This is a genomic window from Clostridium brassicae (genome assembly GCF_026738875.1).
In the GTDB taxonomy this organism is placed as follows: domain Bacteria; phylum Bacillota; class Clostridia; order Clostridiales; family Clostridiaceae; genus Clostridium_H; species Clostridium_H brassicae.
On record NZ_JAPQFJ010000022.1, the window covers coordinates 1 to 51,916 of the forward strand.

The following is a 51,916-nucleotide window of genomic DNA, read 5'->3' on the forward strand; positions in this document are numbered from 1 at the left end:
CGCCTATAGAATATAGACAATATCTGTTGAATTTAACAGCATAAAAATAACGTCAACCTTCATTTAGTGATTGGCGTTATAGAATTTTTTTATTTTTTCCACTGTCTACTTGACAGGGGGCACTTCAATCTTTAACTTTTAAAATATCTGTTTAGGCTTTTAATTTTTGGCAAATTGCATAGTTGAAAAACTACATACCTACATGCAAATTTACGTGTGTTTTAAAGAATTTGGTAAAATAAACGATAAATAATCAATATTATAAAAAATGTAGGTATTGAAGTTTATGAATGATGTTTTTAACGAATTAGATAAAATAAAAATTTTAGATAAAGATAATATTTTAACCTTTAAGAATTACATAAATAAAAAGTATCCTAAAAATCCTCCAACTGAAAACGCCAAGATACTTTCAGAAACTATTAATAAAATTATATATACAAATTTAGAAGGATTACCAGATGACTTAAAACTACCTATTAAAAACGATATAATAAAAAATACTTTAAGTAAGGGAAAAGTTTCAATTACTCTATGTGATATTTTTCAAACTTGCATAGGCTCTGAAAACATAGGAAAGGATTTTACACAAGAGCTAATAAATTGGATTGATTTAAAAATAACAATACAAACTTCAAAAGAACATCTATATGATTATTTAGAATCAAATGGATTTAAAATTGTAAATTCAACTAATCAACCGGAAGACCTCTTGTATCATGAGGATAACTTTATTATTGAGGATAATACTGCAGATTTAAGTACCAATGAGAATGCAAAATCAAAAGGTTTTGTGTTTAATTACTTATCTGATTTCAAAAATTTTAAAAAAATTGGGTACCTAATCCTTGTGGCTATTATTATTATCCCTTTGTGTAACATTAATAAAGTTTCTTGTTTTAATAAAAAAACAAACCAAGAAAAACGTATTGTAAAGTCAGGTAAAAAAGAGTTCATTTCAACTAAATATCCAAACTTACATATTCCTAAATATATGAGATATACAGAAATAAATAAAGAAAAGCTGAGGACTTTTTTAGAAAAGAAAAATTCTCTTTTATCTAAAGAACCCTATTTCTCTACAATACTTTCTGTATCAAAAGAATTTAATTTAAACCCAATTGTTCTTTTCTCTATAACAGGACAAGAACAAAGTTTTGTACCTAGAAGTAATAGTAATGCTTATAAAATAGCCAATAATCCATTCAATGTATTTCATAGTTGGAAAGAATACAATACAGATATAAATGATACAGCTAGAATAGCCTCTAGAACTGTAATTAATTTATCTAAAAACAGACCAGAAAATAAAGATCCCTTTGAGTGGATAGGTAGGAAATATGCTGAAGATAAGAACTGGGGTAAAGGTGTAAAATCAATTTTTGAAAATTTAACCAAACAAGTTAATGAGGCTGTTTCTAAAAGTTAATCCTTAGAACTTATACTAGGAAATATTTTAAGACAGCCCCACTACATTATCTATGCTTTTTTATTTTTTGAACTTCTCCATCAAAATCATTTTTTAATACTTGTGCTATATCCGCTAAATGTTGACTAGCTTTAGCTATGTCTTCCATGGAAGCTTTTTGTTTTTTGGTAATATCTAAATCTTGATAAGTAATGTCTCCTATCTTTTTAACTAATTGAAGCATTTCATTAGAAGATATATCTATCTCTTTTATCAATCCAAGTAATTGTTCTATACTAATCTTACTTGAGTCTAAGTTATCTTGCGTATCCTTAATAAACAAGACAGTTTCTTTAACTACATCAATAATTGTTTTAATAGTTTTGTTTATTTCTTCTGCAGAATCATTTGACTGCTCCGCTAGCTTTCTTATCTCTTCTGCAACTACAGCAAACCCTTTACCATGTTCACCTGCTCTAGCTGCTTCAATGGATGCATTTAATGCAAGAAGATTTGTTTGTTCTGAAATTTCTTGTATAGTTGTTACTATATTTCCTATAAGTTCAGATTTACGAGTAAGATCATTTATTTTTTCAACAGATGACTTCATAGACTTATCAACAATATCCATATCCCCTATAACCTTACTAGCAAACTCACTGCAATTATCAGCTTTTTTATGAACAGTAGATGCTGTAGTTAATCCATTTTTAGTTTCATCATTTATTTGTAAAGAGCGCTGATTTACCTCATTTGATAAAGCCACTACTTCTTGAGAAGAAGCTGCAAGTTGCTCTGAAACAGAGCTTATTTGTTCTGTATTGCTTTCTATTGAATCTATTAAGCTCTTATATGTATTATTGTCTTTTAATACCTCTACAACTCCAATACACTCTCCATTCTCATCATAAATACCTATACTTGATACTAGAGCACTAATACACCTATTGTTTTTGTCATATACATTTACCTCAGTATATTTTAAAGTTTCCTTATTTAAAGCACATTTTTGTATGGGACAATCATCACATACATCTGATTTTAAAATATCGTAGCATTTTATCGTCTTTGCTTCTTCCTGGCTATAGCCCGTAAGCTTTTCTGCTGCCTTTGACCATGATAGTACATTATACTCCATGTCTCTTACATAATATGCATCGGATATAACCGTTTCAATTGATTTTAAGATATTATTTTCTTTCTTCAAATCTTCTATCTCTCTATTTTTTTGCTCTAACTCCTTATTTAGTTCATTAATTTTACTACTTCCAAACATGTTGTTAATCCCCCCATAATCTTTTATCCTTAATTTAAATATCGATAATCCTCTTAACTTTCTTAAATTTAAAACACAATATTAACTACTTAATTGAAATCATAATATAAATTATTGATACAAATATATCATTATATCTTATTATTTTTAATTTAATTTCTATAACAAATAAATCTGTATTATTTTTAATTCCTTTAGATATTACTGATTTATAATATTACTATGTATGAAAATATATAGTAATATCTTTTTTTCTCTGTTTATTATATAAAAACCATTTAATCTTTAATTTTACAACCACAAAATTTATATTCTTAAAAAATATTTTAAATTTAAGGTATAATTAAATCAATCAGTATAGCACACCCCACAAAAAGGAGATAAGTAACATGGACAGAAAAACACTAGCAATCTTAGGTATACTATTTATTATTATAAATTTTACATTTCATTGGACAATGATACCTAAGAATATAAAACATGCAAAACAATCTGGTAAAACAATATTAAATGAAAATAATTTTGTTAAATCCCTAAAAAAAGAAACTATTATACACAACATTATATTAGGTTTAATCGTAATTTTAGCTATTTTGAACATATTAGTAAGTTATAAATTAAATTTGACTATAGCCGTATATTTTCTAATTGAAGCTATTGTTTATTATAAAATTCATAAAAAATATATAATTGAAAATCCTAACAAAAAAGCAAATTAATCACTCATACACAAAAAGAAAGCTTCAACATTTAAAATTTTATATTCTCTTATAGCATTGCAAACAATATTATAGACAATAAAAATTCTACTAATAATGAAATAACTATCCAATAGACAATTGGTATCAAAATCATACATTACAATCTAATATTAAAAACTCTGGAGGTTGATTTGTATAAAAACAAACCAACCTCCATTCTCAGCTTTTACTTAAAAATTTAATTATTTTTAAATCATTGATTCTTGAATAATTTATTGACAATAGTTATATTTTAAAATCAAACAATATGGTTACAATGTATTTTTTATACAATTATTTAATGAAATATTATAGGAAATATAATATATTTTTTACTATAGTTAAATAACAATAGTATCTTATTTTACTAAAGTATTACTTTTATTCTACTTATCAATAAACAACAACAATATATTATCTAAATAATTTTTTTAGTTATAAAAATATTTTTTTATAACATAGGTTTATATAAATTGAAAAACTTATTTATAGTCTTTTTTACATATATACTTCTTATCAATTTTATAATGTATAATCATTTTAATTATTTCATATCCTGTTATAATTAAAATTGTTTCAATTTTTATTTTTTATTTTATAATTCAATTAGGCAGTAAACCTCATCAATATCATCTTGATTGATCTCTACCGAAACCAAAAATTTTATTTATCACTCCTAGTATCATTAATAAAAAATAATACTTTAAATTCGTTTAAGAAAATTAATAATACTGATTTTAAAAAAGAAAATATCCAAATAGTATCTAGTTCAGATAATTATTTGGAATATACTTATTCTTCAATATGATAATATTCTCCTGTGCTATTGGGATTTTGTAAAAATTATGTATAATATTCAAAGTATTGGAACAACTCCGAACCAATTAAAAAATCATATACAAAAGTACTTAAAAGCTCAGTGTGTAACAGATAAATGGTAAAAAGCCTCCAAATTGTATGGAGGCTTTTTCAACAATCTGAGCACATAGTATTGCATTTTATGCAATACTATGTGCTTTTTTATTATAATGATTACGATTTTTTTCTATAACTACAGGGAATTCGCTATCCCCTTTTAATTCTTTATTCTTTTCTATTACTACGTTCTTATCTATAATAACATTTGTGAGTTTAGCATTTTCTTTTATCTCACAATTTTGCATTATTATGCAGTTTTCTATTTTAGCGCCCTTATGAACCACAACTCTTCTTGAAATTATACAATTCTTTACTTCCCCTTCGATAATACATCCATTAGCAATAAGACAGTTTGATGCCTTAGAACCATTATAATATTTTGTTGGAGGTGCATCTTTTACTTTTGTATATATAGGCCCATTTTTAGAAAATAGCTCTTTACCTATTTTAGGATTTAACATATCCATATTAGCTTTATAGTAAGCTTTAGTTGAGTTTATGCATGTCAAATATCCGTCAAATTCATGAGCTTTTATATTAAACTTATCGCAATTTGCATATACATACTCTTTAACTGATTTGTAATATCCTTTAGAAACACATTCATCTAAAATCTGTAAAAGCGTATCCTTACTCATTATAAACATATCCATAGATAGATTTATTTCATTATTAGTTCCTATGTTTTTTCCTACACTTATGACAGAATTGTTTTCTCCTATATTAAGCACATGGCAATCTAAAAAATTGCAAGATGAGTTTTTAACTTTTTTATAAATTATAGTTATATCATTATTGTCATTTTCATAGAAATCTATAGCGCTTTTATAATCTATGTTACAAATCATATTTGAAGATGAAAAAACAACCTTACTTTGTTTACTTCTATATAAATATTCCATATTATTTGTTATAAGTTCTATATCATTAGTAATTGCACTTGAATAATTAAAATTAAAAATAAACAGTCCATTAATTTTTCTATCTAAATCCCAATACCTTCCTGAATCAAGATGATCCATTAAAGACCTAGATCTACTCTGAGTGTATATCCCTACATTAGTTAATCCTCCATTAACCATATTTGAAAGAACAAAATCTATTATTCTATACTTTCCACCTATAGGTATAGATGCAAGAGGTCTTTTACCTGTTAAATTTTTTATATTTTCATCATTTTCATTTAAACTTATAATCCCCATGTAATCATTGTTCACATATATCACCCCGAATTTATTTAATTATTGAATTACTTTTTATATCCTCATTATCACCTATAACTGTTACCTTCCCAGAATTACCTATAATACTATTTTTGCCAATTGTTACCCCCATACTAACTATAGACTTTCTTATTATCGCATTATCACCTATCTTTGTATTACTCATAATAACCGAATCCTCAATTATAGCATTTTTCCCTATGTGAACCCCAGGAAATAAAATAGAGTTGGTTACTGTACCAAATACAGTACAGCCCTCAACTATTAAAGAATTTTTTACTTTTGCAGTATTTCCTATATATTGAGCAGGTTTAGTTGGATTAACAGAATATATATTCCAATACTCATCATAAATATTTAATTCATTATCAGGATCTAAAAAATCCATATTTGCTTCCCATAAACTTTCTATTGTTCCTACGTCTCTCCAGTATCCTCCAAAAGGGTAGGCATATAAATTTAATTCACTTTTTAGCATTTTTGGTATTATATTTTTACCAAAATCATGGCTAGACTGCTTGTCTTTACAATCTTCTATAAGGATTTTCTTCAAAACATTCCAATTAAATATGTATACCCCCATAGAAGCTTTGTTATTTTTAGGTTCTGAAGGTTTTTCCTCAAATTCGTATATTTTATTATCCTGAAATGTATTCATAATACCAAATCTACTAGCTTCTTCTATTGGGACCTCAATAACAGCAATAGTTGCATCGGCATTTTTCTTCTTATGAAATTTAAGCATTTTAGAATAATCCATTTTATAAATATGATCTCCAGATAGTACCAATATATGTTCTGGCTCATATCTATCAATAAAAGATATATTCTGATAAATAGCATCTGCCGTACCCATATACCAATTTCCACCATCATTCCTCATATGAGGTGGAAGAATACTTATTCCTCCATTTATCCTGTTTAAATCCCATGGTGTTCCTATTCCTATATGTGAATTAAGTTTATGTGGCTGATATTGAGTTAATACTCCTATAGTGTCTATTCCTGAATTAGAACAATTACTTAAAGTAAAGTCAATTATCCTATATTTTCCACCAAAAGGTATTGCAGGCTTTGCATTTTTTTTAGTTAATACTTTTAACCTTGTTCCTTGTCCACCAGCTAAAATCATAGCTAGTATTTCTTTTTTTAACATTTCATTCACCACCAAGTATATTAATTTTCTGTTATAAAATGGTATTTATGAATTCTATATTACATTATTTGGTATTTAATTTCAATATGTTTAATGTAAATTTATTCCTTTTGTTGTAATTACTTTATCTTTTCCCTGTTTTATATAAATTATTTAATAATTCTCTTGGTTGAAATACACTTTTTTATTTAAGAAAAATTCACACCATCTTTTATATACTTTGATATAATATAAATGGTATGATTTTTTGATATTAAAAACTTTAGTTTAGCATTTAATATTACTCAATTTTTCAATTTTCCCTATAATATTGGACATAATCCTATTAAGAGGCGGTGTTTTGAAATTGTTTTTTAAAATTGTATTAATCATTTTTTCTTTATATTTTATTTTAGATAATTTCAAAGCTTATAGACACATAAAAAATCAAAATAAGAAATTAGATTTAAATGAGAACCTTTTAGAATGTATTCTTAATTCAACTGGAGATGGTATACTTGTAGTATCTTTAGATTATGAAATACTTCATTTTAATAACAATTTTTTAAATCTTTGGAACCTATCGAAAAACTTATCATTAGATAAGTATAAAGGCCACGAACTTATAGACTTAGTTTCTGATCAATTAAAATACCCAATTAAATTTAAAAAAGATATAGAATTAACTTTTAAAGAAAATAAGGAAATGAAACAAATAGTATTATTCAAAGACAATAGGATTATAGAACAATATAGCCGACCACTGATTATAAATTTTGAAACCATAGGACGTGTCTGGAGTTTTAAAGATATAACCAAAGAAACTAATGCAAATAATCTTATAGAAAAAAATGCTCAACAGTATAAAAAATTGATAGAATTTCTACCTGCCGGAATATTAATTCATATAAAAGGTAACATTCTATTTTGTAACACAGAATTTTGTAACCTTCTTTCAGTTAATAATCAAAACTTTCTAGTAGGTAAAAATATTTTAGATTTTGTACATAAAGACTATATAGATATTGTAAGAAATAGGATAAATGAGGTTCAAGTAGAAAGTAAGACACCTAAACCTTTAGAAGAAAAGCTTGTCACAATTGATGGTAAAATAATAGAAGTGAATGTGTCTACTTGCCCTTATATGTATGAAGGTAAAATGGCCTCATTAGTAGTATTTCAAGATATTACGGAACACAAGCAAGCAGAAGCACTAAGAAAAAAAGTAGAAGAAAAACAAAGATTACTAGACCAAGCAAAAAAATATTCAGAACTTGAATCTCAGTTTTTCTCTAATCTATCTCATGAATTCAGAACCCCTTTAAATGTACTTTATAGCTGTTTACAATTAACAAGTTCATTAATTGAAAATTCTAATGAATATGAATTAGGACAGGTTATTGTTAAACTTAATGGCTATACCTCTTCTATGAAAAATAACTGCTTTAGACTTATGAAAATGGTAAATAACCTAATAGATATAACCAAAATTAAATCTGGTTATCTAAAAGTTTACTTCAAGAATGAGAATATAGTGAGTCTTGTGGAAAACATTGTACTTTCTTCATCACAATATATTGAACAAAGTGGATTATCATTAATATTTGATACCGATACAGAAGAAAAAATAATGGCTTGTGATTCTTATTTTATAGAACGGATTATTTTAAATCTTCTTTCAAATTCAACAAAATTTACGCCCAAAGGAGGAAAAATATTAGTAACTTTATATGATAAATCTAAGCATATAGTTATCTCTGTAAAAGATACAGGTATTGGAATCTCAAAAGAAAATCAATCTATGATATTTGACCCCTTTACCCAAATAGATAAATCTCTTACTAGAAAAAGAGAAGGAAGTGGAATAGGTTTATATATTGTTAAATCTTTAGTACATCTTCTTGGAGGAGAAATTAATATTAGAAGCCGTCTTGGAAATGGTAGCGAGTTTATTATACAATTACCCTCATTTCTTGTTTCAAATCCTGCTATGAATCTAGAAACAAGATTTGATTATGGAAATATAGATACTGCTAACAATGTAAAAATTGAATTTTCAGATATATATTAAAAAATAATTTCCTGTGAAGTATTTTAATTTCATAGGAAATTATTTTTGTAAATGGCTATGTTTTAATAAATTGTTGATTTCGTATAATTTCAAAAACAATTGAAAACAGAACCTTTTAAATTAACATTTTCACAAATTCATCACAATTAAAACATACTTTAATCACAATAATTTTTTACTATTATAATACAAAATATTTAGGAGGTATTATAATATGAAAAATAAATTTAAATGGATTATATCAATATTTTTTTTAGTTCTTACTCCTTTTATAGCTATAAGACATCAATTAATGGGCGGCGGTCCTAGCGGTTCTCCTTCAGTGGATGCCCTTTGTCCCTTTGGTGGTCTAGAAACGTTACCTACTTTATTGAAAAATGGTACTTATATTCAAAAAATCACTCCATCTTCCTTCATACTATTAATTGCAGTAATCATTTTAACTTTTGTTTTAGGAAGAGCTTTTTGTGGATATATATGTCCTCTTGGAAGTATTCAAAGTTTAATTACTAAATTAGGGAAAAAACTTAATATAAAGCAGATTACATTAAATAGGTTTTTTGATAGAATCTTAAGATATGCTAAATATTTAGTTTTATTTGTAGTATTATTTACAACATATAAAGCTGGTGAATTAATACTAAGACCTTATGATCCTTGGGCTACATTTATGCACTTAACCTCTGGACCTGAAGTCTTTGAAGAATTTTTGATTGGTCTAATTATATTAATAGCCATCTTTATATCGTCATTATTTATTGAAAGAGCATGGTGTAGATATTTCTGTCCACTAGGTGCAGCATTATCTTTAACTTCGCCTCTTAGAATATTTAAAATCAAAAAAAATAATTCTACTTGTATAAACTGTAAATCTTGTACTCATAATTGTCCAATGGGACTTGAAATACATTCAAAAGTTTCTCCGTCTAGTATTGAATGTATCTCTTGTGGAGAATGTATGACTAGTTGTCCTATAAATAAAACTTTAGAAATGAAAAAAGGAGACATTTCTCTATCCATAAATAAAGTTGGTATTACTATAATCTTAACTCTAGTTTTAATTATTGGTGGGAATATGGTAATAGGGAATTTTAAAACATCTTTATCAAATCAAACTGTTCTTAATGAAAATGGGACGTCAAACCCCGATAATATAAAAGCATATATGACATTAAGTGATATATCTAAAGAATTTAATATAGACTCAAAAGATTTATTAAAAGCGTGCAACTTACCTAATGATACTGATTTAAATAAATCAATAAAAGAACTAAAAGATGATTTTGCAAAGAAAGGCATAGATTTTGAACCCTCTACTTTACGAGAAATAGTAAAAAAAATTATGAAATAACCTTAGACTCTTATCAGAATCTATAAAAAATTCAGTGTATAAATAACTTTGTGTAAACTTCTATAAAAAGATAATGTAAATATAAAGAACGTAGATAGATTTGTGTAAATACAAATCTATTTACACTTCTTTTGTATGCATAATTATGGTATTTATGATAAAAATAACTTGTATATCCTCTATTATTATATGAATCTTACGGAGTCTGCACAGATTATTCTACACTCTTCAATTTGTTACTCATATTTTTTATATCATCTTTAATCATATCATCTACAATGCTTATAATATCTACTACTCTCCTGTCTTTGATACTATACATTATTTTAAGTCCATCTTTCTCTGATTTTAAAATTCCAGCATCCTTTAGTATTTTTAAATGTTGTGATAAGTTTGATTGAGTAAACTCCACATTTTCATTTAATTCACATACACATAATTCTCTATTTACAAGTTCCTTTACAATCTTTATTCTTATTGGATGAGCTAATGCTTTAAATACTTTCGTATACATATCTTCAATCAACACTTTATACACCTCACTAATTTCTATACCCTTATAATATTTTAACCTATAATCCTTATTAAATCTATAAATTCTGAGCAAATGAAAAGGAGGCTAGTGCCTCCTTTTCATTATATTTACATTAATATTTTTCTAAAATATTATTTAGTTATACTATAGTTTTATCTGCAAATTGTAAAATCATATATTTGTTCTGTTTTTCACTATTTTATTATCTATTTTTTTCCACTCTTTCCTTTATTTCTTCTTTACCCTTATTTACTTTATCTTCTCTTGCTTTTAGCTGTTCTTCTCTTACTTTTAACTGTTCTTCTTTTGCTTTATTTGCTTTTTCTACTTTAACCTTTACTTCTTCTTTAGCTTTATTAACTTTTTGTACTTTTTCCTTTGCTTTAATTGTTTTCTCTTGTGATTTCTTTACTTCAGTGTTTAGTTTTTCTTCTATATTTTCCTTCTTAGCTTCTATTTTACCTTTTTTAACCTCTTCTTTTAATTCCTTTTTAGCTTCATTCATTGTTTTTACAACATTTCTCTTTTCCTCAAAAGCCTTTTTTAACTCTTCTTTTGAAGTTTCATAAGCTACTTTTTGCGTATTTAAAGTTTCCTCTGCAACCTTAATTGCATTTTCATCTCCTGACTTTTTCGCTTCTTTTAAACCAAGTACTGCCTTTCTATAAGTTTTTTTAGCATCATTTAAAGCTTGTCTTTTTTCAGCCATATTTATTATAGCTTCCTTTTTAGCTGTTTGCATTTCTATAACTTTAGCTATAGTTTCTTTAGCATTGTCTCCAACCTTTGCTTGTATAGATTTTAAAACTTGTATAGATTTCATTTGCTTAGCTATAATTTTTTGCTCTAATTCTTCTAATTTTTTATCCTCATCTTTAGTTTCCACTTGTAAATCCTCTTCTTTATTAACTTCTTCAGTATTTATTACTTCTTCAGGTTTATTAGAAATTTCTTCTAATACTTCATTTGTTTTATCCATATTTTCTTGATACTCTTCTAATGCTTTTTGAGCAAGTTCTTCATTGTTAGCTTCAGCCATAACTTCACTTTCACCAAGTCTTTCTTGTGCCACATCTGATATTAAATCAACCTTTTTCTCATCATCAAAGGTAAGACTTATTTGTAAATCATCTAAAGCTTTATCCATCTTATAAAATATACTGTCCGGTGTTACTCCTGCTGAATCCTTTAAAGATACCTCTCCTTCTGCAAAAGCACTTCCACTAACCCCGCCTATTATAATTATTGCTGCTAAAAAAATCCTTATTTTTTTCATATTTGTTCCTCCTTAAACTGCAATTTTAAAAATAAATACAATGAGCATTAAGATTTAGTATTGTATACGACAAACATCAATATTTTAGAGGGGTGATTTGTAAAATTTTATTTATTTTATTTTAATTTTTTTTAAAAATTTATTTAAAAATTCGTGTATAATTATAAATGCAAAGAGGTGGTGTAATGAACCTAGAACAAATGAAAAAAGTAAATAGAGATGATTTTATAAAAAACAACAAAAATTTTATATATACTACAACTTATAAAGTTTGTAAAAAAAATCTACATTGGGAAAATGACGATGAATTAAGCATAGCTTTAATAGCTTTTAATAAAGCTTGTGATACTTATGATGATAATAAAGGGAATTTTTTTAGTTATGCTTCTGTACTTATAAAGAACTCATTAATCGATTTTTTTAAAAAATCAAAGGATACGCCTTATTTAATTTTTGATTCAAATAATGATGAAGAAAAAAATAATCATTATATAGACTATAAAGTCTCTTTAAATCAGTATGAAATTGATTGTGAAAATAAAAATCGTGGTGAAGAAATAATGCTTTTTACACAACAATTAAAAAAATATAAATTAGATTTTCACTCTTTAGTTAAATCTTCTCCTTCTCACATAGATACAAGAAATAATTTATTAAACCTAGCACTTATTTGTTCCAAAAATGAGGATATATTAACATATATTAAAACAAAAAAGCTACTTCCTATTACTCAAATTGCACTAATAACTAATAATAGAAAAAAATATATAGAGAAATGGCGAAGATACATATTAACACTAGTAATACTTCTTTCTAGTAATGATTTTCCTTATATAAAATCTTATTTAAACATAAAGGTTGGTGATAACTATGAGTAAAAAGTGTGGAATAGTAATGGAGGTAAAAAATAGAACTGCGTGTCTATTAACTAGTAATGGTGAATTTGTACAAGTTAAAATTAATAAAAATCTTCCTTCTATTGGTAGCTCCTACACAGGCGAGGAAACAACGAAATTTTCTTTAAATAAATTTGTTGCAGCAGCTGCTTGTTTAATCTTATCTTTGTCTATATGTGGTGGTGCCTATGCTTACTATACTCCTGTAGCATCGGTGTTAGTTAAAATAAACCCTTCTTTAGAATTAAAAATAAATAGATGGAACAAAATACTATCTGCAACTTCTTTAAATTCTGAGGGTAAGCATATACTTGATTCAATTAAAATTAAAAATAAATCAATAAATGATGGCCTTAATATTATACTTGATCAGGCAGAAAAACAAAATTTTATTAATAAAGAAAAAAATAGTACCATTAGCTTGTGTATAAATAGTAATAAAGACATTGATTTAAAAATAGCTGAATTAAAATCCACAGTAAAAAATAAAAACTTTAATTTACAAATCAGTGCTTATACTGATGATAAAAATTATTATAAAGATAAAGGAAAAACTAATAACAGCAATAAAATTGATAATAAAAATAATATTAAAAATATACCTAATAATGATTTTAATCCAAATAAGTCTAATAGTTCAAAAATTAATAAAACTAATAATATTGATTTAAAAAATAACTCTAGTAATGGCAATTTAAAAGCTAATGATAAAAAGACTAATAGTCCTTCAAATACTAATAATATAAATAAGTCTAACAATGACAAAGCTCATCAGAATATAAACAAAAAAAACATAGATAAAGGTTATGAATATAAAAACCAAAAACATAATCCTAAGAAACAAAAATCCTATGAAAAAGAAGGTAATAATAAAAAGTCATCGAATTAAATTAAAAGAAGGTATCTAAATAATTATTTTTAAATAAGAAGTAGGTGAACTATGTGAAAAAAGCTACGGGAGTGGTAATTAAGGTTTATTCTAAATACGTTTGTGTAAGAACAATAAATGGAGAATTCATAAATTTAACTTTAAAAGACTACACTCCAAATGTAGGAGATATATATACAGGAACTATATATAGTGGAACTGCTTTAAAAAGAATTAGAGCAATAATCTTGCTCTCTGTAGTCCTGTTAATATTATTTGGACAAAGCTTGTATTTTTACTTAATACCATCTGCCACTATAGTACTTAATATTCCTCCATCCATACAACTTAAGGTAAATAAATGGAATAGAATAATTTCTGTAAAAGGACTTCAATCATCAGGTCAAAAACTTACTGATTCTATAAAATTAAAAAATAAATCCTTAGATGAAGGCCTAAAGCTAATTATAGAAACGGCTAAATCGGAAGATATTATTAATAAAAAATATATTGATAATAACAATGCTGTAACTATTTATGTTTGTTGTGATGAAAACAAAGATATTGATTTAATTAAATTTGATGAATTCATGAAGCATGAATCACTTAAATACCAAATAAATAATAACGGGAAAGGAACTTTTATAGACTAAAAAAAATTTTATTGTTTCATAGTTATATAACTGAACTCCTAGTAAAAATATTTTTACTAGGAGTTCTTATCAAGCATATTCTTATTTAAATTTTGGTATTTCATAAACTGGTTTTGCAGACTTACAGCTTTCTATTAATGTCTTAATATTAGCTATTTGTTTCCTTGCCCAACCTATATCTGTAGCATATTGATGCCATGTAACAGATATATTCCATTTCATTTTATAAAGATTATTTTGCATATATTTTGTGCTATTTATATATCCTGAACTTATAAACTTAGCTCCTCCCTTAATTGCTGCATCTACACTAAACCATCCTTGACTATAAGCATATTCTGAGCCATATTTATTAGGATTACTATCAAATGCATGTACACCAAACATATTATATACGACTTTAGGAGTTACTGGCTTCCCATCTACAGAAGATACTAGAATACCCTTAGCTAATGCTGATGTTCCATTTCCAGTCTCAAGTAAGGCATGAGATACTAAATATATAGGGTTTATATTGCTGTCCTTAGCTGCTTGTAAAAATGCCGCTCCCGTTCCAACTAATATACCTTTACCTTTTAACATATTATTAAGATCTTCAACACTTACTTCCATATAATTCAAGCTCAAAAACATATATTTATCATAGTTGTCTAAGAAATTGTTTCCATTCATATAATATTTAATTAAATTAGTACTTGGAGTATTCCAACCATTATCGCTATATATAGGCGCTCCATCTACTTGTTCTTTTGTCGCATCATCTAAACTTTTGCTATATTCTTTGTATATGACAGTTTCATTACTCTTTTTATCCTTAATTATGTTGCTATCTAAAACTTTGAAATATGTAGAATAGTAATTATCGTAGTCTGTATTACCATCCTTATACTTTCCTTGTTTATTGGCTCTTTTTACATAAACTACAATCTTATGCTTTCCTGATTCTAATCCACTAGTTAATGATACTGGATAAACAGTATTACCATCTTTAGCACTTGTATAACCTGTAGTCAATTCATTATATGTATTATTGGGATACTTATTTGCATTGTCATATGTATCGTTGGGATATCTAAAATCAAATATTCTATACTGAACTTGTCCAGAATAGCTGCCATACACATTAAAATCAATCTTTTGATTCATCATAATAGGACTATTATTAAATTTAATATCCTTTAATACTGGCAAAGAGGAGTAACTTGTACAATCTTCATACTTTATAGATGTTGTAAAACTCATTCTCACAGCCTTTGTAAGCTTTTTTCCCAAAGATGATTTAACATTAGTACTTAATGTTAATGTATAGTTTTTATTTGGTGTATATCCTCCAGTAGGTGGACATACAATTATAGACTTACTATTATCGCCTGGTAAAACATTGGCTTTTACAACATTTCCACTACTATCTTTTACTATTATATTCGTAGAATTTACTGAACTACTATCTAAATCAAGGCTGCAATTTACAGTCCAAGGCTTAATTATGCTTACTTCTGTTTTAGATGGCATGTCCACAAATTCCTCTGCAAAAACAGTAAGAGACATAGTAGATAAAATAATTGTTAAAATCATTGCCTTTATTAATCGTTTTATCCCCTTCATTTTTTCACCTCCTAATATTATATATGGTATTATATTATCGTTTAGTTTGATTAATTTTTTAGTTATAATTATTACCATATATTACTTTTATGGTATCATAATATAAAAAAGTATTCTACACTGAAAGGGGTCATAATATGCAAAACTTGCAACAAATTTTAATGCTGTTATCAGGTATAGGAATTTTATTATTTTCATACCTTATAGGTAAAAAACAAAAATTGTATTTAGTAACAAATAATATTGCATCAATTAAAGATAAAGACAAAGTATCTAAGTCTCTTGGAATAGCCTTAGGAATTATAGGTATAGCCAATATTAGCACCCCTATTATTATTGATTATTTAGGTAAATTAGCCCTGATCATATATTCTATATTAGTTGTTATTTCAGTAATTTATATTATAAGAATCTACATAAAATATATGTGAAATTATACAAGCTCTCTTTCTAATAAATTGCCGTTTATTATTTTATAAAATTTAAATATTAAAGGACCTGCTAATCATAATAATTAAAATTTCTTTGATAAAAGGTACGTTTTAATTTTAGCAGGTCTTTCATTATTTATTTATTTTTAAAAAATTTTAGTTCTTCACTTTTTTCCCAATCCTCAACTTTATTTGCTGCTTCTCCTAATAAATCTTTTAGACTTACTAATAAAGAGGATACTTTAAAATCTTTGGCTGCTCTTTCTAATCCCGATATGTCTATCTCATCAAACATTTGACTAACTACTGGAACTATATAGCTTATAATATTATCTTTTTCATCCTCCTCTTTATTTTCCTCATCATTACTACCTCTAGTCATTTTCATATCTTTGTTTAATGTATATAAATAATTATATTTAGATGCATGCTTTAATTCATCTGTTATAATTTCAAAAAGCATATCTCTATAATACCTAGTAGGTAACCCCTGCCTTATTACTCTATACTTCTCAACAGCCTTAAGCTCACCAAATAAAGCTCTTTTTATACCATCTATATAAGATGATGGTTTTTCAAAATCAACATTTTCATCTGCCTTAATATCCATTCCAGTTAAATCTTTATATATCATTCTAAACATTTTATTATGCTTTTTTTCATCATCTCTTATTGATGCAATTATCTCCTTTTCATCTCTTGTAGGTGCTACACTTATTAAGTAATCATAAAATAATTCGTCTTCTCTTTCCCCCGAAACAGCCTCTTCTATTAGCTTGAGGGAAGTCTGTAATGCATCTGTATTATACATCATACCATATGGCATTGGCTGATACATAATTCTCCTCCTAAAATATTTCTTCAATATTTATAATATAAAAAAGCTTATTAAATGGTTACTAAAAAACTTAATTAAACTCTAATTTTACTAAGAATATATATAGAAATTAAATATATAACAGGAATTTTTAAGGAATTTTTAAGATACTCTTAATCTTGAGTTAAAGAAAAAAGTGTAAAATTATATTTATAGGAAATACTATTCGTATATTAACGAAAATATTTGTTGGAGGATTTGACATGAAAATTCTACTAACTACAGACACTTATTGTCCTTATATAAGTGGAGTTGTTATATCTACACAAAATCTTTATAAAGAATTAAAGTCCATGGGACATGATGTTAGAATTTTGACTTTATCTAACGATGGCAAAGAAAAAATTGATGGCGATATATATTATTTGAAATCTTTTGATTTAAAGATCTATCCAGGTGTAAAATTCAAAAAACCTTTCAATAGTGCAGTTGGGGAAGCTTTAATGAATTGGAAGCCTGATATAATACATTCTCAAACAGAGTTTTCAACTATGATAAATGCCAAATATCTATCTTCAAAACTAAAAATACCTCAAATACACACTTATCATACAATGTACGAGGATTATTTAGATTATGTATTAAATGGGAAAATAATAACACCTAAAACTATGGCGCTATTTATGAGACTTCTTTTAAATACTTTTGATAGAGTAATTGCTCCTACTGTTAAGGTAAAAAAAGCCCTTACTGGTTATGGAGTTAAAACTCATATGGAAATAATACCAACAGGAATTGATCTAAGTAGATTCCAAAAAAGTATATCTGATGAAGAAAAAATCTTGCTAAGAAAAAAACATGGTCTATCTTCTGATGATAAAGTTTTAGTTTACTTAGGAAGAGTAGCATATGAAAAAAATATAGATGAGATTATAGAATTTTTCTCAACAATTAAAGATGAAATCCAAGGCTTGAAACTCTTAATTGTTGGTAAGGGTCCTTACCTTGAAGATCTTCAATCCACAGTCAAGGATAAAAATTTACAAGATAAGATAATTTTCACAGGAATGGTGGATCCAAATGAGGTTTATAAATATTATAAAATATCCGATGCATTTGTAACTTCCTCAACAAGTGAAACTCAAGGCCTTACTTATATAGAAGCTTTATCTAGTGGACTTCCTGTAATATGCCGTTATGATTCTTGTATAGAAGGTGTTATTGAAGAAGGCTTAAATGGATTTGTTTATGAAAATAAAAAAGGTTTCACAGATGCAGTAAGAAGATTCTATTCAGATGATAATCTTCGTTATAAACTTTGCCAAAATGCTGGTCTTGCAGCAGATAAGTTTTCATCTAGAACCTTTGCTACAAATATAGAAGATGTTTATAAATCTGTATTAGCTGAAAAAAAGGCTGTTTCAGCCCAATGTTCAGCATGAAAAGCTTGAATCTAAAATAGCTTCAAGCTTTTTATATTACTACAATAAATATGCTTCTTAATTTCAGGTGGAGTTTTTGCTCCAGCTGAAAGTTACTAACAAAATTCTTAGTGGTTTCATTTCTTAGAAGTAATTATCCCTTAGTGAAAGCCTTTGTCCAAGAGCATCAGAGATGTACTCCAACTTTAAATAAGGTACTTTAATTCCTTTAAACTCTCAAAAGCTTTTTCTCTAGGCCTTACTTCAATAATATATACTATATCTCTTCCACCCATTTTTTGAAAATGCCATTTAAAATCTACATCTCCTGTTCCTATCACCTGATGATCACTTATCCCATTATTGTCATGAATATGACAAGTTCTAATTCTATCTAAATGCTTTAGAAAAAATTCTACCTCTTCATATTTATTTTCATACGAGTGACCTATATCCCATGTTAAAAATAGCTCCTCTTCTCTTTCTAACATTTCTTCTAAAACTTCTTGAACTACTTTTTTAGGAAATCTCCCTGAATTTTCAACACACAATTTTAATTTTCCTTTTGAATAGTCTATTAACTCCTTTAACGTGGAAATAAGCACATCTTTATATTCATCATAAAATAATTCGTCCATATATGTCTTTCTATCTGTTAGAGTAAAACATACTGCACTTCCTATATGCATTGTCATTCTGCTTGCCCCAATATGAAACCCAAAATCTATAACTTCCTTTAATCTATTAATTGCAGCATCTCTAATCCCTTTTTGGAGCTGCAAAAGAGAAATATCTTCGGGTGCATGAAGGGTGAGTTCTATATCCTTATCTTTTCTATAACTATTTATTATACCTCTTTCTTCTTTTGAAAATTTTTCAGGGAAATAAATAGGCATATTTATATTAATTTCAACAGCATTAAATCCATTATTCTTTGCATAATCTATAGTATCATATATATTTTTCTCTCCTGCCGATGCTGCATATCCAATATATTTCATAATTGCCCCCTTCTTAATAGTAATTAATCCCTCACTACTAGTTTATGTGCTTTCCTGTGTTAAAAATCTCTACTGCTAATTGCTAATCTCTAACTTTGTAAAGATATTTTTATATTTTCTTAGAGACTAGCAATTATTTTAATTAGATGGTTACTATCATATAGTCACTAATTGCTAAAGTGTTGTTGTTTTTGCCTCTATTATATCTTTAACTTGTTTGAACTTTTCAAGAGATTCTTTTGAAATCTCATCATCAACATTCAATACCATTAAAGCCATATGCCCCTTAATTTTTCTACCTACCTGCATTGTAGCTACATTTATATTTTCAGTACCAATTATCGTTCCTACCCGGCCTATAACTCCTGGTACATCTCTATTCTGTACAAACAACATGTGTCTACTTGGTTTTACATCTACCTCATAACCCTGTATTTCTACAATTTTACCTTCATTTTTGCTTGACACTGTTCCCGATATTGTAAATTGTTCCATCTTATTATTAATTATTTTTATAGTAACTAAGTTAGAGTAATTGTTATGATTTTTATCCATTACCTCTTGACTTATGCCTATTCCATTATTCTCTGCAATAATTTCTGAGTTAATATAATTTACTCTATCTGTACTTATAGGCTCTAATAACCCCTTTAAAAATGCCCTTTTAAGAATATCTATATCCACATTTATTGACTCTCCCCAATAAACAATATCCACATATTTTACAGGATGTGTATTTAGTTGATAATAAAACTTCCCTAAAGTTTCCGCAAGCTCAATATATGGTTTCATATCTCTTAGTTCTTCTGTTGTTATTCCAGGTAAATTAACTGCATTAGGAACCATTTCCCCTTTTATTCCATTAATGACTTGCTGAGCAATAGTAACACCCACATTTTCTTGCGCTTCCACTGTTGTAGCTCCTAAATGGGGAGTCACTGTCACACTTTTAAATTCATATAAATTACAAGAATACCTAGGCTCCTCATCATGTACATCTAACCCTACACTCTTAATCTTACCACTCTTTAATCCATTATATAAAGCAGTTTCATCCATGAGTTTTCCTCTTGCTGCATTTACTATTCTTACTCCATCTTTCATTATTTCTATTTCACTCTCACCTATCATACCAATAGTTTCTTTTGTCTTAGGAGTATGAATAGTTATTATATCCGCTTCTCTTAGGAGTTCCTCTAAAGCCTCTTTTTTCTCAGCACCAAACCTTTTATACCTCTCATCAGATATATATGGATCATAAGCAATTATCTTCATTCCAAAAGATTTCATTCTTGTAGCAACAAGAGCTCCTATTTTTCCAAGACCTATTATTCCAAGAGTCTTATTATAAAGCTCATTCCCCATAAAAATCTCTCTTCCCCATTTCCCGCTTTTCAGATATTCATCAGCAAAAGTTAAATTTCTAGACCCTGCAAGTATATGAGCTATTGCAATTTCACAAGCTGATATAATATTACTTTCAGGTGTATTTGCAATAATAACCCCTTTTTTTGTAGCCTCTGGAATATCTATGTTATCTACTCCATTACCTGCTCTACCTACGATTTTTAAATTCATAGCCTTATTCAAAAGCTCTTTATCTATTTTATTATCACTTCTTATTATGAGCCCCTCATATTCATGTATTTTGTTAAGTAAATCTTCTCTAGATATATCTATACATACATCTACATCCATTTCTTTTCTTAAAAGCTCTACCCCTGCATCATCTATTCTTTCTGCTATTAAAACTTTACCCCTTTTCATTTTTACCCCCCGCTAATTTAAAAATTTATAATTGTCTTTAATTTTATAACAATTCTTGTTTTTATATTTATTGAATATCATTTTAAATAAATCATATACATCTTCTAAGTGCATTTAAGGTTTTCTCTATCATTTCTTCGTTTACACAACCCATATGCCCTATTCTTATCATTTTTCCTTTTAAATTTTGTTGTCCTCCTGCAATTACTATTCCGAATTCATCTTCCATTCTCTTTTTTATGTCAGAAGCTATATTATCTTTATTAAAACTTATAGCTGTAACATTATTAGAAAGATAGTTTTTATCTGTATAAATATTAAGCCCCATTTTTTCTACTTCTACCCTAAGATTTTTAGCAAGTCTTTCATGTCTTGCATATACATTGTCAAGCCCCTCCTCTTCTATCATTTTAAGTGCTTCATTAGTAGCTACAATCAATGAAACCGCTGGTGTATATGGATTTTGAGGCATTGATTTTTCAAGACTTTCCCTTGCTGACTTAAAATTAAAATAAAATTTAGGAAGATTAGATCTTTCTATAGCTTCCCAAGCTTTGTCACTAATACCTACAAAACTTAATCCTGGCGGTGTCATTAAAGCTTTCTGAGATGCTGTTACTAATACATCTATATTCCATTCATCCATTTTTGCTTCTATTCCACCAATGGAGCTTACTCCATCTACTATAAAAAGCTGATTTTTATCCTTCATAAATTCTCCTATTTCTTTTATGGGATTAACAGCTGCTGTAGATGTTTCATTGTGAGTTACTATAAGAGCTTTATGTTTTTCTAATAAATTATCTTTTATTTCTTGAAGAGTAACTCCTCTTCCCCAAGGTATGGAAAGTACATCTACATCCAATTCATAAGTTTTAGCAATTTTTATAAATCTATCACCAAACACTCCTATAGTAACTATTAAAACTTTGTCCCCTTTTGAAAATAAATTAGCTATAGAAGCTTCTAATCCCCCAGTTCCTGCACATGTTAGCGTAAGTACAGGATTTTTAGTCTGAAATACATATTTAAGTCTATCTGTCATATCAGCCAAGATGTTACTAAACTCTTTTGTCCTGTGATGAAATACTACCTCGGACATTTTTTTTAAGACTCTATCAGGTACATTAGTTGGACCTGGTGTCATTAATAATTTATTTATCATCATTGCCCCCCATTTATTAAATATTAATTATTTAATCGATTAATTTTTGTAATTTTCTGTATTTATTTTTTACTATAGTTTATTATATCTGCAGTTATTGTTTACCATATATTTCAAATTACAGTTTCAACACATTAAAAAAATCTCCATCCTCGACTATAGTCAAGGACGGAGACTGGAATGTCTACGTGGTACCACCTTATTTTACTGCCTAAACAGCCTCTTTACTTTAACGGGTAAATCCGATATAGGTTGTTACTCCTATACAGCCTTCAGGTCGGATTCAATAACTTTCATTGTGAATTTCCACCAAACATTCACTCTCTAAAAATGAAATATTATTTACTACTACCTTGCATAGCTTTTACTTTTGTATAATTATAATAAAATAAAAATATTAATGCAACAATTATTTTTTTGAAAACCTTTACTTTATTTAACAACATTTTTAATAATGTATTTATTTTATTTATATATCATATTCACCTCCCATATTATATTCTTCACCTATAATCGAACCATCATCAGCCCCATCCTCTAAAATAGTAGCTGTTTTATTGTATTTCTTTATAAGTGTGTATATATAATTTATGCCTTTATCACTCTTAAATTTTATGATTTTATCCTTTATATTTATAAATTAGTAAAATAACCCTAAAATTGTTTATTGTTTTACTCATATTACTTAATATTACGTATAACTATCCATATCATTGTGATAAAATAATTCTAATAAGGGGTGATTTTATATATGCAAAAGAAAATTCTTATTGTTGAAGATGAAAAAAAACTCTCTCAAATAATGTCTTTATATTTAGAAAAAGAAGGTTATTTAGTTACTACAGCACAAGATGGTTTAGAAGGAGAAAATATATTAACTGAACATACTTTTGATCTTATAATATTAGATGTAATGATGCCTGGCATAGATGGTTGGTCCATTCTTAGAAAAATTAAATCTAAAAATAACACTCCAGTAATTTTAACTACTGCTCGTGGAGAAGAAGAAGATAGGATCTTTGGTTTAGAACTTGGAGCAGATGATTATATGGTTAAACCTATAAGTATGAGAGAACTAATTCTTAGAGTAAATCTTAGAATTAAAAGTACATTTACTAATAAAAATAAGCAAATTATATTAGCAGATGCAGATATGATAATTGATGAGAATAAAAGAGAGGTTGTCGAAAAATCTCACATTATAAACCTAACTCCAAAAGAATTTGATCTCTTAGTATTCTTTTGTAAGAATTCGAATCAGGTTTTTAATCGCAGTCATCTTTTGGATAAAGTATGGGGATACGACTTTTCTGGCGATACTAGAACTGTAGATACTCATGTTAAAAATCTAAGAGAAAAATTGTCATTTTGCAGTCTAAATTTAAAAACTATTTGGGGTGTGGGCTATAAATTGGAGGTTAATTCATGAATCTAAACAAAATAACCTTAAAATTAATCAAATATTTTATATATATTATAAGTACTGCCATTTTAATTTGTTTTATTGGAAGCAGTACTTTTATATCTAAATTTTATAAACAAACTCAATTAAAAACACTTCAAAAATCAGCTTACGACATTTATGAAGGTTTAAAGGAAGGATACATGTATGAAGATTTATCTATAAGTATAGTTGTTATAAAAGACAATAAAGTGATTCCTCTTGGAAGAAGAAAGATGGCAATACAAGGTGCTTTTAGAAACGTAGACTTTAATTCTCTTTCTACTGAGGGTACTTTTAAAAATATTGGGAATGAAAGTTTTTTATACTATAAGATGCCTACTGAATTAGGTGACATAATCGCTTTTGAAAATACTAAATATTCCTCTGATTATTTAAAAATAATATATTTAACCCTACTTATAATATTCATTTTATCTATTATATTATGTATTCCTCTCATCTCTTATATAGGCAAAAAATTCACTAATCCAATTATTGAGCTAAAAAAATCATCACAAAAAATTGCTTCTGGAGACTTTAATTTTAATCCAAATATAAGAACTGGAGACGAAATTGAGGAACTAGCGATGAGCCTTCAATCTATGGCTATAAATCTAGAAAAAAAATACGAACTTCAAAAAGACTTTATAGCAAATGTTTCTCATGATTTTAAAACCCCCTTAAGCATTATACGAAGCTATAGCGAGGCTATAAAAGATGGATTAGTTGAAGGACAGGATATAAATAATTATGCTGGTGAAGTAATAGAAGAAGTTGATAGATTAAATAAACTAGTAATAGAAATATTAGAGCTTTCCAAACTACAAAGTGGAAAAATACCTCTAAGCAAAGAATATCTAAACATAAAAACTTTATTAAAAGAATGTATTGAAAAATTTAGACCTCTTTCAAAAGAAAAAAATATTTCTCTTTTACTTAAAGGGGAGGAATTTAAAATATATGGAGATAGAACTTACCTTTTAAGAGTCATTTACAATTTTATAGATAATGCTCTAAAATTCAGCCCTTGTAATGAAGAAGTTTTAGTGTGTACATCTTATGTAAACAGTAATGTCAAAGTTTCAATTATAAATAAAGGAAACGGTATCTCTCAAAATATGTTAGAAAATATATGGCATAAGTATTATAAACACGAAAAAAGTGGTGGAATTGGCCTTGGCCTTCCTATATGTAGTGAAATCTTAACCCTTCATAAATTTGAATATGGTGTAATTAGCAAAGAAAATCAGGAAACTGAATTCTATTTTTTAGCTCCTATAAAATAAATATAGCTATTAAGACAAGTTATGCACATTATCCACAATCTCTTGTGCATAACTTGTTAATGTTATGTTAATACACTTTCAAATTCAATGGATTATATTTACATTTATTGTATTATGCTATAATTTATTAGACTATTCTTTATTATATTCTATTATATTTAAATTTATAGGATATGATTTTAGATATAATTCACATTATCCACAGCTAACTGTTATTAACTTGTGTATTCTATGTTAATTTAAGGTATAATATATTATAAAGTATAGTACTTTACTATAAATTTAACTGAAAATTCAACACATTTCCTTCATTGTTATACACATTATCCACAGTTATGTTAATAACTTGTGGATAATGTGTTTTTAATGGCTAATTAATTTACCTTTTATTATTAACCTATGAGAAGCTACCCTTATAGGTGTACATGTTACTAAGGTAATTTCCCCTTCCTTTGTGTTATTTAACACTGAAACTTCTGTTGGTTTAACTACCATTTTTTTATAAACAATATATTTATACTTCCCTTTTTTATTTTGAATATATATTTCATCATTTTCTTTTAACTCGTCTAATCTATTGAAAAATTCATTATAAGTATAACTTCTATGCCCAGCTATACAGCAATTTCCCTTATCACCTGGAAGAGGTGTATCTTTAAAATGTCCTACCGAATACTTCAGTGTATTTTTGTCAATCCCTTCACAAATAGGAACTTTACAATCAATCTTAGGAATACTTAAAATTCCTATTGTACTATCTAAATTAGTATTACGTTCATCTTTATTATCGTTTATTTTAGAATCTATATCCTTTAATTGTTGATTAAATTCTTTTATTAAACTCTGCTCCTTCATATTACTCTTTATTCTTAAAAATAAAGCTGTTGTAATTATTAAAACTCCTATAAAAATAAGTGCAATACTTACTTTATTTTTTTTCATACACCTTCCCCCATAACATAATTAAATTTCCCCATTTAATTATACACTCGCTTTAACCATTGTCACAATTATATTATACCTTTAATATAATATAATTAAGGTATTACCATATAACTCTCATAGCACTATCAGTTGCATTTTTCTTTAAATCACTTCCATTTAATATGTATATTTTATTATTGTATCATTAATAATAACTGTATAATCTTAGTTTAATTTTTCACATAAAATTTTTTCAATTTTCAGTAAAGTAGTTAATTTTATGATATAATATAATCATAATTATATATGAGAGGTGATATTATGGATAATAAGATAATATATGTTGACTTTAAAAAAGCCTCTAAAAAAAGTAAACGTTATCTTAAGGGGAATAATACAAAATATTCAAATTATAAATCTTCTTATTTGATAAGAGTTTTTGATAAAATCAAATCTTTATTCAGTTATTGCCATAATAATAGATGTAAAAGTAGAGAACGTATAAGTTATAAACACTGGTTATAATTATCATCAAACTGCCCACTGCAGTTTGATTTTTTATTCATAAATAATTTATAATAATTTTTATAGATTATAATATAAATTCACTTGGAGGAATATATATGAGAGTAGGAATGGGATATGATGTACATAGATTAGCAGAAGATAGAAAACTTATTTTAGGCGGTATAGAAATTCCTAATCCTTTAGGTCTTTTAGGTCATTCTGATGCCGATGTTCTTGTACACGCAATAATGGATAGCTTACTTGGAGCAGCTGCACTTGGAGATATAGGAAAACATTTTCCTGACACCAATGCAAAATATAAAGGAATATCAAGTCTAAAACTTCTTAAAGAGGTAAAAAATTTATTGTATGAAGAGGGATATAAAATCGTAAATATAGATGCCACAATAATAGCTGAAAAACCTAAAATGGCTCCACATATACCATTTATGGTAAAAAAAATATGTGCTGCTCTTGAAATTGATGAAAATAGACTAAACGTAAAGGCAACTACAGAAGAAGGGTTAGGGTTTACAGGAAGCGGAGAAGGAATAGCTAGTCAAAGCATTTGTCTTATCACAAAAAAATAATAGCTTTTATATTATAAACATAAAATTTTATCAGCAAACTCTCTATTTATAAATAAAATAGGGTTGTGGTTTATTAAACCACAACCCTATTAGTAAATAAACATCACATAATCTACAATATATTTATTAGCTTACTTTCATTTCACAAACTTCATTTGGTATTATTAAATCTGCATCAGTCTTTTGTATAACTTCCTTCACTGTAACACCTGGCGCAGTTTCTTTCAATACTAATCCTTTAGTTGTTACTTCCATAACAGCTAATTCTGTTATAATTAAATCAACTGCTCCTTTTGCCGATAATGGCATTGTACACTTTTTAAGTATTTTTGACTTTCCCTCTTTAGTTGTATGAGTTGTAGTCACTACTACTTTTTTTGCACCAGTAAGTAAATCCATAGCTCCACCTACTCCTGGTCCATACCTTCCATCTGCATATGGAATTGCCCAGTTTGCGATATTCCCTTCTTGATCTACTTCTAAAGCTCCTAAAATGGTCATATCAACATGTCCGCCACGAATTATCAAAAAAGAAGTATCTATATCTACAATGCAACATCCTGGAAGTGATGTTATAGGTACTCCTGCAGCATTGCACAAAGTAGGATCTTCTTCTCCCAAGTTTGCATTAGGTCCAAAGCTTAAAACACCATTTTCAGATTGTAATATAACATCAACTCCTTCCTGTATATAATTGGCTGCCATTACAGGTATTCCAAATCCAAGATTCACCACCATACAATCTTTGAATTCTTGAGCTGCTCTCTTAGCTATAATTGTTTTTATATTCATTTTAATTCCTCCCCCTTAAACCTAGTAATTAAGTTATTTAAAGATTCCTACAGCTTTATACATCTCTCTTGATTTTTGAATAAATTCATCTCTTTCATAACCTAAACAAATTGCATTTACAAAAATACCTGGTGTTCCTATTTCATTCGCTTCCAATTCTCCAACCTCTACAATTTCATCAACTTCAGCAATTGTAATTTTTCCTGCTGTTGCCATTATTGGATTAGCATTTGCTGTGCCCTTATACACAATATTTCCTTTTTTATCAGCTTTAAAACCTTTTATTATAGCTACATCAGCACTAAGTGGTGTTTCAAGTAAATATTCTTTACTGTTGACCTCTATTTTTTCCTTCCCTTCTTCTAATAAAGTTCCAATACCTGTTGGTGTCAAAACTCCACCTAATCCAGCTCCAGCACATCTTATTTTTTCTATCAATGTACCTTGTGGATAATATTCTACTTGCAATTTTCCTGTCCTATACTGATTTACTACTACTGCATTAGTTCCTATATGTGATCCTATAAATTTTCTAACTAATCCAGCATCAAAAAGTTTTCCCATATCTTGATGTGTAAAAGAATTAACTGTTGATATAATAGTTAATTCTTTTGAACCTTGTTTTACTATCTGATCGATGGCTTTATATGGAGTATTGCACCCCAAAAATCCACCTATCATAATACTTGAACCATCTTTAACATACTTTTTAATAGCTTCTTCAATTTTCATAATTTGTGGCATTTTTTATTCCTCCTTTAAATAGATTTATCCATAGTATAATGGTAAACCAACATAATATATGCCAGTTTATTCCATATTTCTAAAACCAGGCATTTTTATAGATTTTACAAAATTAATATTCCTTTCATTAATTAATATTAATTAGTATTTTATATTATTCATGAATTAATATTAATTAAAACTAATTATTATTTATTAATACTTAAATTATATCATATTTATATTAATATTCAATAAATTTAAAATTTTTACAATTATATTTTTTAACATTTATTCATTTTATTATGTATGTATCAACTCCTTCCCAATATTAAATATGCATTTTTTAATAAAATTAATCATAAATAATAATATTTTGAAACAAGTTGACAATTATAGATTACAGATGTAATATATATTAAAGATTACATTTGTAATATGGAGGTGAGATAATGTCAAATATACCTAAAATATCTGATTCAGAGTGGCAAGTAATGCAAGTCATTTGGTCTAAGTCACCATGTACAGCTAACCAAATAGTTGAAGGTCTATCTAAAATTACTAAATGGAAACCTAAAACAATAAAAACTTTAATAAATCGTCTAGTGAAAAAAGGGATCATTAGTTATGAAGTGGACAAAAAAGATAAGAAAACCTATCATTACTTTCCTTTGTTCTTACAAAATCAGTGTATAAAAGCAGAAAGTAAATTTTTCTTAGATCGAGTGTTCAATGGTTCATTAAATGCTATGCTTGCAAATTTTTTAAATGAAAGTGAATTATCACCAGAAGAAATTCAAGAATTAAAAGACATCCTTGATAAAAAGAAAGGGTAAATGGTGATTCTATGCTATATTTTCTACCTACTTTTAAATGGATAATTTATTCAACTATCCTTGGAAGTATTTTATCCTTTGTTATTTTTATTTTTAAACTTTTATTTAAAAATAAACTAAACGCTCGATGGCACTATTGTGTTTGGTTATTACTAATAATAAAGCTATTAGTTCCTTATTCACCTAAAAGTACACTAAGTATTTTTAATATTTTAAATTTATGCAAAATAAACGTCACTGAAATAAATTCTACCTTAACTCATAACACTATTAACTCAGAACTAAAAGTTTCTACACAAAAACCAATATCCATTAAACCAAAAAATAAAATATATTCAAACCAAAATAAACCTATTACTACAGCAAATACCCATACTGAAGAGTTTAAATCTAACACCCCTTCAACAGTGTCATTTAACAATTTATCTCTATACTTTAAAATTACTTATATGTTATGGCTATTTGGAGTACTTGCACTTACTATTTTTACAATAACAGCAACTTTAAAATTCTATCTTAAATTAAAAAAACAACAAATATGTGTAGATAAAGATATTATAAAAATTTTAGCTACATGTAAAAATAAAATGGGTGTACATAAGGAAGTAATGATATTAAATACTAGTTTAGTGAGTAGTCCAGCAATTTTCGGATGTATACATCCAAAATTATTATTACCTTTAGAGATAAATAAACAACTTAATCATAAAGAATTAGAATATGTTATTTATCACGAAACAGCTCACTTAAAACGTAAAGATATTTTAGTAAGCTGCATAACATGTATTCTGCAAATACTACATTGGTTTAATCCAATTATATGGTATTCATTCTACAACATGAGACATGATAAAGAGTTAGCTTGTGATTCTCTTGCTTTATCATATATCTATCCGGATGAATATGTATATTATGGTAAAACAATCATAAAGTTATTAGAATACTATCAACACTCTAACCATGTTTGTGGAATGGCGTGTATCATAAATAATAAATCTATTATTAAAAGGAGAATTACTATGATTTCTTTATTTAAAAAAGGTTCCTACAAATGGTCACCAATACCAATCTTTATTCTAGCAATGATGAGCCTTGCCTTGTTAACTAATGGTAAAAATGCTCAAGTACTAGCTTCTAATAAAAATCCTAAGAGTTCAAAAATAGAACAAAACTTAAATAACAAAGATTCTTCCATTTCCGAATATGACATAGAAGGTAATCATTTTAAAGGTAAAATGTTAGTTATACCTAAATCCAAAAAAATATCTGTTGGTTTTAATAATGAAGTTTCAAAAATCACCAAAACAACAAGTGAAATAGCTAAAGACAATAATGCTCTTTGCGCAATTAATGCAGGTGGATTTACAGAATCTATTCTACCTTACGGTTTAATAATTCATAATGGAAATGTTGTATATAATGATATAAAAGATAAAGAATCCGAAACGGATATAGTTGCCTTTAATGAAACTGGAAAATTAATTGTTGGAAGACACTCCTTATCACAATTAAAAAAAATGAATATTAAAGAAGCTGTAAGTTTTGGACCTGCACTTGTAATTAACGGACAACCTATGATAGCAAAAGATAATGGTAACTGGGGTACTGCACCTAGAACAGCAATAGGGCAACGAGCAGATGGAACTACTCTTTTTTTAACTATAGATGGCAGAAGTAACCTCTCTTTAGGTGCTACCTTATCAGAAGTACAAAATATACTTATTGAATTTGGTGCTGTTACTGCATCTAATCTTGATGGAGGAAGTTCCTCTACTATGTATTACAACGGAAATATAATAAACCACCCTTTTGATCTTAAAGGTCATAAAGTTGAACGTATAACTTCATCAACTTTTATGGTATTACATTAAAACTCTAGAAATCAGTTCGTTTATAATTATTTTGTTTATTAAATCCTTATATACCTAGATTCATTAAGGTTATGTTTTAAAAGTTGTTGATTTTCTATAACTTATAATAGGCATATAAATAACTTTTTATTAGTTATTTATATGCCTATTATTTTCTAAGAGTTAATATTAGATTCTACTCTCTAATTCTTCGTCTATTACTTCTGTTGTCTTTATCTTTATTCCCTTAAAATCAGGTTTTTCTAGTGTTGCGCTGTTATCCTTTATAGTTACAACAGGAATATTTATATTCCCTTTACTTCCTCTCTCCATGGCTCCTACAAAATCATTATTATTATTATAAATATATCTCATATCCAACAATTTATTATCTATATCATTTCTTCCTTCAAATATTAGTCCTTTAAGTATTAAATCTTTTATTCTGTCACTTCTGTCTCCTTCTACATACTTTTCGAGCTCATCATCTACTATTTTATCCTTCTTCTTTCTTCGTCCTATATAAAGAGAAATTTGCATAATTTACCTCCTTCCTCAACCTGCATTCCTTTTCCATTTTCTAACACCTTGTTTAAAAAGACCTGATGGATTCTGAGTTCTACTTAAATACATTGCATTTTTAAATTCATCTTCAAGATAAGGCTTTAAGATACTGGCCCCTCCCCCTGTGAATATAATATTTTCTATAAATGGGAAAGCATTTTCCCATACTGTTTGTATTTCTAAAATAATCTTTCTTGCCAAACTCTTATATGCTTTTTCAATTACGGGAGTTAAATCATAACCTTTAATATGACCAGCTGCCACTATATAAGGAATTTGTCCATCTCCAACATAAAGATGTAACTCCTGCTCTATGTAATCCTGCACCCACATATAAGCTGTATACATTCCACTATTTTTTGTCTCACAAAAGTCTGAAAGAGGCTCTAAAGCATCAACTAAATAAAGGTTATGTGTTTTTCCACCAATATCTGATATAGCATTTACCTTTCTAGCCATATCCTTATTTATGATATTTCCTTTAGAATCTAATATTAACTCACACAAAGTCCCATGCGGTTGGGCTTTTATTAAAAGGTCTTCAACCTTTATAATTTTATTTTCAAAATCTTTTTGTCCATATAATTTCATACTTATACTATGCTGCCTTATTACTTTTGCTCTCATTTTTTCAATTCTTTCCTTATCTAATGTAGCCTTTACAGGCAGCCCCATAACAAGCTTTACTCTACTCATGGGTTTTTTTGACATTAAAGACAAATGGGTTTTTAACAAAATATCAAAAGAAGTGTCGTTATGCTTGTCCGCAGCTCCATTCCACTGCATATTTCTATCTTGCCTTATAGCACATTCTCCTACAAGATACTTTGAACCATTTACTTCAACTTCAATTCTACTAAGACCACTTTTTTTTGACTCATTCAAATCACTTTCATTGTCATAAATAGGTCTCCATCCTGTAACATATGACGGAGTTATAAACATTCCTGTGTCTTCAGATCTAGATTTAGTATCTGCATATCCATCATCGATTACTTGTACATTAAAAGAATCTACAATAGCATTCTTTGCTCCCATTTAGCCTTCCACCTCCGAATATTTCATATTATAAATAGATATATTATAATATATCTTCTTACCAATTTATTCCATTATAATACACTGGAATAAATTAGTAAATACCTTTTGGAAATTTTTTCAAAAACATTAAAGAAACACTATCATACTTCCTTAACATTAAGCAACCTGATAGTGTTTCTTTTGAATTATAGATATATTGTAATAAATTTTTTATAATTTATACTATAAGAATAGACTATGATAGAATAATCCTTTCGAGCTCTTTTTTTAAATCTCTTATATTGCCATGAAAAATAACAATATCAATGCCCATTTCTTTAGCTCTTAATATAATGCTTCTTTTACAGGGTTCTTTTGTCGCTACAAGTATTTTTCTTACTTCTTCTCCTCCAATTTGAGCTCCATATACCTCTAATTCATTTAAAGCTTCTATACCATACTTTGAAGTATCCTTACAGGATATATATATAAGCTTAGAATTAATAGATGCAAGTACATCTATTTCATTTCTTACATGTCTTTCTTCGCCATCCCATAAAAATACAACCCCACTTTTTATATCATCTACCTCTTTTATTTCCTTTACTATATTATAAACAAGTATTTCAAGCCAAGTACCCGTTTTTAAAAACAAGGTTTTTGTTTCCAATCCTTTAAAATTTAAGATTATTTTATCCTTACCTTCATACTCATAGTTAAAAAAATCGAACTGTTGAAATTTATCTAAAAGTCTATTATATTCCACTCTCTCCTCTTTATTTGCTTCAGTAATACTTATTACAGACTTTTGGTTTATATAATCATTCTCTTCTGCAGAACTTACACTAGAAAGAATTTTTTTAAATTTTTCCCATGAATCATAGTTAGAAATTATATATTCTATAAATCTTTTTATATTGTCATTATTAAACCATTTTGTAGAATGAGAGATAATTTCCCCACCTGTAATTTCTATAAAATCCTCCACATCCATATCTTTTATCACAATATCTAACTTTTCACATTTTCCATAACTTAAATCCAAAATACATTCATTTTCTATATCTATATATACTGATTTCATTTCCATTTTTTCTGCTATTCTATAAGTAAGTAAATTTATAATCCCTTTTCCAGAAGACAAGTTAACAAAAGTGCCCTCATCTCTAATGTTATTTAAAATATTTTCTATATTTTCTGAGTTTACTTCTTCAATACATTCTTCAAGAATTTCTGTGCTTGGAAGTTTCTCTCCTAAATACTCTTTTACCCTACTAAATTCTTCTTTATTATGATCATTAAATTCGTATAAAAATACTGTTTTCTCTGGATTCAAATTTAAAGTGACTATAAGATTATACTGCTCACTATTTTCATCTAATAAATTAATTAGCTTTTTACATTTCATAAAATCACCTATTTTAAACGATTAATACAATTAGTTTGTGCAATTAGTTTATTAATTAATCTTAATCAACAAACTATTTTTTAAGTGTATATTAATTTTAAAAATGGTTATGCTATTACAGTAAAATATTACAAATCTCTAAGGAGTGAGATAAGTGGGCAATACTAAAGCTAAGAATAGTAAAAAAATGGATAAAAGAACTTCTAAACCCGATATTATTCATGAAGATGAGATGAAAAAACACAAATCAAAAAAAGTAATACGAGGTGAGGAGATTTAGTATGGGAAAAAATAAAATGAACAATACCCAAAACAATAAAAAAGAGGATGGGAAGTTTAAGAAAAAGAACATAAAGCATGGTCACGCTGAAAGTTCAAGAAGCGCTTTCGGTTCACCTAGCGAAAAAGATATTGATGATTTATTTGACATAGACTAAACTAAAAAATAGAGTGAGGTTTTTTAATCTCACTCTATTTCTTTATATTAAATTGATTTTATTTTATAATTTTATTGTACTTTGAAGCTACTAACTAAGACCTTAAGTTCTTCAGATAAATTATCAAGTTTTTCTGCTGAAGAAGCTATTTCTTGAAGAGCAGAAGCTTGTTCTTCTGTAGAAGCACTTACTTCCTCTGAACTAGCAGCTGCTTCTTGTGCTACAGATGCTGCTTCAGAAATATTTTCTATAACAATATCTTTATCTGTACTTATTTCATTCAATGAATTACTTACTTCCCCTATATTTACTTCCAATTTTTTTATGTCTCTTTCTATTTTTTCAAAGCTTTCGTTTGTGACAGACATGCTAGAAGAGGTTTTGTCACTTAACTCCATTGAAAGTTTAAGCTGGTTCATAGTATCATCAATATTTCTTTTAACTTCTCCTATCACACTTTCTATCTTGGCTGCTGACTCTGATGATTGTTCTGCTAATTTTTTAACTTCATCAGCTACTACAGCAAATCCTTTTCCTGCTTCTCCCGCTCTTGCAGCTTCTATAGATGCATTCAATGCTAAAAGATTAGTTTGTTTAGTTATTCCTTTTATAACTTCTGTAATTTCTTCTATCTCATTTGATTTTTCAGCCAAAGATCTTACTTTTTCCGCAACTTCTTTGTTTGCTATATAATTTTCTTCAAAGGATTGTCTAAGTTCTCCGATTACTTCAGTTCCTTTGTAAGTAGCCTCTTTAACTTCAATAGCTGCATTAACCATATTATTTGAATTCGTTATGGACTCTTCAACTTTTTCTCCTAGCCCCTCAGCTACCTGTGCTCCATCACTTAATTTTTCTGATTGATGAACTGATCCATTAGCAATTTCTTGAACAGCCTTAGCTACTTCTTCTCCAACCGCACTGGATTGCTCAGTTACAGATAAAAGTGCTCCTGAATTACCCTTTAACTCATCTGATGCTCTATAAATTTTTCTAATTACTTGTGAAATATCTTCAGTAAATTTATTAATAGCATCTACTATTATTTCTAATTCGTAGGATAATCCTTTTCCTTTATCTACAGTATCAGTAAAATCACCTTTTTGCACTTTCTCCAAACTCTCCACAATTTTTCTTATAGGTTTAATTATACTGGACCCTACAAACTTAATTCCTATAAAAATTGCACCAATTAAAGAAACTATTGCTACTATAATATTAACCAATATTTCTTTGCTTATTTGGCTTGTAAGCTCTGCTTTAGGTATAAATCCTAAAATAGTATATCCTGAGAGTTCCTCTTTTTCTTTGAATATAACATAATTTATTCCTTCAATACGTTTTTCAAAAACTTCTTGGTCTTTTTCTAATACTTCTTGCATTTCTTTATTATCTTTGTATGTTGTACCTATTTTACTCTTATCTTTATGAGCTATAACTGTAAGATTTTTATCTATAACGTTAGAAAACCCTTCTTTACCTATAGTTATTTCTCCAACACTTTTACTCATAGCCTCTAAAGCTATATCTATACCAACTACGCCTACTACCTTACCTGATGCATCTTCTACTGTCTTTGCAAAAGTTACTACGTACATTTTATCATTTCCTGCATCTGTATAAGGTTCTGTTCTTATTATTTTACCTTTATTTGCTATGGCATCTTTATACCATGGTCTTGCAGTTGGGTCATAACCAGCTGGAAGACTTTCAGCTGTGGTACTTAGCATTTTTTTATTCTCTGCTCCAAAATAAACAGACAAGACATCCTTATGAGTTTTTGCAAAGCCTTCTAAACTTTTCATAAACCATACTTTAGCATCTGCATTAGCCATAAAAGCTTTAGCATTAGGATCCAAAGAGAGCATATCTACAGACTCTTTAGTTACTTTGTCAGCATTTTTTATGATTTCACTTATTTTGCTGACTTTGCTATCTGTAGCCTCTGTAAATTGTCTTTTAATGTTATTACTAAGACTGTAATAACTAATTGATGATAAAAGCACTATAGGCACTAATATACAAAAAACTATGAGACTAATAATTTTAAAATATAAACTTTTTCTTTTAGTTTTACTTAATTTTTTTTTCATACCCTTACACCTTTCTAATAGATTTTTATTCGTCCACTTAAAAATTGTCATTTATATCGTCATCGTATCTATAATTTCGTTTAGTAAAATTGTAACTTTATAATTATATTAAATGTAATATATGCCATGTATACCGTATATTTATTCAGTATGTAAATATATTCTTATATTTTTAAAATAAAAAAAGTACAGCTATAAACCATACTTTTTAACTTGTTTATTATGTTTTTTATAATGTAGCTACCATAACCGCTTTTATTGTGTGCATTCTATTCTCAGCCTCATCAAAGACTATTGAATAATCGCTTTCAAATACTTCATTTGTAACTTCCATAGCATTAAGACCATATTTTTCATATATATCTTTTCCCATCTTTGTATCTAGATCATGAAATGCCGGTAAGCAATGCATAAACTTAACATTTTTATTATATGTTTTATTTATAATATCCATGTTGACTTGATAAGACTTTAATAAATTTATTCTTTTTCCCCATTCATCCTCACTTTCACCCATAGATACCCATACATCTGTATAAATCACATCTGCATCTTTAACTCCGCTATCTATATCTTCAGTAATAATTATACTACCTCCACTTTTTTCTGCTTCCATCTTACATTTATCTAATAAGCTATGCTCAGGAAATAACACTTTTGGAGATACTATTCTAAAATTCATACCAACTTTGCAAGCACCTATCATAAGTGCATTTGCTACATTATTCCTTCCATCCCCTATATAAACTAAAGTTATATCTTCTAAAGGTTTGTTAAAATGTTCTCTTATAGTTAAAAAATCTGCTAATACTTGAGTTGGATGATCTTCATTTGTAAGTCCATTCCAAACCGGCACTCCTGAATGCTCTGCTAAAGTTTCTACAATACTCTGACCAAATCCTCTGTATTCTATCCCATCATACATTCTTCCTAGAACTCTTGCTGTATCTTTTATAGATTCCTTTTTGCCCATTTGACTTCCTGTAGGTCCAATATATGTTACATGAGCTCCTTGGTCATAAGCTGCAACTTCAAAAGCACATCTTGTTCTAGTAGAATCTTTTTCAAAAATTAAAGCAATGTTTTTCCCTACAAGATTTTTCACTTCTCTTCCAGAATATTTAGATTTTTTTAGCTCTGCTGATAAGTCTAATAAAAAATTTATTTCTTTAGAAGAGAAATTCATCAAAGTTAATAAACTTCTATTTTTTAAATTAAACATAAAGATACCCCCTTTGTTTTATCCTATTATATTACTTCTATTTTAAATTTAAATTTTGAATATTTATTCATTAATTATACATTATTATACACAAATTGTCTACAACTTCCTTCTAAGAGGCATAGACATACATCTTGGGCCACCTCTTCCTCTTGAAAGCTCTGAAGATGGTATAGGTATTACAGAAATATTATTTTTGTATAATATTTCATTAGTTATGTAATTTCTTTCATAAGTTATAACCTTCCCTGGAGCAATTGCTAAAGTATTAGAACCATCATTCCATTGTTCTCTAGATGCAACTACCTTATCTCCACCACCACATCTTATAAGTTTTATATCTTTTTTTAAGTGTTTAGACAATATCTTTCTAATACTATCCATATCTTCCTTTATAATCAATTGTTTATTTTTATAATCATAAGTTATAGTATTAACTTTTATACTTTCCTCTATATTGGGGTGTAAAACAAATTTATCATAGTCTACCATAGTAAATACTGTATCTAAGTGCATAAATGCTCTTCTTTTAGGTATTTCAAATATTAATATAGTTTTAAACTTCTCACCTTTTTCAAATATATTTTTAGCTATTGTTAAAATAGCTTCTTTATCACTTCTTTGGCTATGTCCAATAGCAAGCACATCTTCAGATAATATTAATTCATCACCACCTTCAATACAATATTCATCTTCTCTGTTATACCAGCGTGGTATATTTTGTCCTCCTAAAATTGGATGATAAGAAAATATATACTTTGCAAATATAGTCTCTCTTTTTCTTGTCTTTGTCTTCATAGAATTTATTGTTACTCCACTTCCAATACAAGCAAAAGGATCTCTTGTAAAATAAAGGTTTGGCATTGGATGCATTATAAAAGGATAGTCCTTGTATTCCTCACATATACCTATTTCCTTATACCTTATACCTGCCATTATCTTTAAAATGATTTGTTTAGGTGTCATATACTCTAAATACCTTATAGTCTTCTCTTTTAAAATATCATCCTTTATATAACTTTCTTCCATAACATCATTTATGAACTTTTCTTTTATATTCTCATTTTCTATACTTTCTGCACTTAAATCCTCTAAATACAGAACTTCTATACCATTTTCTTTCAATGCTTTCGCAAATTTATCATGTTCTTCTACAGCTCTACTTAAATAAGGTATATCATCAAATAAAAGTATTTTTAAATATTCTGGGGTTAAATTCTCAATTTCCTCTCCCGGTCTATGTAAAAGTACTTTCTCAAGCTTTTCTACTTCAGAATAAACATTTATCATACTCTTAAACATATTAAGCACCTCCAATGCTCAGATATTGCAATCCATAACTATACTTTCAAATTATTATATAATTAAATGTTATCCTTTTTAACTCAATATTGTCAATATTCTGAAAAATAAAAACACTAAAGGCTACTTACCCCTTTAGTGTTAAAATATATTTTCTGACTTAAGTTATTATGAACTTATCCAATACATTATATAATTTATTATTTTTCACCGTACTGATCTACTATCTTCTTAGCTAATTTTTTTGTCGCACTTGCTTGAGCTATTAAACTCATTACTACTAAGAATATAAGTATTCTTTCCTCGTCTCCTTCTTTTAGCTCACTCTCTTCTATATATTTTTTTAGCTTCTCTTCATTAAATCTTTGAACAGTTAAAAAATTATCTAAACTTTCGTTTTGAATTTCATCAAATACTTTATATGCCTTTTCCCAAGATATAATATCATCACTTCTGTCATTTATTTGATTAAAAGCAAGCCTAAATACTTTTTTTATCTCTTCTGTTGTAAGTATAGGTCTCATATAACTTAAAAGCACTAATTGAGCTAAATGAAGCTTTGTATATCCCCTCTTTTTCCCATCCTCTGGCTTAGATATAACTTCATTTTTAATATAGTTTTGCACTATATTGTTTGTGTACTTTTCTTCCTCAAACCTATTATTTAGATAATCTATAACTTGAGATAAAAACAAATCATACTCAGGTAAGTCATCATAAGCTACTAAACTATTCTCTGACATTACTTTAGCTAAATTAACTATGTCCTTTAATCCAAACTTATCCTTTTCCACTTATATTACCTCCAAAAATTTATGTTTATACCAACCTTATCTCAGCAGTTTACATTTTTTCATTTATCCTTACAATATATTATACGGTATACATAACCCCATTACAAGTTTAAATGATATATAGATATTTTTTATACTTATTCGACAGTTATCTTTATCTTTAAAACTTTTATTAATTTGAAATTTTAAATTCACTATTTTATAATTATTAACCCTAACACTAGTTATACACATTATTGTACAAGTTATAAACAATTTTTGTGGATAACTCATAAATTTATCTCTATTATTGAGTTTATTAACTTTTTCTATATAACAAAAAAAACTTATCCACATTATCCACAATTGCTTGTTGATAACTTGTTGAATTTATGTGGAACAAATCGAGTATTTTTTATTTTAAAATTTCATTTTTTTTATAATTCTGCAGTTTTATACTTAATTTTATTACATTTTTTGTAAAACATAATTTTAACATTTATATTTTATTAAATAATTATTTTTTTAAATCATTTTTTAGCAATATTTTTAACTTAAAATAGTCAAATTATATAACTATACTCAATATTTATTATTAATCTCTATCTATGTAATTAAGAGTCTAATTTAAGTCCAATATCACCATTAGAAATTTATTTATAAGTCCATATTATTGTTAAAATATATAAAGCACAAATAGAATCATATCCTTATTTGTACTTTATATACCTTATATATTATTTAAAGCATTTATAAATCAATTCAACCTACTAAATATTATATAATGCTTATTTTTTTATTATATTATAATCCTCTAAGAACTTTTCTATTCCTATATCAGTTAATGGATGTACTATCATTTGCTTAAAAATTTTATAAGGTATAGTAGCAATATGAGCTCCTACCATAGATACATCTAGTACATGTTTAGAACTCCTTACGCTCGCTGCAATAACCTCAGTTGATATATTATACATTTCGAAAACCTTTACTATATCCGAAATAACTTGTAATCCATCTCCTCCAATATCATCAAGCCTACCTATAAAAGGACTCACATATGAAGCTCCTGCTTTCGCTGCCATCAAAGCTTGTTGTACAGAAAACACCAAAGTTACATTAGTCCTAATATCTTCTTTTGATAATATACTAACAGCTTTTAATCCTTCTTCACACATAGGTATCTTTATAACTATGTTTTTATTGATTTTTGATAATTCTCTAGCTTCCTCTATCATTTTATCACACTTTAAATTTATAACTTCTGCACTTATTGGACCATCTACTATTGAGCAAATTTCCCCAATTACATCTTTTATATTTCTTCCTTCTTTTGCTATTAAAGATGGATTAGTAGTAACTCCTTCTAAAATTCCCCATTCGCTAATCTCCTTTATCTCTTGTACATTTGCCGTATCTATGAAGAACTTCATATCCACACTCCCCTTAACTAAATTTATATACCTTTCCATATTAAACTAGTTTCTAAATAAATATCATTTTTCACATTTATTTAAAACTTATTTAATAGTTGATTACATCTTAATTATACTCCTATTTTATTGATTTAATTAAATTTATTGCCTCTTCTCTATCATTTATTTCGCCATAATAAGTTCTTCTGTCCAATTCATCTAAAATATATTTAATGTCCTTACCCATAGCTCCTGTTATATCTATTACCTCTTTACCATCTAAGAATCTTTTTTCTTTACATTCTTTAAAAACCCTATATTCCTTAAATAAATGCTCTAAATATTCTACAAGCACCTTTTCTTCATTATCTGGATCATATAGCATCTTTGTAGCATGCATATCACAATAAGACAGAGCTAAAATATATGGTATATACTTATCATACCTAGAAAAAAACTTATAAAAACTCTTTTTATAAGTTTTAACCTTATTCTTACAAAGTCCCAAAGGATACATATGCGCTTCAATTAACTTTTTAACAAATTTTTCTCCCTTCTTAGGAAACCCTATTTTTTTAGAAACCTCATCAATAATTTTAGCTCCTTCTTTATCATGACCAATAAAACTAACCTTTTCTTCCTTTTTTACATAACACTTTGCTTTTCCAATATCATGACAAAAAGCAGCAAAGCCCATATAATTTTTAATAGACTGTTCCCCAATCTTTTGGTCAAATATACTTAGCTCTAGACCATCTATATGTAATCTTCCCTTAGATAAGTCTATAAAATTTTTATACACCAAATTCATATGAGTAAAAGCATCCTCTATATGATATTTGCATCTACCTATAATTTTCAATTGATCAATATATGGAATAATAAATTTTAGTATCCCATTCTTATCTAATTCCTCAAATGCTACACCTTCATTATCCTCTTGAAGTATTGACATGATCTCCATAAAAATTCTTTCTTTAGGGCAATTAAGAATGTATTTACTTTCTTGAGCAATATTCTTTAGGCTACTCTTACTAAAATGCATCCCATATTTTATAGACAACCTTTGTCCTCTTAGAATCCTTATTCTATCATTTTTTATGCTATCTTCTGTAACAGGATGAATTATTCCATCTTTAATATGGTTTTTTCCTCTAAAAGGGTCAATTATTACATTATCAATAAGTTTTAATGCAATTGCATTTATTGTAAAATCTCTATTTTTTAAATCTTCTTCTATAGTATTTCCTTTTAATTTTGCCAAATCTAAAATTTTCCCATTTTTTGTACTCCTATATATTTGTTTATCTTTATTTAAATTAAATATTTTATATCCTTTGTTATATAATTCTTGTATAAACCTTTCTACATCTCCAGAAATAATTATATCTATATCTTTTAACTCCATATTCCTATTAATAAGCTTATCTCTTATATATCCACCTACTATATATCCAGAACTATTAGTGTCTTTTAAAATCGCTTTAACATCATTTATTATGGAATCCATTTTGCCACCTACCTATTAATATATTTTTAATATAATTCTAATTATACCATAATTATTTTTCAAATTTTTGTAATTAAAATTTTTCATATTTCTTACATTCTTAATTATTTATTTAAATTTAATAGTTATATTTTCAATATTTTAGAAATTTTCATCATAGGTTCAATACTTTCTATTTTTTTTATGAGCATTTTAAACCTAAAAATTTTAAAAATAGAATTAAATAACAATGCTTTTCGACAACAACTTGTCCATTATCCATATAATTACTATTTTATTATTTTATATTACAGTTCTTGATTTTACCTATATTTTACTATTATTTATATCTTCTTTTCTATATTTTCTTTTAACTCATTGATATATCTAGTTTTAAAGCTAAAGTAAAAATTTGTATTTTGTTTCAAAAAAAATATTGACTTTTGAATAAATTGGTAGTATATTAACTTTAGATGGAATTTAATAAGAATTTTGTAACTTTAACAAAAAAAAATCATTTTATAGGTTGACTTTATTTGTCATATTTGCTATAATTTCATCATAAAGATGTCGAAAGATGTAAAATAATAATTTTTAGGAGGAAGTTAAATGAAATCAACAGGAGTAGTAAGAAGAGTAGATGAACTTGGAAGAATAGTTATACCAATAGAGTTAAGAAGAACTTTGGACATAGCAGAAAAAGATGCTTTAGAAATTTATGTAGATGGAGAACAAATCATCTTAAAGAAATATGAACCAGCTTGTATTTTCTGCGGAGACGCTAGAAATGTTATTAACTATAAAGGTAAAAATATCTGTCATAATTGTTTAGAAACACTTAAAGAAGAAGTTAAATAGTTTATTTTAAAAACAAACCCTTTAGGAATATTCCTAAAGGGTTTAATTTTATTTAAATATATTGTAAAACTGCATTTTAATAAATCATCAGGTTAATTATAATAAGCTTAATAATTTAAAGTAGAACATATAAACCTAATGATTAACCTACTAAAGCCTAAAGATAAAACAATTTTATCTTTAGGCTAATTTAAATTCTATTACATATAAGCATAGATCAATGCCCCTATAATGGGGATTTACCTATAAATCGTATGTTGAATTATCTTGAAACTCTTCTAGCATGAGAATAATCTGATCTTCCTGCTAAAGAACTTATCTTAACAACATCACCAGTTTTTGGTGCATGAATGTAACATCCATTTCCTACATATATTCCAACATGATGTATTGAACCCTTTCCAAAGAATACTAAATCACCTGGTTGTAAACTACCTTTAGATACATATGCTCCTACTTCTGCTTGATCTCTAGAAACTCTTGGTATTCTTATTCCAAAATGAGCAAAAACATATTGAGTAAAACCTGAACAGTCAAAAGTATTTGGTCCTGTTGCTCCCCATACATATCTACATCCTTGGAATCCATATGCATAAGAAACTATTGCACTACCTGATGATGATGCAGGTGGTGTTCCTGTTCCCTGATTGTTTGAGCTGCTATTTGAGTTACCAGATGAACTACTACTTGACAAACTATCTCCTCTTGATGGTCTACTAGTTGTACTAGTTGCTGTTGTTGTCTTCATTTGTTCTATCATTTTCTTAGTTTCACTTATCAATCCTGAATCATTTTGTAGCACACTTGAATATAATTCAAATTGATGTTTTGCTTCAACTATAAGCTTATTCTGATCTGCCTTATCCTTATTGAGCTTGTCCATTTCCTGTTGTTGTGTTGCAACTAATGATGTTAATTGGCTTTGCTCCTTAGTTAGTTGCTCTTTTTTAGCTTTTATATCATCTTGTTTTTGTCTTAATTCACTTACTATTTTTTTATCTAACTTAGTAATTCTTTTTACTGTTTCTATTCTTGAGAATAAATCGCTCAAGTCCTTAGCTCCAAGAATTACATCTATGTATCCACCTGTACCGTTCATGTACATGGCTCTTATTCTACTATTATAAAGTTCTTGTTCTTCTTTTATTTCACTTTCTGCTTTTTTAATATCTTTTTCAGCAGATACTATGCTTGTTTTAATACTTTGTATTTTATTCTTATTAGCTTCCATTTGTTGCATCTTATCTTCTATTTGGCTATCTAATTTTTCAATAGCTTGTTCAAGATCTTGCACTTTTTTTTGCGCACTATTATATTCACTCTTATGTTGTTGTTGTTGTTGTTGTTGTGATTTAAGTTTTTCAGATAAAGGTTGTGCTATAACAGCTGTTGTACTTACAGATACTAGCAATCCTGCTGTAATTACTAATGACGTTAATTTTTTATTCATCATCTCATCTCCCTATATTCGAATTATTAATTTTCATATTATGTCAGTCTTTTATTCAACATTAAATTATCTACTCTTATCAACTATTTCTATAATTTCTTATAAATTGACTTCTATTGAGTATTTAAATTTTCATTTTAATGTTTTGTCTTAATTTTTGTCTTAATATTTATTTAAAGAATTTGTAATTAATTTGTCACACATTTCATCGTCTATTATATTATAACATTAAATAATTGATATTCATAGTAAAAATAAGGTTTAATTTTTACCATCTTTTTTCCTTTAAAATAAATATAAGGCTTATATATCTATAGAATGCTTATATACTTCAGATTTGGACAGACTTCTATCCTTGGCAGTCTTTTTTATGGCTTCTTTTTTTGAAAAACCTTCATTTATATATTTTTTTATATGTTCTTCTATAGTTAAAGCTTCCCACTGACTTTTCTCTTCATTCTTTATTTCTTCCTCACTTTTCCCTTCAAGTACAAGGACATATTCTCCTCTTGGTTCCTTAGTCATATAATACTCCATAGCTTCCTTTATAGGTAATCTTATTATTTCCTCATGAAGTTTGGTAAGTTCCCTACAAATTGCAATTTTTCTATTTCCCAAATTATCATATAGAAATTCAAGAGTCCTAATAAGTCTATGAGGCGCTTCATAGAAAATCAAACTTTCCTTTCTATCCTTTAAATCCTCAATCACAGGGTTTCTATCTTTATTCTCTCTTGGTAAAAATCCTCTAAATATAAATTTGGTTGTATCTAGCCCTGAATAAACAAGAGCAGTAGTAACTGCTGTAGCTCCAGTTAAAACTTCAAACTCTATGTTTTCTTCAATACATTTCTGTATTATAACACTTCCTGGATCAGAAATTCCTGGAGTTCCAGCATCAGAAACTAATGCTATTTTATTTCCCTCTAATATTTTGTTTATAATGTCTTCACTTTTTATATTTTCATTGAACTTGTGATAACTCATCAAAGGTTTTTTTATATTAAAATGATTTAATAATTTAAGACTTTGTCTTGTATCCTCTGCTGCTATTATATCTACATTTTCAAGTACTTCAAGAGCTCTTAAAGTAATATCTTTTAAATTGCCTATAGGAGTTGGAACTACATAAAGTTTACCATTCATATTACTGTTTCCTTTCTAAATATGTCTCGTATATTTCACCATACAAGATGTAATTCTTATTTACCATATATTTCTTCTATCTGTTCAGAATACCCACCTTTATTATTATACACATATATAGGTTTCTCCCATTTTAGAAAAGTCCCTCCATCTCTCTGACCTTCTATCAAAACTATATTAGGTGCTTTTTTAGTATTTGGATGAACCATTTGTATTCTTTTAGGTTCTATTTTATGTTTTCTCATAATAGTTATTATATCAACAAGTCTATCTGGCCTATGTACCATATACATTCTTTTATTGTCCTTTAAAAGAATCCTACATGCTATTATAACATCTTCTAAATTACAACATATCTCATGCCTTGCTATAGCCATTTTATCATTTGGATTTATAAGCCCTGAATTTTGTAATTTATATGGAGGATTAACCGTTACAACATCAGCCTTAGGTAATTTTTTCATAAACTCTATGTTAGTTAAATCTCCCTGAATAAAATTCATTCTTTCTCCAAGATTATTAAATTCAACGGACCTGTTTGCCATTTCTACCATTTCTTCTTGTATTTCAATGCCAGATATCTTAACTGCTTCCGTCTTTCCTGCCATAATAAACGGTATTATACCTGTTCCGCTACATAAATCTGTAACATTATCTCCTTTTTTAACCTTAGCAAAATTAGCAAGGAGTACTGCATCAACTCCAAATCTAAATCCTTCTTTTTTCTGTATGACATGTAGCCCTTTTAATTGCAAATCATCTAATGTTTCATCTTTCATTACTAAGCTTCTATTCATAAATACCACCACTTCTAACATTTAATTTTAGTTTTGCTTTAAATAAATTATTATAGAATCTGCTTTAAAAAATTCAAACATCTTTAGTAGTCTTATATTTTAATTCTCAGCTAATACATTATACCCTAAAGCCAATTTTTAAATCAAATTATTCATTAATATTGTGTCATCATTTTTATATCTATATTTATATTTTGAATTTATGAATAATGATGAAAATATGCCTATAAAGAGTATCAATAATATAGAATATAAACATATTTTTACATGGTCATAATTTTTCGAATTATTTTGCTAATTTCTCTTTTCATGTAATTAAAGTTTAACTTAAAAACAGGTATATTATATAATAATAAATAGTAATTAATATTAGTATAATATAACCTACCTTATTATTTTAATTTTAGTTATTAGGAAAAAGAGGTGACACTTTGAAATTATTAAGACAAACTTTAATAATTCTCTCAATATATTTTTTAGGCAATCTTTTACAGAACCTTCTGCATTTAGCCATTCCTGGGAGCGTTTTAGGTATGGTGATTTTACTTATTTGTTTATGCACAGGTGTAATCAAATTAGAAATGATAGAAGAAATAAGTAACTTTTTATTAGATCACTTAGCATTCTTTTTTATACCTGCTGGAGTTGGTTTAATTTCATATTTTTCTATACTAAAAGATAACTGGGTTTCTATATTAATCATATCCCTTTTATCAACAATATTAGTAATGTCCTTTACCGGAAGTACTATACAATGGATGATAAGGAGGAAAAAATAGTGTCTGAACTTATATCTAATCCCATTTTTGGTATACTAATTTCCTTGATTGCTTTTGAATTAGGATGCTTTATGTATACTAAAACAAAATTAACTATATTTAATCCACTTTTTATAAGTATTTTTTTAATAATATTATTTTTAAATAAATTTAACATAAGTGTTGATTATTATAATAATGGAGCACAATTTATTTCTTTCTTTTTAGGACCTGCAACAGTCATACTAGCTGTTCCTTTATATAAGAAAATAAATTTACTAAAAGAAAATGTAATCCCAATTTTAATTTCAATAGCTAGTGGATCCTGTATAGGCATAATAAGCATTGTTTTATTAAGCCATTTGTTTAAACTTGATAAATCTATTTATATATCATTAATGCCTAAATCAGTTACAGTACCTATAGGAATAGAAATTTCAAAACAGCTAGGTGGAATACCTGCTGTTACCGCTGCCGCTATCATACTAACAGGCATATTAGGTGCAGTAATTGGACCTTTTATCTGTAAATGCTTTAGAATAAAGGAAGATATTGCTGTAGGAATAGCTATAGGAACAGCATCTCATGCAGTAGGAACTACAAAAGCTCTTGAACTCGGAGAAACTGAAGGAGCTATGAGTGGATTATCTATAGGTATAGCTGGACTTCTAACTGTTTTTATAGCTCCAATTATATTAAAAATGTTTAGCTAACATATTCTAAACAATTACTTATTTAACTAAAAAAGGCCGTCCCCTTAGACGGTCCTTTTTAGTACTATTCTTCTGGAGATATAGCGCCTACTGGACATACATTTGCGCAGTTTCCGCAATCTATGCAAGTATTTGCATCAATGTCAAATTGAGTATCGCCTTGGTTTATAGCGCCTACTGGACATTCTGAAGCACAAGCTCCACAGCTTACACAAGCATCGCTTATTTTAAATGCCATTAAAAACACCTCCTAAAATTTAAATACATTAGCAAGATATATAAATATCTTTTCATAATTGTATCACGTTTTCATAAGTTTTTAAAGACACTTTTATAGCACTGTATATCCCATATCTTCTAATATCTCATATATATCTTCAATTCCTACAAAGTAATTATCATATACAACATCAACTTCACCTTTTTCTAATTTTATCTGACAAGCAATTATTCCCTGGGCTTTGCTAAGAGCACTTCTTATCTTGTTTACATCTTTTGAGGAACGAATATTGGAAACTTTAACTAGAGATTTCATGATAGTACTTCCTCCTTAATCCTCTTTCAATAGTTCATGTAATGCATCCTCATCACCATCATCAGTCTCTAATTTTATATCTTCCTCTTTAATTTGTTCAGTATACTCATACTTTCCAGAAATAAGAGTAATATCCTTTATAGCAATTTCTTTTATAATGTCTTCTCCCTCTTCAGTTTTAAGCTTTACTTTTACAGATTCTTTAACTACTGAATTGTCTACAACCTCACCTCTACCATAAGGTGTTTCCACTATAGACTCTACCATTGGAAGCCTCTTTCTTATATCTTCATAAGTATTTTGTTCGTAATTTAAACAGCACATAAGCCTTCCACAGATCCCAGATATTTTTGTAGGATTTAATGATAAATTTTGCTCTTTAGCCATCTTTATAGATACTGGTGCAAAATCACCTAAAAAACTAGAACAACACATAGGTCTACCGCAAGGTCCAAGACCTCCTATCATTTTAGCCTCATCTCTAACTCCAATTTGCCTTAACTCTATTCTTGTTCTGAATATAGCTGCTAAATCTTTTACTAGTTCTCTAAAATCCACTCTGCCATCTGCAGTAAAATAAAATATTATTTTATTATTATCAAAAGTATATTCTACATCAATAAGTTTCATAGGAAGATCATGTTTTTGAATTTTTTCCAAACATATTTTAAACGCTTCTGCTTGCTTTTCTCTATTATTTACATTTTTTTCTATATCCTCTTCAGTAGCTTTTCGTATAACATTCTTTAATGGGGTAACTACTTCCTCCTCTGATATTTGCTTTGGCCCTATTACACAGTTACCAAACTCAATACCCCTTACCGTTTCAACTATAACACTATCACCGGCTTTTATGTCTAATTCATTAGGATTAAAGTAATATATCTTGCCTGATTTTTTAAAGCGTATACCTACGACTGTTACCATATTAAACCTCCTGCATTTTAAGAAGCATTACCTGAAATGCTAATGCTGAATTAACTCTTCTATCTAGTTTTTGTTTTGTTTTATCTATCAATTCAAACATGCCATAAAGTTCATTGAATGAATACATATTTGATAATTGCTGTATGTTTTCAATTTTATCACTATTTATAATTAATTCTTTTTTGCTTATATCTTTATATATAATAATATCTCTAATATATGAATTAAAAGAACTTATTACTTCCTCCCATTTTTCACTGTATCTATAAAAGAATTTTTCGTACTTTTTAACTATATTTTTTTCTTTTTTAGTAATCTCAAAAAGTATATCTAAGGAAATATCTCTAATTTCTATAAAAGAACTATCTTCTAAAAAAAGTTGACATCTTCCTGGTATACCATCACTAAAAGCTATAACTGCCCTAATCTTCTCAGTTTCTAAATTTGGATATTCCCTTAAAAGATATTCTCTAATCTCTTCCGAACTTAATCTCTTCAATTTATGGATTTGACACCTAGATCTTATAGTCTCCAAAATAAGACCTATACTTTCACTTAATAATATTATAGTAACACCTTTTGGGGGTTCTTCTATTGTCTTTAAAAAAGCATTTTGTGCTTCTACCGTCATTTTATGAGATTCATGTACTATTATTATTTTTTTATCACCTTCATAAGGCTTTTTATTTACTTCCCTTATAATGTCTCTAACCTCATCAACCCCAATTGATTGCTTGTTTTTGAGCACTTTCCATTCTACAATATCTACATAATCTCTATCTTCATGCTTATCTAAAAGCCTTAATGCAATTTCTTTTGCAATAAGGCTCTTTCCTATACCATCTTCACCTATTATAAGATGAGCATGAGCAAAATTTTCTTGCTGTATAGCACCCTGGATTTGCTTTTTTATAAAATTGTGCCCAATTATTCTTTCAAAGCTCATCTTTAACCTCCATATCACACTTTAATAAACTGATCTACATCTACTACAAATACTGTAGCACCACCAACTTCCACCTCTACAGAATATGGAACATAAACTCCTGTGGAACCAACTACTGGTGATGGTGTTGATATAACTTGCTTTCTTTTTTGACAAGTGTCTTTAATAATTGATACTACTTTATCTACCTCTTCTTTTTTTACTCCAGTTAAAAGAGTAGTATTCCCCTTCTTTAAAAATCCACCAGTTGTGGCAAGTTTTGTGACCATGTGCCCAGCATCAGTAAGTACATCTATTAACTCACCAGAATAATCGTCTTGAACAATAGCAATTACAAGTTTCATAAATAATCCCCCCATACTTTCTAAACTACTACTTTTATTTTACCATATAAGTAAAGATCTTTACTTATACTTTATAACTTTTTTAATTACCTAGATTTCGTACAAATATAAAAATTATATTTTCATATAATTACCTGTTAATATTATTCAATATATTCCATAGTCGCCCAGATTTTTAGGCGGAGCCTACTGGAATAATTCCACAGAATT

Annotated in this window: 50 protein-coding genes and 1 other annotated feature; of the genes, 20 read left to right on the forward strand and 30 right to left on the reverse strand. The window is 27.6% G+C overall.

All coding sequences use genetic code 11. The annotated features are described in order from the left end of the window. Positions 1 to 286 precede the first annotated feature (286 nt). Entirely contained in the window at positions 287 to 1,429 is a 1,143-nt protein-coding gene (locus OW729_RS16290; protein WP_268062615.1) for a hypothetical protein, read from the forward strand. A gap of 46 nt (positions 1,430 to 1,475) precedes the next feature. Here OW729_RS16290 and OW729_RS16295 read toward each other — a convergent pair whose 3' ends face one another. Further along, positions 1,476 to 2,684: a methyl-accepting chemotaxis protein gene (locus OW729_RS16295; RefSeq protein ID WP_268062616.1), complete on the reverse strand. Its 1,209-nt coding sequence runs from the start codon at positions 2,682 to 2,684 to the stop codon at positions 1,476 to 1,478. 389 nt (positions 2,685 to 3,073) lie between these two features. Between OW729_RS16295 and OW729_RS16300 the strand changes: the two genes are divergently transcribed. Then, positions 3,074 to 3,403, forward strand: coding sequence for a hypothetical protein (locus OW729_RS16300; RefSeq protein WP_268062617.1), 330 nt, complete (start codon positions 3,074 to 3,076; stop codon positions 3,401 to 3,403). A gap of 1,019 nt (positions 3,404 to 4,422) precedes the next feature. On the opposite strand, the gene glgD is transcribed toward OW729_RS16300, so the two are convergent. Next, positions 4,423 to 5,559, reverse strand: coding sequence for a glucose-1-phosphate adenylyltransferase subunit GlgD (gene glgD, locus OW729_RS16305; RefSeq protein ID WP_268062618.1), 1,137 nt, complete (start codon positions 5,557 to 5,559; stop codon positions 4,423 to 4,425). A 16-nt stretch (positions 5,560 to 5,575) separates the two neighbouring features. After that, positions 5,576 to 6,721, reverse strand: coding sequence for a glucose-1-phosphate adenylyltransferase (locus OW729_RS16310; protein ID WP_268062619.1), 1,146 nt, complete (start codon positions 6,719 to 6,721; stop codon positions 5,576 to 5,578). Positions 6,722 to 7,061: 340 nt separating this feature from the next. Here OW729_RS16310 and OW729_RS16315 point away from each other — a divergent pair, with 340 nt between their 5' ends. Then, entirely contained in the window at positions 7,062 to 8,771 is a 1,710-nt protein-coding gene (locus tag OW729_RS16315) for a sensor histidine kinase (protein WP_268062620.1), read from the forward strand. Between the two features lie 214 nt (positions 8,772 to 8,985). Then, a complete protein-coding gene (locus OW729_RS16320; protein WP_268062621.1) occupies positions 8,986 to 10,122 on the forward strand; it encodes a 4Fe-4S binding protein in 1,137 nt (378 codons plus the stop codon). Between the two features lie 214 nt (positions 10,123 to 10,336). On the opposite strand, the gene OW729_RS16325 is transcribed toward OW729_RS16320, so the two are convergent. Beyond that, positions 10,337 to 10,636 carry an ArsR/SmtB family transcription factor gene (locus OW729_RS16325; protein WP_407647699.1) on the reverse strand — a complete coding sequence of 100 codons (300 nt, stop codon included), beginning with the start codon at positions 10,634 to 10,636 and terminating at the stop codon, positions 10,337 to 10,339. A gap of 223 nt (positions 10,637 to 10,859) precedes the next feature. Further along, positions 10,860 to 11,933, reverse strand: coding sequence for a DUF5667 domain-containing protein (locus OW729_RS16330; RefSeq protein ID WP_268062623.1), 1,074 nt, complete (start codon positions 11,931 to 11,933; stop codon positions 10,860 to 10,862). 185 nt (positions 11,934 to 12,118) lie between these two features. On the opposite strand from OW729_RS16330, the gene OW729_RS16335 reads away from it, so the two are divergent. From OW729_RS16335 to OW729_RS16345, 3 genes are read left to right on the forward strand one after another with little or no spacing between them, the layout of a single operon-like run. After that, positions 12,119 to 12,811, forward strand: coding sequence for a sigma factor (locus OW729_RS16335; protein WP_268062624.1), 693 nt, complete (start codon positions 12,119 to 12,121; stop codon positions 12,809 to 12,811). Then, complete coding sequence (locus OW729_RS16340) at positions 12,804 to 13,718, forward strand: anti-sigma-I factor RsgI family protein (RefSeq protein WP_268062625.1); 915 nt, start codon at positions 12,804 to 12,806, stop codon at positions 13,716 to 13,718. The genes OW729_RS16335 and OW729_RS16340 overlap by 8 nt, the downstream gene beginning before the upstream one ends. A gap of 53 nt (positions 13,719 to 13,771) precedes the next feature. After that, positions 13,772 to 14,350: an anti-sigma-I factor RsgI family protein gene (locus tag OW729_RS16345; protein WP_268062626.1), complete on the forward strand. Its 579-nt coding sequence runs from the start codon at positions 13,772 to 13,774 to the stop codon at positions 14,348 to 14,350. An 81-nt stretch (positions 14,351 to 14,431) separates the two neighbouring features. Here the strand turns inward: OW729_RS16345 and OW729_RS16350 are convergent, their stop codons facing one another. Continuing rightward, complete coding sequence (locus OW729_RS16350; protein ID WP_268062627.1) at positions 14,432 to 15,955, reverse strand: glucosaminidase domain-containing protein; 1,524 nt, start codon at positions 15,953 to 15,955, stop codon at positions 14,432 to 14,434. Between the two features lie 137 nt (positions 15,956 to 16,092). Here OW729_RS16350 and OW729_RS16355 point away from each other — a divergent pair, with 137 nt between their 5' ends. Further along, positions 16,093 to 16,386, forward strand: a complete 294-nt coding sequence (locus tag OW729_RS16355; protein WP_268062628.1) for a hypothetical protein — start codon at positions 16,093 to 16,095, stop codon at positions 16,384 to 16,386. 136 nt (positions 16,387 to 16,522) lie between these two features. On the opposite strand, the gene OW729_RS16360 is transcribed toward OW729_RS16355, so the two are convergent. Beyond that, positions 16,523 to 17,224 carry a ferritin-like domain-containing protein gene (locus OW729_RS16360; protein WP_268062629.1) on the reverse strand — a complete coding sequence of 234 codons (702 nt, stop codon included), beginning with the start codon at positions 17,222 to 17,224 and terminating at the stop codon, positions 16,523 to 16,525. Between the two features lie 242 nt (positions 17,225 to 17,466). Between OW729_RS16360 and OW729_RS16365 the strand changes: the two genes are divergently transcribed. Then, positions 17,467 to 18,645, forward strand: a complete 1,179-nt coding sequence (locus OW729_RS16365; protein WP_268062630.1) for a glycosyltransferase family 4 protein — start codon at positions 17,467 to 17,469, stop codon at positions 18,643 to 18,645. Between the two features lie 185 nt (positions 18,646 to 18,830). Here OW729_RS16365 and OW729_RS16370 read toward each other — a convergent pair whose 3' ends face one another. The 3 genes from OW729_RS16370 to OW729_RS16380 form a co-directional block, all read right to left on the reverse strand. Beyond that, positions 18,831 to 19,625 carry a sugar phosphate isomerase/epimerase family protein gene (locus OW729_RS16370; RefSeq protein WP_268062631.1) on the reverse strand — a complete coding sequence of 265 codons (795 nt, stop codon included), beginning with the start codon at positions 19,623 to 19,625 and terminating at the stop codon, positions 18,831 to 18,833. A gap of 174 nt (positions 19,626 to 19,799) precedes the next feature. Next, positions 19,800 to 21,392, reverse strand: coding sequence for a phosphoglycerate dehydrogenase (gene serA, locus OW729_RS16375; protein ID WP_268062632.1), 1,593 nt, complete (start codon positions 21,390 to 21,392; stop codon positions 19,800 to 19,802). 91 nt (positions 21,393 to 21,483) lie between these two features. Further along, the gene (locus OW729_RS16380) at positions 21,484 to 22,557 is read right to left on the reverse strand and encodes a pyridoxal-phosphate-dependent aminotransferase family protein (protein ID WP_268062633.1); all 1,074 of its coding nucleotides are present in this window, start codon (positions 22,555 to 22,557) and stop codon (positions 21,484 to 21,486) included. Between the two features lie 161 nt (positions 22,558 to 22,718). Then, positions 22,719 to 22,925, reverse strand: a binding site (T-box leader). Positions 22,926 to 23,308: 383 nt separating this feature from the next. Between OW729_RS16380 and OW729_RS16385 the strand changes: the two genes are divergently transcribed. Together OW729_RS16385 and OW729_RS16390 are read left to right on the forward strand one after the other, a co-directional pair. Then, positions 23,309 to 23,986 carry a response regulator transcription factor gene (locus OW729_RS16385; RefSeq protein WP_268062634.1) on the forward strand — a complete coding sequence of 226 codons (678 nt, stop codon included), beginning with the start codon at positions 23,309 to 23,311 and terminating at the stop codon, positions 23,984 to 23,986. After that, the gene (locus OW729_RS16390; RefSeq protein ID WP_268062635.1) at positions 23,983 to 25,287 is read left to right on the forward strand and encodes a HAMP domain-containing sensor histidine kinase; all 1,305 of its coding nucleotides are present in this window, start codon (positions 23,983 to 23,985) and stop codon (positions 25,285 to 25,287) included. The genes OW729_RS16385 and OW729_RS16390 overlap by 4 nt, the downstream gene beginning before the upstream one ends. A gap of 363 nt (positions 25,288 to 25,650) precedes the next feature. Here the strand turns inward: OW729_RS16390 and OW729_RS16395 are convergent, their stop codons facing one another. After that, positions 25,651 to 26,229 (reverse strand): class D sortase, encoded by a 579-nt coding sequence (locus OW729_RS16395; RefSeq protein ID WP_268062636.1) that lies wholly within the window; start codon positions 26,227 to 26,229, stop codon positions 25,651 to 25,653. A 303-nt stretch (positions 26,230 to 26,532) separates the two neighbouring features. On the opposite strand from OW729_RS16395, the gene OW729_RS16400 reads away from it, so the two are divergent. Both OW729_RS16400 and ispF read left to right on the forward strand, forming a co-directional pair. After that, positions 26,533 to 26,736: a hypothetical protein gene (locus tag OW729_RS16400; RefSeq protein WP_268062637.1), complete on the forward strand. Its 204-nt coding sequence runs from the start codon at positions 26,533 to 26,535 to the stop codon at positions 26,734 to 26,736. 98 nt (positions 26,737 to 26,834) lie between these two features. Further along, complete coding sequence (gene ispF / locus OW729_RS16405) at positions 26,835 to 27,308, forward strand: 2-C-methyl-D-erythritol 2,4-cyclodiphosphate synthase (RefSeq protein WP_268062638.1); 474 nt, start codon at positions 26,835 to 26,837, stop codon at positions 27,306 to 27,308. 126 nt (positions 27,309 to 27,434) lie between these two features. Here ispF and OW729_RS16410 read toward each other — a convergent pair whose 3' ends face one another. Both OW729_RS16410 and OW729_RS16415 read right to left on the reverse strand, forming a co-directional pair. Next, positions 27,435 to 28,100, reverse strand: a complete 666-nt coding sequence (locus tag OW729_RS16410; protein WP_268062639.1) for a 3-oxoacid CoA-transferase subunit B — start codon at positions 28,098 to 28,100, stop codon at positions 27,435 to 27,437. A gap of 33 nt (positions 28,101 to 28,133) precedes the next feature. Then, positions 28,134 to 28,844: a CoA transferase subunit A gene (locus OW729_RS16415; RefSeq protein ID WP_268062640.1), complete on the reverse strand. Its 711-nt coding sequence runs from the start codon at positions 28,842 to 28,844 to the stop codon at positions 28,134 to 28,136. Positions 28,845 to 29,275: 431 nt separating this feature from the next. Here OW729_RS16415 and OW729_RS16420 point away from each other — a divergent pair, with 431 nt between their 5' ends. Both OW729_RS16420 and OW729_RS16425 read left to right on the forward strand, forming a co-directional pair. Next, positions 29,276 to 29,659 (forward strand): BlaI/MecI/CopY family transcriptional regulator, encoded by a 384-nt coding sequence (locus tag OW729_RS16420; RefSeq protein ID WP_268062641.1) that lies wholly within the window; start codon positions 29,276 to 29,278, stop codon positions 29,657 to 29,659. Positions 29,660 to 29,670: 11 nt separating this feature from the next. Continuing rightward, positions 29,671 to 31,530: a M56 family metallopeptidase gene (locus OW729_RS16425; protein WP_268062642.1), complete on the forward strand. Its 1,860-nt coding sequence runs from the start codon at positions 29,671 to 29,673 to the stop codon at positions 31,528 to 31,530. 168 nt (positions 31,531 to 31,698) lie between these two features. Here OW729_RS16425 and OW729_RS16430 read toward each other — a convergent pair whose 3' ends face one another. From OW729_RS16430 to OW729_RS16440, 3 genes are all read right to left on the reverse strand, one after another. Further along, positions 31,699 to 32,049: a hypothetical protein gene (locus OW729_RS16430; protein ID WP_268062643.1), complete on the reverse strand. Its 351-nt coding sequence runs from the start codon at positions 32,047 to 32,049 to the stop codon at positions 31,699 to 31,701. Positions 32,050 to 32,064: 15 nt separating this feature from the next. Continuing rightward, positions 32,065 to 33,111 (reverse strand): ParM/StbA family protein, encoded by a 1,047-nt coding sequence (locus OW729_RS16435; RefSeq protein WP_268062644.1) that lies wholly within the window; start codon positions 33,109 to 33,111, stop codon positions 32,065 to 32,067. A 238-nt stretch (positions 33,112 to 33,349) separates the two neighbouring features. Then, entirely contained in the window at positions 33,350 to 34,501 is a 1,152-nt protein-coding gene (locus OW729_RS16440) for a Card1-like endonuclease domain-containing protein (RefSeq protein ID WP_268062645.1), read from the reverse strand. 154 nt (positions 34,502 to 34,655) lie between these two features. Between OW729_RS16440 and OW729_RS16445 the strand changes: the two genes are divergently transcribed. Together OW729_RS16445 and OW729_RS16450 are read left to right on the forward strand one after the other, a co-directional pair. Beyond that, complete coding sequence (locus OW729_RS16445; RefSeq protein WP_268062646.1) at positions 34,656 to 34,781, forward strand: hypothetical protein; 126 nt, start codon at positions 34,656 to 34,658, stop codon at positions 34,779 to 34,781. Position 34,782: 1 nt separating this feature from the next. Next, positions 34,783 to 34,938 (forward strand): CPC_1213 family protein, encoded by a 156-nt coding sequence (locus OW729_RS16450; RefSeq protein ID WP_268062647.1) that lies wholly within the window; start codon positions 34,783 to 34,785, stop codon positions 34,936 to 34,938. A gap of 71 nt (positions 34,939 to 35,009) precedes the next feature. Here OW729_RS16450 and OW729_RS16455 read toward each other — a convergent pair whose 3' ends face one another. The 6 genes from OW729_RS16455 to OW729_RS16480 all read right to left on the reverse strand — a co-directional run bounded on the left by OW729_RS16455 (position 35,010) and on the right by OW729_RS16480 (position 43,253). Further along, positions 35,010 to 37,031 (reverse strand): methyl-accepting chemotaxis protein, encoded by a 2,022-nt coding sequence (locus tag OW729_RS16455; protein ID WP_268062648.1) that lies wholly within the window; start codon positions 37,029 to 37,031, stop codon positions 35,010 to 35,012. A gap of 229 nt (positions 37,032 to 37,260) precedes the next feature. Continuing rightward, positions 37,261 to 38,253 carry an ornithine carbamoyltransferase gene (gene argF / locus OW729_RS16460; protein WP_268062649.1) on the reverse strand — a complete coding sequence of 331 codons (993 nt, stop codon included), beginning with the start codon at positions 38,251 to 38,253 and terminating at the stop codon, positions 37,261 to 37,263. A 99-nt stretch (positions 38,254 to 38,352) separates the two neighbouring features. After that, positions 38,353 to 39,555: an arginine deiminase gene (gene arcA, locus OW729_RS16465; RefSeq protein ID WP_268062650.1), complete on the reverse strand. Its 1,203-nt coding sequence runs from the start codon at positions 39,553 to 39,555 to the stop codon at positions 38,353 to 38,355. 200 nt (positions 39,556 to 39,755) lie between these two features. Next, complete coding sequence (locus OW729_RS16470; RefSeq protein ID WP_268062664.1) at positions 39,756 to 40,298, reverse strand: DUF1836 domain-containing protein; 543 nt, start codon at positions 40,296 to 40,298, stop codon at positions 39,756 to 39,758. 818 nt (positions 40,299 to 41,116) lie between these two features. Then, positions 41,117 to 41,761, reverse strand: coding sequence for a fructose-6-phosphate aldolase (gene fsa, locus OW729_RS16475; protein ID WP_268062651.1), 645 nt, complete (start codon positions 41,759 to 41,761; stop codon positions 41,117 to 41,119). 121 nt (positions 41,762 to 41,882) lie between these two features. Beyond that, positions 41,883 to 43,253, reverse strand: coding sequence for an HD domain-containing protein (locus OW729_RS16480; RefSeq protein WP_268062652.1), 1,371 nt, complete (start codon positions 43,251 to 43,253; stop codon positions 41,883 to 41,885). 588 nt (positions 43,254 to 43,841) lie between these two features. On the opposite strand from OW729_RS16480, the gene OW729_RS16485 reads away from it, so the two are divergent. Continuing rightward, complete coding sequence (locus OW729_RS16485) at positions 43,842 to 44,090, forward strand: AbrB/MazE/SpoVT family DNA-binding domain-containing protein (protein ID WP_268062653.1); 249 nt, start codon at positions 43,842 to 43,844, stop codon at positions 44,088 to 44,090. Positions 44,091 to 44,352: 262 nt separating this feature from the next. Here OW729_RS16485 and OW729_RS16490 read toward each other — a convergent pair whose 3' ends face one another. The 3 genes from OW729_RS16490 to OW729_RS16500 all read right to left on the reverse strand — a co-directional run bounded on the left by OW729_RS16490 (position 44,353) and on the right by OW729_RS16500 (position 47,483). Next, positions 44,353 to 45,540: a C40 family peptidase gene (locus tag OW729_RS16490; RefSeq protein ID WP_268062654.1), complete on the reverse strand. Its 1,188-nt coding sequence runs from the start codon at positions 45,538 to 45,540 to the stop codon at positions 44,353 to 44,355. A 303-nt stretch (positions 45,541 to 45,843) separates the two neighbouring features. Further along, a complete protein-coding gene (gene rsmI / locus OW729_RS16495; RefSeq protein ID WP_268062655.1) occupies positions 45,844 to 46,686 on the reverse strand; it encodes a 16S rRNA (cytidine(1402)-2'-O)-methyltransferase in 843 nt (280 codons plus the stop codon). Positions 46,687 to 46,742: 56 nt separating this feature from the next. Further along, the gene (locus OW729_RS16500; protein ID WP_268062656.1) at positions 46,743 to 47,483 is read right to left on the reverse strand and encodes a tRNA1(Val) (adenine(37)-N6)-methyltransferase; all 741 of its coding nucleotides are present in this window, start codon (positions 47,481 to 47,483) and stop codon (positions 46,743 to 46,745) included. 431 nt (positions 47,484 to 47,914) lie between these two features. Here OW729_RS16500 and OW729_RS16505 point away from each other — a divergent pair, with 431 nt between their 5' ends. Next, on the forward strand, positions 47,915 to 48,262 hold the full coding sequence (locus tag OW729_RS16505; protein WP_268062657.1) for a CidA/LrgA family protein: 348 nt from the start codon (positions 47,915 to 47,917) through the stop codon (positions 48,260 to 48,262). Further along, entirely contained in the window at positions 48,259 to 48,954 is a 696-nt protein-coding gene (locus OW729_RS16510; RefSeq protein ID WP_407647701.1) for an LrgB family protein, read from the forward strand. The genes OW729_RS16505 and OW729_RS16510 overlap by 4 nt, the downstream gene beginning before the upstream one ends. Positions 48,955 to 49,018: 64 nt before the next feature. Here the strand turns inward: OW729_RS16510 and OW729_RS16515 are convergent, their stop codons facing one another. The 5 genes from OW729_RS16515 to OW729_RS16535 form a co-directional block, all read right to left on the reverse strand. Continuing rightward, positions 49,019 to 49,192: a DUF362 domain-containing protein gene (locus OW729_RS16515; RefSeq protein ID WP_268062659.1), complete on the reverse strand. Its 174-nt coding sequence runs from the start codon at positions 49,190 to 49,192 to the stop codon at positions 49,019 to 49,021. A gap of 93 nt (positions 49,193 to 49,285) precedes the next feature. Next, positions 49,286 to 49,489, reverse strand: coding sequence for a heavy-metal-associated domain-containing protein (locus OW729_RS16520; RefSeq protein WP_268062660.1), 204 nt, complete (start codon positions 49,487 to 49,489; stop codon positions 49,286 to 49,288). Between the two features lie 15 nt (positions 49,490 to 49,504). Next, positions 49,505 to 50,416 carry a PSP1 domain-containing protein gene (locus OW729_RS16525; protein WP_268062661.1) on the reverse strand — a complete coding sequence of 304 codons (912 nt, stop codon included), beginning with the start codon at positions 50,414 to 50,416 and terminating at the stop codon, positions 49,505 to 49,507. Position 50,417: 1 nt separating this feature from the next. Beyond that, entirely contained in the window at positions 50,418 to 51,362 is a 945-nt protein-coding gene (locus OW729_RS16530) for a DNA polymerase III subunit delta' (RefSeq protein WP_268062662.1), read from the reverse strand. Between the two features lie 14 nt (positions 51,363 to 51,376). Continuing rightward, on the reverse strand, positions 51,377 to 51,706 hold the full coding sequence (locus OW729_RS16535; RefSeq protein ID WP_268062663.1) for a cyclic-di-AMP receptor: 330 nt from the start codon (positions 51,704 to 51,706) through the stop codon (positions 51,377 to 51,379). Between the last annotated feature and the right edge of the window lie 210 nt (positions 51,707 to 51,916).

Excerpts from the sequence above, each read along its gene's own strand:
- OW729_RS16430 (WP_268062643.1), bottom strand. The coding sequence starts at position 32,049 with ATGCAAATTTCTCTTTATATAGGACGAAGAAAGAAGAAGGATAAAATA.
- rsmI (WP_268062655.1), bottom strand. The coding sequence starts at position 46,686 with ATGAATGGTAAACTTTATGTAGTTCCAACTCCTATAGGCAATTTAAAA.
- OW729_RS16350 (WP_268062627.1), bottom strand. The coding sequence starts at position 15,955 with ATGAAGGGGATAAAACGATTAATAAAGGCAATGATTTTAACAATTATT.
- OW729_RS16400 (WP_268062637.1), top strand. The coding sequence starts at position 26,533 with ATGGATAATAAGATAATATATGTTGACTTTAAAAAAGCCTCTAAAAAA.
- OW729_RS16355 (WP_268062628.1), top strand. The coding sequence starts at position 16,093 with ATGCAAAACTTGCAACAAATTTTAATGCTGTTATCAGGTATAGGAATT.
- OW729_RS16310 (WP_268062619.1), bottom strand. The coding sequence starts at position 6,721 with ATGTTAAAAAAAGAAATACTAGCTATGATTTTAGCTGGTGGACAAGGA.
- OW729_RS16470 (WP_268062664.1), bottom strand. The coding sequence starts at position 40,298 with ATGTCAGAGAATAGTTTAGTAGCTTATGATGACTTACCTGAGTATGAT.
- OW729_RS16320 (WP_268062621.1), top strand. The coding sequence starts at position 8,986 with ATGAAAAATAAATTTAAATGGATTATATCAATATTTTTTTTAGTTCTT.
- OW729_RS16440 (WP_268062645.1), bottom strand. The coding sequence starts at position 34,501 with ATGAAATGTAAAAAGCTAATTAATTTATTAGATGAAAATAGTGAGCAG.
- OW729_RS16390 (WP_268062635.1), top strand. The coding sequence starts at position 23,983 with ATGAATCTAAACAAAATAACCTTAAAATTAATCAAATATTTTATATAT.
- fsa (WP_268062651.1), bottom strand. The coding sequence starts at position 41,761 with ATGAAGTTCTTCATAGATACGGCAAATGTACAAGAGATAAAGGAGATT.
- OW729_RS16535 (WP_268062663.1), bottom strand. The coding sequence starts at position 51,706 with ATGAAACTTGTAATTGCTATTGTTCAAGACGATTATTCTGGTGAGTTA.
- OW729_RS16340 (WP_268062625.1), top strand. The coding sequence starts at position 12,804 with ATGAGTAAAAAGTGTGGAATAGTAATGGAGGTAAAAAATAGAACTGCG.
- OW729_RS16490 (WP_268062654.1), bottom strand. The coding sequence starts at position 45,540 with ATGAATAAAAAATTAACGTCATTAGTAATTACAGCAGGATTGCTAGTA.
- OW729_RS16455 (WP_268062648.1), bottom strand. The coding sequence starts at position 37,031 with ATGAAAAAAAAATTAAGTAAAACTAAAAGAAAAAGTTTATATTTTAAA.
- arcA (WP_268062650.1), bottom strand. The coding sequence starts at position 39,555 with ATGTTTAAGAGTATGATAAATGTTTATTCTGAAGTAGAAAAGCTTGAG.
- OW729_RS16425 (WP_268062642.1), top strand. The coding sequence starts at position 29,671 with ATGCTATATTTTCTACCTACTTTTAAATGGATAATTTATTCAACTATC.
- OW729_RS16360 (WP_268062629.1), bottom strand. The coding sequence starts at position 17,224 with ATGTATCAGCCAATGCCATATGGTATGATGTATAATACAGATGCATTA.
- OW729_RS16335 (WP_268062624.1), top strand. The coding sequence starts at position 12,119 with ATGAACCTAGAACAAATGAAAAAAGTAAATAGAGATGATTTTATAAAA.
- OW729_RS16300 (WP_268062617.1), top strand. The coding sequence starts at position 3,074 with ATGGACAGAAAAACACTAGCAATCTTAGGTATACTATTTATTATTATA.
- OW729_RS16450 (WP_268062647.1), top strand. The coding sequence starts at position 34,783 with ATGGGAAAAAATAAAATGAACAATACCCAAAACAATAAAAAAGAGGAT.
- OW729_RS16420 (WP_268062641.1), top strand. The coding sequence starts at position 29,276 with ATGTCAAATATACCTAAAATATCTGATTCAGAGTGGCAAGTAATGCAA.
- OW729_RS16525 (WP_268062661.1), bottom strand. The coding sequence starts at position 50,416 with ATGGTAACAGTCGTAGGTATACGCTTTAAAAAATCAGGCAAGATATAT.
- OW729_RS16500 (WP_268062656.1), bottom strand. The coding sequence starts at position 47,483 with ATGAATAGAAGCTTAGTAATGAAAGATGAAACATTAGATGATTTGCAA.
- OW729_RS16325 (WP_407647699.1), bottom strand. The coding sequence starts at position 10,636 with ATGTATACGAAAGTATTTAAAGCATTAGCTCATCCAATAAGAATAAAG.
- OW729_RS16520 (WP_268062660.1), bottom strand. The coding sequence starts at position 49,489 with ATGAAATCTCTAGTTAAAGTTTCCAATATTCGTTCCTCAAAAGATGTA.
- OW729_RS16385 (WP_268062634.1), top strand. The coding sequence starts at position 23,309 with ATGCAAAAGAAAATTCTTATTGTTGAAGATGAAAAAAAACTCTCTCAA.
- OW729_RS16370 (WP_268062631.1), bottom strand. The coding sequence starts at position 19,625 with ATGAAATATATTGGATATGCAGCATCGGCAGGAGAGAAAAATATATAT.
- OW729_RS16485 (WP_268062653.1), top strand. The coding sequence starts at position 43,842 with ATGAAATCAACAGGAGTAGTAAGAAGAGTAGATGAACTTGGAAGAATA.
- OW729_RS16380 (WP_268062633.1), bottom strand. The coding sequence starts at position 22,557 with ATGATAAATAAATTATTAATGACACCAGGTCCAACTAATGTACCTGAT.
- OW729_RS16410 (WP_268062639.1), bottom strand. The coding sequence starts at position 28,100 with ATGAATATAAAAACAATTATAGCTAAGAGAGCAGCTCAAGAATTCAAA.
- OW729_RS16295 (WP_268062616.1), bottom strand. The coding sequence starts at position 2,684 with ATGTTTGGAAGTAGTAAAATTAATGAACTAAATAAGGAGTTAGAGCAA.
- OW729_RS16330 (WP_268062623.1), bottom strand. The coding sequence starts at position 11,933 with ATGAAAAAAATAAGGATTTTTTTAGCAGCAATAATTATAATAGGCGGG.
- ispF (WP_268062638.1), top strand. The coding sequence starts at position 26,835 with ATGAGAGTAGGAATGGGATATGATGTACATAGATTAGCAGAAGATAGA.
- OW729_RS16365 (WP_268062630.1), top strand. The coding sequence starts at position 17,467 with ATGAAAATTCTACTAACTACAGACACTTATTGTCCTTATATAAGTGGA.
- OW729_RS16530 (WP_268062662.1), bottom strand. The coding sequence starts at position 51,362 with ATGAGCTTTGAAAGAATAATTGGGCACAATTTTATAAAAAAGCAAATC.
- argF (WP_268062649.1), bottom strand. The coding sequence starts at position 38,253 with ATGTTTAATTTAAAAAATAGAAGTTTATTAACTTTGATGAATTTCTCT.
- OW729_RS16395 (WP_268062636.1), bottom strand. The coding sequence starts at position 26,229 with ATGAAAAAAAATAAAGTAAGTATTGCACTTATTTTTATAGGAGTTTTA.
- OW729_RS16435 (WP_268062644.1), bottom strand. The coding sequence starts at position 33,111 with ATGGGAGCAAAGAATGCTATTGTAGATTCTTTTAATGTACAAGTAATC.
- OW729_RS16480 (WP_268062652.1), bottom strand. The coding sequence starts at position 43,253 with ATGGATTCCATAATAAATGATGTTAAAGCGATTTTAAAAGACACTAAT.
- OW729_RS16515 (WP_268062659.1), bottom strand. The coding sequence starts at position 49,192 with ATGGCATTTAAAATAAGCGATGCTTGTGTAAGCTGTGGAGCTTGTGCT.
- OW729_RS16415 (WP_268062640.1), bottom strand. The coding sequence starts at position 28,844 with ATGCCACAAATTATGAAAATTGAAGAAGCTATTAAAAAGTATGTTAAA.
- OW729_RS16290 (WP_268062615.1), top strand. The coding sequence starts at position 287 with ATGAATGATGTTTTTAACGAATTAGATAAAATAAAAATTTTAGATAAA.
- serA (WP_268062632.1), bottom strand. The coding sequence starts at position 21,392 with ATGAAAAGGGGTAAAGTTTTAATAGCAGAAAGAATAGATGATGCAGGG.